We start from the raw sequence: 57,671 nt of genomic DNA, 5'->3' as shown, positions 1-57,671 counted from the left end.
CGGCGTGATCGCCGTCGACGGACTGACCACCCTGATGTGGGTCGTCGTCACCTTCTTCAGCGGGATCGTCCACAGCTACTCACGCCGCTATCTGGCCGGGAGCGTCCACGAAACGACGTTTTTCCTCACGACGTTCGGCTTCACGGTCGCCGTGCTGGGGCTGGTCGCGGCCGACCATATCGTCCTGTTCGGACTGCTCTGGCTGGCGATGGGGATGCTGATGGCGGCGCTCATCGGGACCATCCGTGGCTGGAAGCAGGCACGGGCGGCGGCGGCAGTCGCCCGCAGGTACTTTCTCGCCAGCAGCGCGATCCTCGGGATCGCTCTGGTGACGCTGTGGTGGGCGACCGGTGAGACGACGGTCTCCGGGATCGGCACGGCTGCCGACACGCTCGGTGGCCCCGTGTGGCTACTCGCCGCCGGCGCGCTCGTGCTTGCGGCGATGATCCAGTCAGCACTCGTCCCGTTCCACACCTGGATGCTCTCCTCGATGACCGCGCCGACGCCGGCGTCGGCGCTGATGCACGCCGGGTTCGTCAACGCGGGCGGGATCCTGTTGACTCGTTTCGCCCCGGTCATCACGGTCGACCCGACGTTTCTACTCGCGGTGGTCGCCGTCGGCGGAGCCAGCGCCATCGGCGGGAAACTCCTGAAGTCCGTCCAGACGGACGTCAAGAGCAAACTCGGCTGTTCGACGGTCGGCCAGATGGGATTCATGATTATGCAGGTCGGCCTCGGCTTCTTCGGGGCCGCGATCACCCACCTCATCCTCCACGGCTTCTACAAGGCCTACCAGTTCCTCAGCTCGGGCGAACAGGTCGAACGCACCCGCCCGACCGGGACCACCGAGCATACGGTCGGGGGCACCACGAGCGCCGTCGGCGCCATCGTGGCGGTGCTCACCGGCTTCACCGGTGGGGCGGTGTTCGCGGCGTTGACGGGGAAGGGGACGAGCGTCGACAGCGGCCTCCTCCTGACCGTCTTCGTGGTGTTCACGACGCTCCACGCGGCTCGCAGCGCCATCCAGCACACCTCGCTGTCGGCGACGGCCCGCTACGTCGCCGTCCCCGCGGTCTTCTTCCCGGCGATCGTCGTCTACGCCGTGGTTTATAAGGGAGTCACGGGGCTTCTGACGGTTCCGACGGCGACGACCGCGTTGACCCCCATCCACGGCGTCATCGTCGTCGGCTTCGTCGGCATCTATGTCGCCATCGAGACCGGGATCCACGAACGCAGTCGGCGCCTCTACGTGGCGCTCCTGAACGCGACCCAACCGTCGGCGGACACCGTCCTGACGTCCACGGAGGACTACAATGAGTACTAACGCCACCATCCACGACGCGATCGACGAGGCAGCGACCGCCGTCGGCTCCCGCTGGCCGATCCACTCGTTCGTGACGGCCAACCCGCTTTCCGGGTTCGAGGACCGGCCGTTCGACGAGGCGGTCGGGCGGGCAGCCGCTCTGTTCGGCGGCCGCGGCTACCCCAACGCCGAGACGTTCGAAACGGCGCTGAACCGCGGCCAGATAGACCCGGAGAAACTCGACGCCGAACTCGCCGAGGCGGGCTATGAGGGCGACCCTCAGACGCTGCTCGACCGGATGGCTGACGCCACTGACGGGGACGCGGCGATCGTGGCTACCGACATCGGTTCCGACACCAGCGCCAATGCCACGGCGGCTGACACGGAAACGGCCACGGACCACGTCGATCGGGTGTTGACGAAGTGGCTGTCGGCCTTCCTCGAGGAGGGTGTCGCCCACTGGTCGATGCCGAACCGCGAAGCGGGGTTCTACGCCGCCTTCCGTGAAATGGTTGCATACGACGGCGACGTCCCCGACGCGGGGGTCGTAACCGACATGCCCGAGACGCCGATCGAGACCATCGAGACGGTCCTTGAGCCGTACTCACAACGTCGGTGGGAGTCCATCTTCGAGGAACAGCTGGCCGCGTTGCCGGGCTGGACCGGCCTCATCAAGCAGCGCGCCGCGGACGCGGACGTCTGGCAGTCGAAATACCCGATCTCGCTTGCGGAATACCTCGCGGCGCGGCTGGCGCTGCTTGATGCCGTCGACGCCGACATCGAGCCCTCGACCGACGTGGACGAGCGACATCCGGCCGACGAACTCGCCCGGGCGTTCCTCCGTGCCTGGGAGGCCACCTACCGCGGCGAGCTCGTCGAGACGGTCGCCGAGGGGAGTCGGTCGATGGCCGAGGACGGAGCGGACCGATCGGCGGCCGACGACGGAACCACGGACCACCCGGACACAGCGGACCACCCGGACACAGCGGACCGCCCGGACGCACAGCTGGTCTTCTGCATCGACACCCGCTCGGAGATTATCCGTCGCCACATCGAGGCGACGGGCGATTACGAGACCCACGGCTACGCCGGCTTCTTCGGGATTCCGATGGAGTACCGGGCCTACGATGCCGACGTTTCGGTCGACTCCTGCCCGCCGATCGTCGATCCACAGCACCACGTCGCCGATCTGCCGGCCGACGACGCCACCCGGGCACGGCACGACCGCCTGTCGGGGCTCCGCGCTGCCGCCGACGAGGTGATCGAGATCCTGGAGGCCAACGCCGCCACCGCCTACGGCTACGTCGAGACCGCCGGCAGCGGCTACGGCCTCTCGCTTGCGGCCCGGACGCTCGTCCCCGGGCGCGTCCGCGACCTGTTCGAGACGGCCGACGAAACCGTTCCGGACGATCACGAGTTCTGTGAGCCGCTCGTCGACACTGGGGACATCGGCGTCGGTGCGGCCGGCGACACCACCGCCGACACCGACGACCACAGCAGCGATCTCCCGGTGGGAATGACGGCCGAGGAGAAGGTCGAGTACGCGGCCGCCGCCTTCGAGTTGATGGGCTGGGACCGGTTCGGTCGCCTCGTCGTCTTCACGGGCCACGCCAGCGAGACCGCCAACAATCCCTACGAGGCGAGCCTCGACTGTGGCGCCTGTGCCGGCAATCCCGGCGGGCCGAACGCCCGCGTCCTCGCGATGATCTGCAACGATGACGACGTCAGGGCCGCGCTTCGCGACCGTGGCTACGACGTTCCGGACGACACCGTCTTCCTCGCCGGGCAACACAACACGACGACCGACGAGATCGAGCTGTACGACGGTGACGTTCCCGAGAGTCACGCCGCCGATCTCGAGCGGTTGCGCGCTGACCTCGCGGTCGCACGCGAGAACGCGGCCGCCGAGCGCGTCGCGTCGATGGGCGCCGGCGACGACGCCGCGACGTCGGTGAGCGAGACCGAACGCCGCGCCGCCGACTGGGCCGAGACGCGTCCGGAGTGGGGGCTGGCCGGCAACGCCGGCTTCGTCATCGGGCCACGAGACCTGACGAGCGACGTCAACCTCGATGGCCGCGCGTTCCTCCACTCGTACGACTGGTCGACCGACCCCGACGGGGACGCGCTCGAGGCGATCGTCACCGGACCGCTGGTCGTCACCCAGTGGATCAACGCCCAGTACTACTTCTCGACGGTCGACAACGCCGTCTACGGCGGCGGGTCGAAGATCACCCAGAACCCCGTCGGAAACGTCGGCGTCTATCAGGGCAACGGGGGCGACCTGATGACCGGCCTCCCGCTGCAGTCGCTGCGTGCCGCAGACGACGAACCGCACCACCAGCCGCTCCGCCTCTCGACGGTCGTTCACGCGCCGGTCGACCGCGTCACTGCCGTCCTGGCCGCGAACGAGGACGTGGCCGAACTGCTGGACAACGACTGGCTCTCGCTGACGGTCGTCGATCCGACACGGGACCACCGCGCGTTCCACTACGACGCGGACCTGAAGTGGATACCGGCGTCCGAAGGTCCCCGAGACTCACGGACGGAGCCGGTCGCCCACGTCACCGCGAGCGACTAACGGTCATCGTCCGCGTGGCGGAACCCGCGAACCGATCGACGGCGTCACTGGTCGAACTCCTCGTCTTGGACATTCACGCGTCGTCTCGGAACGGCGGCCGCTCTGCTCGGAACCGATGACCGCGTCAGCGTCAGAGTGACCGCGCACGTGATCACGTCGAGAACGGTCGGTCGGCAGCGGTGGCGACGGGCCGACTACAACCCGTCGACGATCGCGTCGGTCATCTCGGTCGTGCTCGCGGCACCGCCGAGATCGCCGGTCCGCGGGCCGTCCGCGAGCACCGATTCGACGCTCGCGCGGACGCGGTCGGCGTCCGCCGTGTATCCGAGGTGTTCCAGCAGCATCGCGGCCGACAGGATCGCGGCGGTCGGGTTCGCGATCCCCTCGCCGGCGATGTCGGGCGCGCTGCCGTGAACCGGCTCGAAGAGGCCGTTGTCGGCCCCGACGTTCGCCGACGGGAGCAGCCCCAGCCCGCCGACCAGTCCGGCCGCCAGATCCGAGAGCACGTCACCCGCCAGGTTCGGACAGACGACGACTCCGTACTGGCTCGGGTCAAGCGGGAGCTTGGTCGCGAAGGCGTCCATCAGCTCCTCGTCGGCCTCTACCCCGTGTTCCTCGGCGACCGCGAGGACTTCCTCGCGGAACCGGCCGTCGGTCTCGCGCATCACGTTCGCCTTGTGCGCGACGGTGAACCCGTCCCGGTGGTCCGGGCCGCGCCCGTCGGCGACGAACTCGCAGGCGTACTCCGCCAACCGCCGCGAGGCGGACCCCGTGACCACGCGCGTGAGCGTCGAGAGGTCCTCCGAGAGCCGGTCCTCGTGGCCCGCGTAGACGCCCTCGGTGTTCTCACGGAGGAAGACGACGTCCGTCTCCGGCCGCACCGCGTCGACGCCCGGGTATGCGCGCGCCGGTCGCACGTTCACGAACGAGCTGACGGCCTCCCGAAGCGGGAGGATGACGTCGGCCGCCGTCTCGCCCGCCGCGCCGAACAGCGTCGCGTCCGCGTTCGCCGCCAGCTCGTAGGTCTCCTCGGGGAGCGCCTCGCCGGTCTCGGCAGCCACGGCGTCGCCCGCGTCGGCCTCGACGTACTCGAACGGATCGACGGCGTCCGACGTCTCCGCGACCACGTCGAGCACCTCGACGGCGGCAGGGATCACTTCCTGGCCGATCCCGTCGCCTTCGATGACGACGATCTCCTCGCTCATTCAGTCGTCCCCCGTCGGGCGGTCGTGTCCGCCATCGGCGGCGGGAACGTCCTCCTCGGGCACGTACGGTAGCGATCGTGCGGTCTCGCGAACCGCGCTCGCGTTGGCGCCCATCAGCGCCGTCGTGTCCCAGACGCCCTCGACGAGCGCCTTCCGCTGGGCGTCGTTGACGGTGGCGTCGATCGCCTCGTCGTCGTACGCGACGCGCTCGTTCTCGACGTCGACGTGCAGCTCCGCGTCGGGGTTGGCCGCGACGTAGTCCTGTAGCGCCTCGATCGACTCGGTGTCGGCGGTCACCGTCGGAATGCCGAGCGCCAGGCAGTTGCCCGCGAAGATCTCGGCGAACGACTCGCCGACGATCGCGTCGATCCCCCAGCGCATCAGCGCCTGGGGGGCGTGTTCACGCGAGGAGCCGCAGCCGAAGTTGGCGTTGACCACCAGGACGTTCGCGCCCTGGTACTGCTCCTCGTTGAACGGGTGGTCCTTCTCGTTGTCCTCGTCGTCGAACCGCTGGTCGAAGAAGGCGAACTGCCCCAGCCCGTCGAAGGTGACGACCTTCATAAACCGGGCCGGGATTATCTGGTCGGTATCGATGTCGTTGCCCCGAACCGGGATGCCGGTTCCGGACACGTCCGTCACCTTCTCGGCGGGCGCCTCGCCCTCGGCGAAGCTCTCGTGGTCGACGTCGGCGTCGGATCCGCTCATACCGACACCACCTCCTCCATCTCGCGGACGTCGGTGACCTCGCCGGTCACCGCCGCCGCCGCGACCATCGTCGGGCTCATCAGGACGGTCCGACCGTCCTTCGAGCCCTGTCGGCCGACGAAGTTGCGGTTCGAGGAGGACGCGCTGGCCTCGTCACCCTGCAGCTGGTCGTCGTTCATCCCGAGACACATCGAACAGCCGGGCTCGCGCCACTCGAATCCGGCCTCGGTGAAGACCTCGTCGAGACCCTCCGCCTCGGCGGCCCGCTGGACGCGTTGGCTGCCGGGAACGACCATCGCGCGCACGTCGTCGTCGACCTCGCGGCCCGTCACGAACGCGGCCGCTTCCCGCAGGTCCTTCAGCCGGGCGTTCGTACACGAGCCGAGGAAGGCGACGTCGATCTCGTAGCCCTCCATCGTCTCGCCGGGCTCGACACCCATGTGCTTCTGGGCGCGCCGCGCGGTGTCCTGCTTGTCGGCCGGCAGGTCCTCCGGGGCCGGGATCGGCTCAGTGACGCCGACGCCCTGTCCAGGGGTGGTTCCCCACGTGACGGTCGGTTCGATCTCGGAGCCGTCGATCGTGACGACGTCGTCGTATTCGGCGTCATCGTCGCTGGCGATCGACTCCCAGTAGGATCTGAGCTCCGCGAACCGCTCGGGGTCGTCGGCGAAGGCGTCCGTCTCGCGCAGCCACTCGTAGGTGGTCTCGTCGGGGTTGACGTAACCCGCGCGGGCGCCGCCCTCGATCGACATGTTGCAGATCGACATCCGACCCTCCATCCCGAGGTCCTCGATGGCTTCGCCGGCGTACTCGTAGACGTAGCCGACGCCGCCGTCGGTGCCCAGTTTCCGGATGATCGTCAGGATGACGTCCTTTGCGGTGACGTGGTCGCCGAGCTCGCCGGTGACCTCGATCTTCCGGACCTTCTGCTTCTCCATCGCGACGCAGCCGGTCGCGAGAACGTCGCGGATCTGGGAGGTCCCGATCCCGAACGCCAGCGCGCCGAAGGCGCCGTGTGTCGATGTGTGGGAGTCGCCGCAGACGATCGTCATTCCGGGCTGGGTGAGTCCCTGCTCGGGGCCGATGACGTGGACGATCCCCTGGTTCCCCGAGTCCGGATCGGAGAACTCGATGCCCGCGTCGCGGACGTTCTCCTCGAGCTCCGCCATCATCGTCTCCGCCGCGTCGTCGGCGAAGGGCCGATCGCGGTTGCCGGTCGGGACGATGTGGTCGACGGTCGCGTGCGTGCGCTCGGGGAACGCGACCGGCGTGTCCCGCTCGCGCAACATCCCGAACGCCTGCGGGCTCGTGACCTCGTGGACGAGGTGGAGGCCGACGAACAGCTGGTCCTGTCCGGTCGGCAGCTCCGTCACCTTGTGGCGGTCCCACACCTTGTCGTAGAGCGTTCCGTCGCTCATACGGCAGTCACCTCGGTCCGTCGGGGGTCGGTCGTCCGCTCAGTCATCAGCGGTCACTGCCTCCGTCTCCTCGTCGGCCTCCTCTTCGGCCCACGCGAACAGCGCCCGCAGCTCCTCGCCGACCTGTTCGATCTCGTGAGTCCGTTCGGCCTCGCGCAACTGCGTGTAGGACGGTCGACCGGCCTGGTTCTCCGCGATCCACTCGCGGGCGAAGGTGCCGTCCTGAACCTGCTCGAGGACCTGCTCCATGTTCTCGCGGGCGTGCTCGTCGACGACGACGTCGCCCTGCGTGAGCCCGCCGTATTCGGCGGTGTCGGAGACGGAGTCCCACATCTCGCCGAGCCCACCCTCGTACATCAGGTCGACGATGAGCTTCAGCTCGTTGAGACACTCGAAGTAGGCCATCTCCGGGGAGTAGCCCGCCTCCACGAGCGTCTCGTAGGCCTGTTTCACCAGCGAGGTGACGCCGCCACAGAGGACGGCCTGCTCGCCAAAGAGGTCAGTCTCGGTCTCCTCGCGGAACGTCGTCTCGACGACGCCGGCGCGCGCACAGCCGATCGTTGCCGCGTACGCGAGCGCCTCCTCGGTGGCCGTTCCGGTCGTGTCCTGATAGACCGCAAGCAGGCCGGGCGTGCCCTCGTCGTTCTCGTAGTTCCGGCGGACCAGATGGCCCGGTGACTTCGGCGCGACCATCGTCACGTCGACGTCCTCGGGCGGTCGGATCTGGTTGTAGTGGATGTTGAACCCGTGAGCGAACTGGAGCGTATCGCCGGGGTCGAGGTTAGGCTCGATCGCGTTCTCGTAGACGTCGGGCTGGACCGTATCCGGGACCAGCACGGAGACGACGTCGGCCTGCGCGACCGCCTCGGCCGGCGTCTCGACGTCGAGTCCGTCCGCCTCGGCGGCGGATCGCGAGGAGGAATCCTCACGCAGGCCGACCACAACGTCAACGCCGCTTTCAGCGAGGTTCTGTGCGTGTGCGTGGCCCTGGGAGCCGTAGCCGAGCACGGCGACGGTCTTCTCGAGGATCTGGGCCGTGTCGGCGTCGTCCTCGTAATATACGTTCGAGTCGAAGGGTGTGTCGTTCGTCATTGTGTGTTGATCGCTGTCGTCGCGTGTGGTTATGGTTACGGATCGTGTCGCGACCCGCTCGTCACGGATCGTGATAGGGTTGCTGTGTGGTTTCACCCACGTCCGTCGCGTGGCTGGTCGGTTCGCCCGAGGTGCCGGGCTCCTCGCCCGGAACCGTCTGCGTGTCGCCGCGTGAGAGGGCCGTCTGGCCCGTCCGGGCGATCTCGATGATGCCGAACTGCTCGAAGGCGTCGATCGCGTCGTCGATCTTCTGCTCGTCGCCGGTCAGCTGGACGGTGATCGTCCGCGGGCCGGCATCGAGCGTCTGGCCGCCGTACATCTCCGTGATCGCGTGGACCTTGTCCGGCTCCTCGCCACGAACCTTCAACAGGACAAGCTCGGCCGAGACCGCGTCATCGTGGAGTTCACCCACGGAGATGACGGGCTTCAGCTTCGCCAGCTGTTTCTCGATCTGGTCGATGCCGGGATCCGATTCCTCGACGACCATCGTGATCCGGGAATGACCCTCGACTGTGGTCGGGCCGACCGTCAGGCTCTCGATGTTGAACTGGCGCCGCGAGACGAGCCCGGAAACGCGCGAGAGCACCCCGGGCTCGTCCTCGACGAGCGCGGAGATCGTCGCCCGCCGCGGCTCGTGTTCCGCCTCGACGGCGGGATCGATGCGGATACCCTGGCTGTTTCGTCGACCCTCCGGATGGGGCCGCTCCTCCGGTGCTGGTCCGGGCATTCCGGGCCTGTCCGCGTTCTTCCCGCGGGTGTCCCGATGGGTCGATCCGGGGTCCGGCTTGTTCGGCGTCGGGTCGTCCGCGCCGCTCATAGTTGCTCCTCCGAGAGGGCGAACTTCCCGTTCGCGCCGCCGCTCGGCACCATCGGGTAGACGTTCTCGGCGGGGTCGATGCGGAAGTCGATCACCGACGGCCCGTCGTAGGCCAGCGCCGCCTCGATCGTGTCGGCGACCGCATCGTACTCGGAGACGGCCCACCCCTTCGCGCCGAACGCCTCGGCGAGCTTGTCGAACTCGGGCATCCACTCGTACTCCGAGGCCATGTGCCGGCCCTCGAAGAAGGCGTCCTGCCACTGGCGAACCATCCCGATGTACTCGTTGTTGAGGACCGCGAACGTGATGTCCAGGTCCTCACGCACCGCGACCGACAGCTCCTGGATAGTCATCAGGAAGGAGCCGTCGCCGTCGAAACAGACCACGTCGCGGTCGGTGTCGCCGGCGGTGTCGGCCGCCAGACGCGCGCCGACCGCGGCGGGAACGCCATAGCCCATCGTTCCCAGCCCGTGCGAGGAGACCCACGTGCGTGGCTCCGTGTACGTCCAGAACTGGGCGGCCCACATCTGGTGTTGCCCGACGCCCGTGGTGACGATCGTGTCGTCGTCGGTCGCCTCGTCGAACGCCTCGACGACGAACTGCGGCTTGAGCGGCTCGTCCTCGGGCATCGCGTAGGTCATCGGGTACTCCTCCTTCCAGTCGGCACACCGGTCGCGCCACGCCTCCGCGTCGGGGTCGTCGTCGATCGCGGCGATCAGCTGTTCAAGGACCGACCCCGCATCGCCGATCAGCGGGTGGTCGGCGTGGACGTTCTTCGAGATCTCGGCCGGGTCGATGTCGATGTGGATGACCTCGGCCTCCGGCGCGAACGTCTCGATCCCGCCGGTCAGCCGGTCGTCGAAGCGCGTCCCGACCGCGATAAGACAGTCGGTGTGGGTGATCGCCATGTTCGCGTAGCCGGTGCCGTGCATCCCCGCCCACGACAGCGAGAGCGGGTCGTTCTCGGGGAACGACCCGATCCCGGGCATCGTGGTCGTCACGGGGATGCCGTGATCGTGGGCGAACCGGCAAGCCTGGTCGGCGGCGTCGCTCTTGATGACGCCGCCGCCGAACAGGCACAGGGGCCGTTCGGCATCCTCGATCACGCGTGCGGCACGCTCGACTGCGTCCGGATCAGCTTCGGGATCGACCTCTGCACCGGCCGGCGGCTCCGGGGGTTTCGGGGTGCGGTCGGTCTCTCCGAGGGTGACGTCCTTCGGCAGATCGACGAGCGTCGGCCCCGGTCGGCCGGTCTCGGCGTAAGCGAACGCCTCGCCGACGGTATCGCCGACGGTGTCGGTCCCGCTCGCGAAGTAGTTGTGTTTCGTCACCGGTGCGGTGACGCCGATGGTGTCGGTCTCCTGGAACGCGTCGTTGCCGACGAGTTCGGTCGGAACCTGTCCGGTCAACGCCAACAGCGCGTCCGAGTCCATCGAGGCGTCGGCGATGCCGGTGACCAGGTTCGTCGCGCCCGGGCCGGACGTGGCCAGGCAGACGCCGGTTTCCCCGGAGACGACGCCGTAGGCGTCGGCGGCGTGGGCGGCGCCCTGCTCGTGGGCCATCGTCACGTGATGGACCGAGGAGGCGTACAGCGCGTCGTAGACGGGCATGATCGCCCCGCCTTGCACGCCGAAGGCCGTCTCGGCGCCGGCCGCTTCGAGGGCGGCGATGACCGACTCGGCGCCGGTCGTTGGGGTGCGCGTCGCGGCTGCCTCCGTGGTCTCCTCGGCGGCGTCCGCCTCCGCGGCAGCGGTGCCGCCGTCGGTTGCGGCATCGGACGGTGGTTCGTGTGTCGGTTCGCCTGCGTCGGCCGAGCCAGTGGCTGCGGCCGTCTCCTCGCTGTCGGTCGGTTCGTCTCGAGTGGTCATTGCTGGTGTCGTGTCGGTGGTGCCGTGTGGTGGTCGGAATCGGGCGACCGGATCGGGGTGGTATGGTCGGTCGGTCCGACCGGTTCGGTCGGGCCGGTCGATCCGGTCGTCGAAACGGTGCGTCGAGTCGGAAGAAGGATGGGATAGACGGGGCTTATGCCCCTACGATCGGCGTGACACGGAACGTTCCGAGCCGGCGGCTCGCGAGCGTCTCGAGGTCGCGAAGCCGCGGTGGTCGGATGCCGTGTCGGCGCATCACTTGAGCGATGTCGCCGAACCACCATAAATCTGTCTCGATGGCGGTTCGAGCGAGGCTGTCGCTGCCGAGCGAACGCCGACACGGCGGGGGTCATCAGACCGTGACCTCCTCGTGCCGTTCGATACCCTCCTCCTCCGCGAACCGCTCGACGTCGCCAGCCGTGACGCGCCGCTTGTTCGCGCCCTGCTTTTTGATCCGCTTCGTAACCGTCCGGACCTCGGCGTCCGTCGGGTCGAAGCCGGCCTCATTCAGGTGTTTCCGCACCGCGTGGGTTCCCGTGTGTTTCCCGAGCACGAACTCGCGTTCGGCTCCGACCATCTCCGGGGTCATCACGCCGGGTTCGAAGGTGTCGGCGTTCTCGATGACGCCGGCGGCGTGGATTCCGGATTCGTGGGAGAACGCGTTGCGTCCGACCACGGGCTTGTTCGCCGGCACCGGGATGTCCGAGGCGTCCTCGACGATCCGGGCCAGCTCGATGATCTTGGTCGTGTCGATCCCGGTGTCGACGCCGTAGACCGACTCGGCGGCCATCACGACCTCCTCGTAGGCGGCGTTGCCGGCGCGCTCGCCGATGCCGTTGACCGAGACCTGCGCCTGGTGGGCGCCGTTCTCGAAGCCGGCCAGCGCGTTGGCCGTCGCCAGCCCGAAGTCGTCGTGGGTGTGGACGTCGACGCGCGCGTCGGTGGCCTCGACGACCGCCTTCACCGTCTTCCCGAACGCGGTCGGCGTGCCGACCCCGCAGGTGTCCGGGATGTTGATCCAGTCGACGCCGGCCTCCGAGACCGCCTCGACGATCTCGATCAGGAACTCGGGGTCGGTGCGCGTGGCGTCCATCGGCGAGAACATACACTCCACGCCCGCCTCCTTGACGCGGCGAACGCTGTTGACGGCGCGCTCGACCGCGTCCTCGCGGGTCGCGTGCATCGAGTCCTCGAGCTGGACGTCGCTCGTGGAGACGAACACGTGGACCATCTCCGCGCCCGAGTCGATCGCTGCTTCCACGTCCTTGTCGACGACGCGTGCCAGCCCACAGACCGTGGCGTCGGTCGCGGCCGCGATGTCGCTGACGGCCTCGAACTCCGCCTCGGAGTTGACCGGGAAGCCAGCCTCGATGACGTGGGTCCCCATCGCGTCCAGCGTGGACGCTATGCGTCGTTTCTCGTCGTAACTGAAGGACGTGCGTGGTGACTGTTCACCGTCTCGTAACGTCGTGTCGAAAATTCGAACAGGACCGATATCGATATTAGAAGCTATCGTGCCCTGGAAGAACTCGATCCGCCGGGGTGTCCGACGAAGCCTCCGTATGTTGTGTCATCGCGTTTCGACTTGAGGCCGTCACCCTATTAAAGCCTTTCGCGACGGCTGCGATCCCCATTGGCCGTCGCGATGGGGGAATCCTTTTTAAGTCACGCGTGGAGGTCAGGGTATGAGCGATTGGGATCTCGACCTCAGACACGCGGAGGACCAACTCGAGGAGATCGACGCCCGCGGCGACGTGGTCCTCGGGGTTCTCGACGGGTCAACGGACCCCGCCGAGTGGGTCCGCCACGTCGAATACGGCAACACCCTGGTGTTGTCGATCGAGGGCGACCTGAACGAGCTCGCTGCCGGCTTCGCCCGCGAGATCCGAGATATGGACGGCGAGCTGATGCATTTCCGCGGCTTCCTCGTCGTCACCCCACCCGACGTCGCGATCGACTCCGAGCGGCTGAACGAGTAACGACGGGTCCCCCGGTAGAACGAATGGAGTCGACTGAGTGTGACTCCCTCGCGAACCGGGCGTGACTGAAAAGGTAATTGTACCGGAGCGCGCTGACGACGACGTGAACCGATGGTAGACTTCGAGCCCCGTCTCTACGAGGAGCTCGCGCCGGAGGAGCGCCCGTCGCTCGCGGCGGCGCTCGTTCCGATCGCCGGGATGATCCTCTTTCTCAGCGTCGGCATCGTCGCGTTCGAACTCGACCCGCAGTTCCCGCTGTTCTGGGGGATCGCCTTCACCGGCCTGTTCGCCCGCTATCACCTCGGGCTCTCGTGGGCGGACCTCTATGAGGGGGTCTCGAGCAGCCTCCTGATGGGGATGAAGGTGATCCTCATCATGTTCACGGTCTACGCGCTCATCGCGTCGTGGATCGATGCCGGGACGATCCCGAGCCTGATGTACTACGGGTTGGACCTGTTCACGTCGACGGTCTTTCTGCCCGTCTCGGCGATCCTCGCCGCCGTCGTCTCCTTCGCCGTCGGCTCCTCGTGGACGACCGCCGGCACGCTCGGCGTCGCGCTCATCGGGATCGGGTCCGGGCTCGGCATCCCTGCGCCGATGACCGCGGGCGCCATCCTCACTGGGGCCTACACCGGCGACAAGCAGTCACCGCTGTCGGACACGACCAACCTCGCCGCCGCGGTCACCAACACCGATCTCTACGACCACATCAACGCGATGCGCGCGGGAACGCTGGCCGCGTTCGGTCTGTCGGTCCTGCTGTACATCGTGCTCGGACTGCGCGCCGGCGGCGACATTCCGGCCGGCCGCATCACCGAGATCCAGACGGCGATCGAGAGCACGTACGTCGTCTCCCCGGTCGTGTTCCTCCCGCTCGTCGTCACCTTCGGGCTCGCGGTATACGGAATTCCCGCGTTGCCGACCCTGGGGACGGGCGTCTTCGCGGGCGTGTTCACGTCGATGGCCGTGCAGGGAACCGGGTTCGGCGCGGCGTGGGCAACGGCGCAGTCCGGGACGGCCCCGGAGACGGGGATGGCGCTCGTGAACGAACTGCTCGCAAGCGGCGGGCTGATCGGCGGCGCGTGGATCGTCACGATCGCGGTCGCCGCCCTCTCGCTGGGCGGGATGCTCGAACGAGCCGGCGTCCTCGCGGTGCTGGCACACCACCTGGGTCGGCTCGTTCGCGGTGTGGGTAGCCTGACCGGCGTCACCGCCCTCTCCGCGATCTCGATGAACGCGCTGGCGGCCGAGCAGTACGTGAGCATCGTCGTGCCCGGAATGACCCTCGAGAACCTCTACGCCGAGCAGGGACTGAAGACGACGAACCTCTCGCGGGCGATCGAGGCCTCGGGAACCACCACCAGCGCGCTGATCCCCTGGAGCAGCGGGGGCCTGTTCATGGCGGGAACGCTCGGCGTCGCGACGCTCGAGTACGCCCCGTTCTACTTCTTCGGCTTCCTCTCGCCGCTCGTACTGATCGTGATGGGTATCACGGGCTGGCAGATCGCCTACCGGGAGTAGCCGCCTGACCGGAGGCAGTCGGAGCAGTCGAGCCCAGCCCAGTCGGGCCCAGTCGTATCAGCCGGACCCAGTCGGACCCAGTCGGGCGGCCGGGATCGTTCGATCGCGTCGTTCGAACCGACTTTTAAGCGTCTCGGAGCCGTATCCGGAACGATGAGTGACTCCGACGGCGACGCCACAAACGACGATGCCACTGACGACGATGCCACTGACGATGTCACTGACGACAACAGCACCGACGACGACGCCAGCCACGGCCTCCACGTGATCGATCGGTTCGCCGACGGGATCGGGTGGGTGGCGTATCCGGACGAGCCGATGCAGCGCGCGAGCCACGCGATCGCGATCGCGAACGAGGAGGCTCGAGATGACGACGGGACCGGGGGCGTCCCCGACGTCTGGGTGATCGACCCGGTCGATCCGCCGGGGGAAGACGGCGCCGATCGGCTGGACGCCCTCCTCGCTGACCTCGGTGACGTGGCGGGCGTCGTGTGTTGTCTCGACCGGCACAAGCGCGACGCCGCCGCGGTCGCGACGCGCCACGACGTCGCCGTCTGGATCCCGGAGTGGATGACTGGCGTCGCCGCAGAACTGGACGCGCCGGTCGAACGGTTCGGCCCCCGACTCGCGGACACCGGTTTCGAGGCGATCCGCGTGAAGAACACCTCGATGCCGCCCTGGCAGGAGGTCGCGCTCTTCGACGGGTCGACCCTGATCGTCCCAGAGGCGGTCGGCACGAACGGCCTCTTTCTCGCGGCGGGCGAAGGCCTCGGCGTCCATCCGGCCCTCCGTCCGTTTCCGCCGCGGAAGCCCCTCCGCGGGCTGGATCCGGACCGCATCCTCGTCGGCCACGGCGAGGGGATCCACGAACACGCGGGCGACCGCCTCGCCGACACGCTCGCCGGCGCACGGCGGCGTGCCCCCTCCGCGTACCTGAACGCGCTGCGGGCGGTCATCGGGTCGTGATCTGCGGGTGCAGCGCCCGGACCATCGGGCGAATCGGCGGTCTCGCTCCGTCTCCGTCCCGGAGAGGATTTGAACTCGGCGCCCGGAACGCCGGTATGCTCGTTCGGCTTGGACGTGATGGCGATGGGCGATGAGACGGCCGGCGGCGCCGGACGGGGGGATCCCCCGGCGCTCACCGATCACGACCCGATCGCGACCTACGACCGGATCGCGACCCACTTCTCGAAGACGCGCGAGTACGCCTGGCCGGAGGTCGAGTCCTTTCTCGCCGACCGGACTGCAGTACGGGCGATCGACGTCGGCTGTGGAAACGGTCGGCATACCGAACTCCTCGCCGATCGCGCCGAGACGGCCCTCGGCGTCGACGCGAGCCGGGGGCTCCTTCGGGAGGCCTGCACGCGCGCTGAGGATCGCGGGATCGACGCGTCGTTCCTGCAGGGCGACGCCGCGGCGCTGCCGGTCACGACGGGTACCGCGGACCTCGGGATCTACGTGGCGACGATCCATCATCTGCGGCCCCGCCGCCGGCGCATCCGGAGCCTGAACGAACTCGCACGTGTGCTCGACCCGGGGGGCGTCGCGCTCGTGAGCACCTGGAGCGCCGCCCATGACCGCTTCGCCGACGTCGATCCAGTCGCCGACGCGGACGTGCGAGCCGTCACCGACGAGGAGGGAACCCCGATCGGGTTCGACACGACCGTCGACTGGACGCTGCCAGGCGGGGAGCGGGTGCCGCGGTTTTACCACGTTTATACGCCGGCGGGTTTCCGAACCGATCTGGCGGCGAGCGATCTGTCGATCGAGTCGTTCGAGGTCTCGAGCGGGAACTGCTACGTGACGGTGCGTCTCGAGCCCGGGAGCGCCTCGAAAGAGTAAGGTCCTTATTCCACCGGTGATTTCGGATAGATGCGCGCCGGTGGTCTAGCTGGTATGACTTTGGCCTTCCAAGCCAACGACCCGGGTTCAAATCCCGGCCGGCGCACTCCTTCCCTTCGGTCAGTCGTGCGCCGCCCGTACCCCCGCTCGCGATGCTCGCGGGGATCCCGGCCGGCGCATTTCGCGAACGAAGTGAGAGACATCGTAAGAGGGATTTGGATCCTGCAAGCCGCAGCCCGGAACGGCGCTTCGCGCCGCACTCCCAGACCGTCTTCCTCCGGTTCAAATGCCGGCCGGGGAACTCCCTCCGGTCGTTCCCCACCCGATGTCCCGTTCGCTTCGCTCACGGGACTCCCGGCCGGCGCATCCTCCCACAACTACGAACGAGGAGCGACAGCGACGAGTGAGTCCGTGTGGGAGAACGCGCCAAGGGGTTTGAACCCTATCAGTCGCGCACAGCAAAGATCTCGGCCGGCGATCGGTAACTCCGGCGTCACGCCGGCGGACCGGAGCGACGTGAGTCGATCGGCTACGCGACCGGCGGATTCCGAACTGCGGCGCGCTGGTTCGGGATGAGGTCCAACGACGGCTCGACGTCGCCGAGCACGAACAGCGCGTAGTACCGGAGATACGTCACGATCGCGGCCTGTGCGAGCAGCCAGACCACGAACACCGCCGCGAGGTAGGCGACGACGAGGACGGCCAGAATCGCGCCGCCCACGGTGGAGGCGAACGTGAGGGTCGCCTGGACCGCGAACGCGAGGACGGCGACCGGAATCAGGAACGCGAGCGCGACGACCCCGACGCCGATCGTCGCGAGCAGGCTGGCCGCGATCCCGAGCAGTCCGGCCACCAGGAGGTAGACGAGGTACTGCTTCCAGGCGACCCGTATCGATGCCCACAGGCGCCGCCAGGCCGCCAGCACGCCCGCATCCTGGATCACCATAATCGGAACCACGAAGACGGTCGTCAGGGTATCCACGACGGTGAACAGAACCCCGATAACGGCCAGGGCGGCGAGCCCGATCAGGAACGCCGGAAACGCGATCATCGGGTCGGCAAACCCCATCAAGGGGGCGACGAAGAGCGCGATCCAGCCAATGAACAGCGCCACGACCGGCAGCCCGATCAGGACCCGAAACCCGAACAGGCGGAGCCCCTGTCTCCATCGCGCGCCCCAGTACTCCCGCAGCGCGACGCGTCGCTGGCGGAGCGACTCGACGAGAAGGAACTCCATCGTCGCGCTCACGGCACCGAGTACGAGCCAGATCACGACCACTGCGGCGAGCCCGGCGACGAGCAACGGGAGCACGTCGTCCGGGATCGACGTTGGGATGTCGCCGGTCGACGGCGACGTTCCAGGGTCCGAGGGACTACTCGTGCCGCCCGGAATCTGTACGGTGGGCATACTTGTCCCCCCGCCGACGAAAAAGGCGATCAGAGCGAGTTTGAGCCAGCGACCGAGTCGAAGCGGGAACAGGAACGATCGGGTCGCCTCGAGGGCGTCATCGACGTCCTGGAGGGCATGGAGGACCATACGTGACGGTACGGTGACACCGACTTAGGCGTTCCGGCGACGCGGTCGCGGCGTCGCGTCGATCCGGGCTGGTCCGGTCCGGGCTGGTCCGGGGTTGGGTCGGTCACCCCGAGAACTCGCCCAAGCCGGTCTGGGTCGCCCCGCGTCGCTTCTCGTCGGGGACGGTCGTCGCGACGATCTCGTCGACCTCGTCACGGTTGCTCGCGTCGCTGTTGATCGCTCGGGTCGCGCCCTCGAGATCGACGTCGAGGCCCGCCTCGACGTAGCGATCGCGGGTCACGCCGCTGTTCGAGACGACGACCGAGACGCCAGCGTCGTCCAGCTCCGTGACGAGGTCGACCAGCCGTTCCTGGTCCTCGCGGTCGAACCCGTCCGCGCTGTAGTCGGTGAAGTTCGCGGTCGGACTCATCGGCTCGTAAGGGGGATCGACGTAGACCAGATCGCCCGCGTCCGCGACCTCCCGGACGTACTCGAAGTCACGGTTGTGGATCGTCGCTCCCTGCAGGGCACGGCTGGCCGCACGGATGCGGTCGGCCTGTACCCAGTCGGGGTCGGCGTACCGGCCGATCGGCACGTTGAACCCGCCGTCGGCGTTCTCGCGATAGAGCCCGTTGTAGCAGGTCCGGTTGAGGTAGGCCAACAGCGCCGCCTCCTCGAGTTCGTCGACGTCGTGGCCGTACGGTCGCCTGTTGAACCGGGCGCGCTGCTGGTAGTAGTAGTTCTCGACGTCCCGTCCCGTCGACGTCTCCTCGGCGAACGCCAGATCCGGATCCGGATCGGAGTCCGGATCCTCGAACGACTCCAAGCGATCGATCAGCGCCTCCGGCTCATCCCGGACGTGTTCGTAGAAGTTGACGAGGCGCGGGTTCGTATCGTTGATCGTCGCGTCCGCGGGCTCGAGGTCGAAGAAGACCGCGCCGCCGCCGAAGAAGGGCTCGTGATACCGGTCGTAGTCGATCGGGAACCGCCGGTAGATCGCCTCGAGGAGTTGCCGCTTCCCGCCGGCCCACTTCAACACAGGCTTCGCCATTCGTGTTCCCGGGGTACTCCTCGGGCCGCACGCATAAACGCCTCGGCGCCGGCTCGCGACGTCCGGCCCGCGACGTCCGGCCCGCGACCGTACCGTTTTGTCGGTGCGGGCACTCACTCACGGTGTGGTTCTAGACGCCGAGTTCGGCTACGAGCTGCTCGTCTGCCGGTGGGCCGAGCTGGCCTGGCGCCCGGCGGGGGATCCGACGCCCGTGATCGTCGGCCGGCAGGTCGGCACCCGGAAGCGTCGGTGGGACACCGTCGTCGTCGAGGTGGATCCGGACGGCCTCCGTCAACGCCGGACCTTCGGCGACCGGGAGATCGATCGCGAACTGCTCGAGATCGTGCGCGAGGCGCCGGCCGATTGGGAGTGGTACCGGGACGCGCTCCCGGAGCCCGAGTATCCATGGCGCTACGTCCGCGAGGCGATCCACCGGGCGGCCGACCGAGGACTGATCGACGAGCGCGCGAGCGGGAGCGCCGGCGGCGGCCGGATCGAGATCCGGCGGAAGCGACCGTACCCCGACTGGGTCCGCCGGGTCGTCGCGATCGAGAACAAGCCGGACCTCGACGCGAGCGCCGCGGCTGCGCTCGCCGACCAGCTCGCGTACGACGTCGACGCCGGACTCCTCGACGAGACCTGGCTCGCGACCGAGGCGACCGGATCGCGGCTCGAGCCGGCCCTCAGACGCGAGATCCCGATCGAGGCCGGCATCGTCCTGACCGACTTCGAGACGGGCGTCGATCCCGACTCGGGGACGGTCGCGTGGCTCCCGAGCGACCTGCGGGCGGCTGGTGGTGAAAGTGGTGATGGGAGTGGTAGTGGCCCCACCGATCCCGACCGCGAGACCCGCCGGCTCGTCCTCGCCGAGCGCGTCTACGGTCGGGGCTGGCGCTCGTTCCACGACACGATGCGGCCCGACTGTCGCCACTTCCGGTTGGCGCACGCGGGCGAGGCGATGCGTCCCGATTGCGCCGCGAAGGGGCGGTGTCCCACCGCCCGCGAGTGTTCGGGGTCCTGTGCCTCCTTCTCGCCGGAGCCGCCCGCCTGGCGCACGCAGGGGTGGCCGATCGAGGGGGGTCCCGGTAAGGGGATCACGCGACTGCTCGAGCGCCGGCGTGATCGGGCCCGGTACCGAACGCTTCGGCGGTGACGTGAGTCGTCCGGCGATGACGGGGGGCAGTCGATGATCTACGCCAGCGCCGCTGCGACCTTCTCGATGGGGTGCGGCGGTTCGCCGTCGGTCTCGACGTCGAGGTGATCGAGCTGTGACCGGCAGGAGGCGCCGGGCGCGACGACGGTCTCGCCGGTGCTGCCGTCGACCTGATCGGCGAGGATCGCGCCGATCGACTCGCTCATCGAGAGGTGCTCTGCCTCGTAGCCGAACGAGCCCGCCATCCCACAGCAGGTCGAATCGAGGGGATCGACCGCGTAGCCGGCGCGCCGCAGGACGCCGACCGCGTGGTGGTCCTTCGTCGTCGACTTCTGGTGGCAGTGGCCGTGATACGCCAGCGACTCGGCGGGCGCGTCGAACGCGAGATCGTCGTCGAGCCGGAACGCGTCGATGAACTCACAGATCCCGTAGGCGTTCTCGGCGACGCGGACGACGTCCTCCTCGTCGCTGCCCAGGATGTCGAGGTAATCCGACTGGAGCATCACGGCGTCGGACGGCTCCACGCTCACGACGTGCCATCCCTCGGCCACCTTCGGGGCGACCGCCGTGACCGTCCCGCGGGCGGTCTCACGTGCGCGATCGATGAACCCCTTCGAGTACGCAGGTCGGCCGCTGCCGTCGACGTCCGGGATCGCAACGTGACAGTCGGCGGCCTCGAGCACGTGGATCGCGGCCTTGCCGGCCGCAGGGTGCATATACGTGGTGTAGACGTCGGGGAGCAAGAGGACGCGCTCGGCAGCTTCCGCGGCCGGCACGGCGGCTCCGCCGCGGGCCTCGAACCAGTCGATCAGGCTCTGCGAGCGGAACTGTGGGAGGTCGCGCTCGGCGGCGATCCCGACCGTCTTCTCCATCGCCCAGCCGGCGCCCGGCAGCTTCGGGAGCGCGTTCGCGATCGGCGCGAACGTCGACCCGATCGGCGCGAGCGACTCGATGCTCGCGAACAGCTTGTCGCGGAGGCTCGAGCCGTGTTCCTGGTGGCGAGCGTGGGTCACCTCAGCCTTCAGCTTGGCCATATCCACCTCGCTCGGGCAGTCCTTCGAACAGCCCTTACAGCCGACACACAGATCGAGCACCTCGGTCGCGAACTCGTCGTCGGTCGGGTCCTCGGGGAGATCGCCGGACATCGCCTGCCGCAGCATATTGGCCCGGCCGCGGGTGGCCTGGATCTCCTCCTCGGCCGCCCGATAGGTCGGACACATCACGCCGCCGGTGGTCTCCTGAGGGCCGCGACAGCCGCCACAGCCGTGACAGAGCTCGACCATCCCCTGCATCCCGTTCTCGTTCGTCCACTCGAGGGCGGGATCGAAGCCGGCGTCGTACTCGTAGTCGGGGCCGAAGCGGAGGTTCTCGGTCATTGAGACGTCGCCACAGACCTGGCCAGGGTTCAACAGCCAGTCGGGGTCGAAGGCGGTCTTGAGTTCCCGAAAGGACCGCCAGAGGTCCTCGCCGTACAGCTTCCGGTTCCACTGGGTCCGGGCGCGTCCGTCGCCGTGCTCGCCCGAGATGGACCCGCCGAGGCTCACGACGACGTCGGAGACGGCGTCGGCCAGCGACTCCATCGTCTCGACGCCGTCGACGGTCTTCGTGTCCACCAGCGGGCGGACGTGCAGCACGCCCGGGCCCGCGTGGGCGTAGAAGGTGGCGAAGGTGTCGTGTTCGTCGAGGATTCGCTGGAACTCGCGGGTGTATTCGGGTAGGTGTTCGGGGGGGATCGCACAGTCCTCGATGAAGGAGATGTGCTTGGCGTCGGAGGTCCGGCCGAGCAGGATCGGCATCCCCGCCTTGCGCATCTTCCAGAATCGGTTCCGGTCGGCCTCGTCGTGAGCCTCCATCGCGGCCACCGCCTGGTGTGGAACGTTCGTGACGTCGGCCGCCCCGTCGCTCGGGTCGGCCTCGGGGTCGCCGTCCGGGACGCGGTCGGCGATCAGGTCGGCGACCTTTCGGCGACCCTGTTCGTCGTTCTCGGCGTAGAACTCGATGAGTAGCGCGGCGTTGGTTCCCTCGGGAAGCAGTCCGACGACGTCGCCGAACTCCTCCGTGTCGGCGGCCAGGTCCAGGAAGACGTCGTCCATCACCTCGACGGCGGCAGGGTCGTGTTCGAGGATCGGGGCGACGTCCTCCATCGCGTCGACGAGGTCCGCGTAGGTCAACAGCGCGACGGCCTTCGTCTCGGGGATCTCCTCGAGGGAGACGGTGGCCCGCGTCACGATCGCGAGCGTCCCCTCGCTACCCGCCAGCAGCCGGCCGAGGTTGACGGTGCCCGCCTCGCCGTAGTCGCCGCGATATTCCGCGAGTAGACGGTCGAGGTTGTAGCCCGAGACGTTGCGCTTCAGCTCGGGATACCGGTCGTCGATCGCGTCGGCCTGTTCGTCGATGATCCGGACGACGGCCGCCGCGATCCGGTCCTCAAGGTCGACGTCGCGATCGGTTTCTGCCCCCTCGCTCGCCCGCGTTCCCGTCGCCGTCTCCGCGTCCGTTCCCGTCGCCGTCTCCGGAGGCTTCCCCTCGATCGCCGCCTCGAGGTCGAGGGTCTCGTCGAGATCGACGCCATCGGCACGTTCGCGGAGGTCCTCAACAGCTACCTCACCGAGGGTGGTCACGGTGCCGTCGGCCAACACCGCCTCGACCTCCTCGACGTAATGGTCGGTCTTGCCGTAGACCAGCGAGTGTGAGCCGGTCGAGTTGTTCCCGATCGCGCCACCGACGGCGGATTTGTCGCGCCAGGCCGGGTCGGGCGCAAACTTCAATCCCTCGGGCGCAAGCGCCCGGTTGAGGTCGCCGATGTAGGCGCCCGCGTCCGTGGTCGCGGTCCGTGCGTCGACGTCGATCCCGTGCACATCATCCATAAACCGCGAGAAGTCGAGGACGACCGCCTCGTTGACCGTCTGGCCGGCGAGCGAGGTACCACCCCCACGCGGAAGCACCGGGATCCCCTCGGCGAAGCAGTAGGCGGTCACCCGAGAGACGTCCGCGGTCGACCGCGGGAAGACGACGCCGATCGGGGTGACCTCGTAGGCCGACGCGTCGGTGGCGTACAGTTGTCGAGTGTAGGTGTCGAAGCGCACCTCTCCGTCGACGCGCTCCTCGAGTGCAGCCAGCAGCTCGGGGCGCTCTACGTCCCCGCCCTGGTAATCGAAGTCGGCGTCGACGAGGGGATCCATGTCATTCGGTGTGATCGCACTCGCGCGTTTGCTCATACCTCCCGGTGGGACGCTCCGCGTATAAAGGATAGTTGACTCACATCGGTTTCGCCGCTTTCGGACGATGGGTCGTCCGGATGACGAGGCGTTCGGGTGACGAGGTGTCCGCAGGTCGACGAGCTCGCCAATCGATCACGGGATGGGGTGACGAGACGTCGACGGCTCCCGAACGCCGACCCGACCGTGACCATTTAACACACCCTCCCGCCAAGGTTCCGTATGTCGATCGAAACGACGTTCCGCGAGTCGCTGTCCGAACTCGACGTCGCAGTCACGCGGACGACTCCCGGATCGTGTGCGGACGCGATCGCGGACGCGGCCGACGGGAAGACGATCGGGGTGCCGCTTCCGGAGGGGCTCACGCTCCCGCCCGACGTGATCGACCGCCCCACGAACGGCGACCTCGAGACGGCCGAGACCGGCGTGACGCCGGCAACTCTCGGCATCGCCGAAACCGGGAGCGTCCACCTCGAAAGCGATCGGGCTGGAACCGAACTCGTGAGCCTCTACCCACAACGCCACGTCGCCGTCCTGCGTACCGAGGACCTCGTGTCGGACGTCGCGACGGCGATCGACCGCCTCGGTCCGGATCTCCGCGCGGGCGGATCCGGGGTGATCGCGACCGGCCCGAGCGCGACCGCCGATATGGGGAGCCTGGTCGTGGGCGCACACGGTCCGGGCGAGGTCCACGTCGTTCTCGTGGAGGCGGGACGATGAGCCGGGCGGGCCAAGGCGACCGAACGGAACGGGGCGACCGAACGGGACGGGACGAACGGGCGGACCGCACCGCACGCATCCGCGAGGCGATGCGCGAGGAGGGCGACGCGATCGCCGAGCATACTCGTGAACACAACGCGGGCCGAAAGGCCGTCACCGAGGACTTCCCCGAGTACGAAACCCTCAGGGAGCGCGCCCGCGCGGTGAAGGAGGACGCGATCGAGAACCTGCCGGACCTCGTAGATCGGCTTCGGGAGAGCGTCGAGGCGAACGGCGGGCACCTGTACGTCGCCGACGACGCGGCGGACGCCAACCGCTACATCGTCGAGACCGTCGGCGACGCCGAAACCGTGGTGAAGTCGAAATCGATGACGACCGAGGAGATCGACCTCAACGACGCGCTCGAGGCCGCCGGCGTCGAACCGGTCGAGACCGACCTCGGCGAGTGGGTGATACAGCTCGCCGAGGAGTCACCCTCCCACCTCATCGGCCCGGCGATGCACAAGGACCGGGCGGAGATAGCCGCCCTGTTCGCCGAGGTCTTCGACCCCGCGGATCCGCCTGAAACGGCCACCGAACTCACGGCGTTCGCCCGCGAGATGCTCGGCAAGCGGATCCGCGAGGCCGACGTCGGACTGACCGGCGCGAACTTCGTGGTGGCCGAGTCGGGGTCGCTCGCCCTCGTCACCAACGAGGGGAACGCGCGGAAGGTGGCGTCGACCCCGGACACCCACATCGCGGTCTCGGGCGTCGAGAAGATCGTCCCGACCGTCGAGGATCTGGAGCCGTTTTTGAACCTGCTGTCGCGGGCGGGGGCAGGGCAGGAGCTGTCGGCGTACACCTCGTTGTTGACCCCGCCAGTCGCCTCGCCGGTGCCGGATTTCGATGCGCCCGACGAGCCGCTGTCGGCGCCCGATGACGAGGGAACGACCGCGAACCCCGACCGCGAGTTCCACCTCGTGTTGATCGACAACGGCCGGCTGGCGATGCGCGAGGACGAGGACCTCCGTGAGACGCTGTACTGCGTTCGCTGTGGCGCCTGCGCCAACTCCTGTGGCAACTTCCAGAGCGTCGGCGGCCACGTCTTCGGGGGCGAGACCTACACCGGCGGGATCGCCGGGGGCTGGGAGGCGGGAATCGAGGGACTCAATGTCGCCGGCGAGTTCAACGACCTCTGTACCGGCTGTTCCCGGTGCGTTCCCGCCTGCCCGGTGAAGATCGACATCCCGTGGATCAACACGGTCGTTCGGGACCGCATCAACCGTCGGAAGGCGGACGCGAGCGACTTCGCGTTCCTCCCCGACGGGCTGGCTCCCGACGCCGAGCCCGCAGGGCTCGATCTCGGCAAGCGGTTCGTCGGCGACTTCGCGACGCTGGCGAAATGGGGCCACCGAACCGCGCCGCTTGCCAACCGGCTCGCGGACGCCGGACCGGTCCGGGCGGCCCTCGAACGCGTCGTCGGGATCGATCGGCGGCGGGACCTCCCAACGTTCGCGAGCGAGAGCCTCGTCGAGTGGTTCGACCGCCGCGGGGGTGCCCGGATTCCGCTCGCCGACGCCGACCGCGACGCGATCCTCTACCCGGACACCTATACCAACTACGTCGACGTCGAGCGCGGCAAGGCGGCGGTCCGGGCGCTCGAGGCACTCGGCGTCCACGTACGGGTGCCGTCCCTCCCGCCGAGCGGCCGGCCGCCGCTCTCTCAGGGGATGGTCGCGACCGCCGAGGAACGTGCCCACGACCTGTATGCCGCGCTCGCGGAACACGTCGACGCCGATCGCGACGTGGTGGTCGTGGAGCCGAGCGACCTCGCGATGATCCGCTCGGAGTACGAACGGTTCCTCGAACCCGCCGCGTTCGAGCGGCTCGCCGGTGCGAGCTACGAGGTCCTCGAGTACGTCTACGGCCTGCTTGAGAACGGAGCGTCGATCGACGCGCTCGTCGGCGGCGACGACGCGACCCGGACCAGCGAACTGGCGTACCACCCGCACTGCCAGGCCCGCACGCTCGATCTCGAGGTGTACACGCTCACGGTGCTCGAGCGCGCCGGCTACGACGTCCGCACCTCCGATACCGAGTGTTGCGGAATGGCCGGATCGTTCGGGTATAAAACGGAGTACTACGAACTGAGCATCGACGTCGGCGAACCCCTCGTCGAGGACTTCGGCGGAACCGACCGGACGCTCGTCGCTTCGGGAACGTCCTGTGGCGAGCAGCTCGACGCTCTGCTCGATCGTCCCGCACGGCACCCGATCGAACTGCTCGCGCCGCCGGACTCGGCGAGCCGGTAGCGTTGCGGCGGGCACGTGGAGAGTCGGGAGCGTCGGAGAAGGAGGCGGAGAAAGAGCGGAAACCTTACTTCGATATGGTGTTGGAGAAGTACGACGAGCTTCGGTAGACTCGCGCACGCCATCTTCTTGCCGCACGCTGAACCCCTCTGTGTTCTGAATCCTTTTTCGGTGAGTTGTTGGTTCGTTAACGGCTATTCCACTACCGAAAGATTTTGCCGATAGGAGAGTACCAGATTTTCGACACACGGTGGGGTTCAGGAGTCGATCGGGGGATGATTACCGGCTCTGATCACGCCGAAAGACTTTATAAGACACCCGCTGAAATACCTGTGTTCGCCACTCTGAGCGGTTGAGAACTGGTGAAGTGGGGCCGGAGGGATTTGAACCCCCGATCGACTGATATCTCCGGTTTGCCTCGGTACTCCAGAACGTCGTCAACACGGGCGATGATCAGTCGCCCGCTCGGTATATCAGTCTGGAGTTCGTCACCGGGCGTCACCTCTGGAGTCAGTCGCCATGCCTGGCTTGGCCACAGCCCCGTTCTCGCGTTCCACCGTTACCGAGGTCTCGCTAAAGGGGTTTCGATCCGGTTCGACCGACCGCGGGCGATCGGTCGTGATCGACGTCGAGGATCAGTCGCGATCGTCGGCGGCCCAGTCGCACTCCTGGCATTTCCGGCCGACGACGAACTCGGTCACCGACGGCATGTAGCCCACCTGGATCACGTCGCCGCCACACGCCGGACAGTTCTCGTCGGCGTCCTCGATCGACTCCGCCTCGAGCACCGACTCTCCCTCGATCAGTTCCGCCAACGTTTCCGGCGTCACCATTCGTCCCTGGACGACACGGTTGCTCATACACGTTCCTGGCGGGGCGCTCCCTAAAACACGACGGTCGAGCCATCGCCGCCGGGCAGGCTGCTCAACTAGGTCGACCCGGTCGACGACCGCGGTTTACAACCACGGCGCGCGGGTTGCGCCCGTGTCGCCGTCGGCGTATGCCGGGTCGGCATCGGGGTCGTCGGCCATATCGGAACCGGCATCCTCGGCGTTGTCGGCCATATCGGAACCGGCATCCTCGGCGTCGTCGGCCCCCGAATCGTGGTCGACTCCAACGCCGTCGTCGGCCTCCGAGAGCCCGAACGCCGACGGCGAACGGGGCGTGTTCGCCGGGTCGCGGTCGGCAACGACGCCTGCCGAGCCGCCGTTGGGGGCGGGGCGCGGGACGGCGCCGTGGGCGTTCACGTCGACGGCGACGAGCGAGGGGTCCACGCCCGCGATCCGGTCCGGCGCCTCGGGGACGTCGATCGGGAGCGGGTCGGGCTCGCTGCGGGGTTCCTTGCGCCCTTCGACGTCCCGGTCGTCGGCCCTCTCGGCGTCGCCGCGGTCGCCCGCACCACCGTCGGGATCGTCGGGACCGCCGCCGAGGTCGCCGCGGCGACCGCTTGCCGTCACTGACGGATCGGCGTCGGGATCGTAGGCGAACAGGCCCGTAACCACGAGCACCGCCAGGGCGATCGGCGCGTCCGTCTGGAGGATCCCCAGGATGGGGAGCGCGAGGACGCCAAGCGCCACGGCGGAGCCGAAGCGGAAGCGGTCGATGTTGACGTGGCCCCGGAGCTGGGGAGCCGCGAGGGCGACGAACAGCGCGAAGCCGACGCCGACCGCCGCCGCCGCGGCGCCGCGGGCGACGATCGACGGGTCACTCGAGAACGCTAACTCGGCTCCCGCGGGCGAGATGCTCGCGACGAGGCCGAGAGCGATGATGACGCTGGGGGACGGGAGCACGTCACCGATCTTCGCGGAGGCCGTCTTGGCGGCGATCGTCAGGATGACGAGTCCTGCGAACCGCTGGAAGACTTCGAGATCGAGGAGACCCGCAAGCGTCGGGGCGATCGCAGCCTGCAGGGCGGCAAGCGGCACGATAAGTGCGCCGATGAGCAACACCGACGTGACCTGTTCACGTCGGGTGCCGTCCATCTCCGCGAGGATGACCGCCATCGTCGCGGAGCCGCCGAAGATCAGCAGGCCCGTCTCGAGGATGCCAACCGGCGTCGACAGCGCGCCGGCCAACACGAGCGCCGGGAAGATCCCGTCGATGAGCGGGAGCGCCATCACCGTGGCTAACAGCTTGGTTGCACCGCCAACCTGGCGTTCCAGCCGGAGTGCGACGGGGTGCTGGGAGACGCTCATTCAGGCAGGTACGCCCTGACCGTGGGGCAAACGGCAGTATCCGGCCGATCCACGATGGTCGATCCGCTGGATCGTGGCGTCGAAGCCGGACCGGTCCGAGCAGTTGCCAGTAAATGTAAATGTGCCGGCATTCGCGTTCGCGTCGACGGCGACGCTCGGCTGCCCGGCAACACTCATACTGGCGGAACTGTCGGAGTCCATACGCATATCTACTGAGTATGGGAGCATAAACGTTGTGCGAGTGACGTTCGCATACGACGCCGATCGCGTGTGACGATCACGTATTATTTCGATATTTCTGATCGAATGGACAGTTATTTGCTGGCGGGGAGGATGCTTTGCCACAGCGTGTGTTCGGGGTCGTCGGTGCCCCCGTCCACGCCTCGGGAGTTCGTGACCCATCGGTCCGATATACCGGCGTGCTCCGACCCGCGTGATCGTGTGTGATCCTCCTTGTCTGATCCGTCCGTGTGTACAGATCCCGACCGTGGGTGTGATACAGTTGCACGTCGATGCGGACTCGCAACGTTTTTGCAGGCGACGCGATGACGGTTTATATGGCGACAGACGATCCAACGACCGGGCCCTTCTCCGAGAAGCTTCGTGTGCCAGAGGCATTGACCTTCGACGACGTGCTGTTGCGTCCCAAGGAGAGTCGCGTCGAGCCCGACGAGGCCGACGTCTCGAGTCGCGTCTCGAAAAACGTCGATATCAACGTTCCCGTGCTCTCGGCGGCGATGGACACCGTCACCGAATCCGACCTGGCGATCGCGATGGCCCGCGAGGGCGGGATCGGCGTCCTCCACCGCAACATGACCGTCGAGGAGACCGCCGAGGAGGTCGAGCGCATCAAGCGCGCCCACGAGCTCGTCATCCGGCGTGAGGACGTCGTGACCGTGACGCCGGAGATGACCGTCCGGGAGGCCGACGCCACGATGGAGCGCGAGGGCGTCTCGGGCGCGCCGGTCGTCGACGAGGACGACGCCGTACTCGGGATCATCTCCGGGACCGACATCCGGCCGTACCTCGAGGTCGGCGACGAGGACGCGGTCCGGGAAGCGATGACCGACGAGGTCATCACCGCCGGCGAGGACGTGACCGCTCGAGAGGCGCTCGAGCTGATGTACGACCACAAGATCGAGCGCGTGCCGGTCGTCGACGACCGGAACCGCCTCGTGGGGCTCGTGACGATGCAGGGGATCCTCCAGCGGCGCGAACACGAACAGGCCGCCCGCGACGAGGACGGTCGGCTGCTGGCCGGCGTCGCGGTTGGCCCCTTCGAGGAGGAGCGCGCGATCGCGGCCGATGAAGCGGGTGCCGACGTCCTCTTCATCGACTGTGCCCACGCCCACAACCTGGACGTTCTCGAGTCCGCCGAGGCGATCAAGGAGAGCGTCAACGCCGACGTCGTCGTCGGGAACGTCGGGACCCGCGAGGCGGCCCAGGCGGCCGCCGACTTCGCGGACGGACTCAAGGTCGGGATCGGACCGGGATCGATCTGTACGACCCGCGTCGTCTCCGGTGCCGGGATGCCCCAGATCACCGCTGTCTCCGAAGTCGCCGACGTCGCGTCGGCGGCCGACGTGCCGGTCATCGCCGACGGCGGGATCCGGTATTCCGGCGACGCGATCAAGGCGATCGCCGCCGGCGCGGACGCGGTGATGCTCGGCTCCTACTTCGCCGGAACCGACGAGGCGCCCGGCCGCGTCATCACGATGAACGGCAAAAAGTACAAGCAGTACCGCGGGATGGGATCGGTCGGCGCGATGCAGTCCGGCGGCGGCGATCGGTACCTCAAGGACGCCGACGAGGACGAGGACTTCGTCCCCGAGGGCGTGGAGGCGGCGACGCCGTACAAGGGATCGATCGCGTCCGAACTCTACCAGCTCGTCGGCGGAATGCGATCCGGGATGGGCTATGTCGGCGCCGAGACGATCCCGGAGGTTAAATCGCGCGCCGAGTTCGTGCGCGTCTCCGCGGCCGGCCAGACCGAGGGCCACCCCCACGACGTGATGATCACCGACGAAGCACCGAACTACAGCCCGAACGAGTAACGCCGGTTCGGGGGTCGCCCGGATCCGTACCCACTGTGACCCACCCGCTTCCGATCACGAACGTGGATCCATCCCCATCGATCGGCCCCTCGAGTACCGGCGATATCGATCGACAAGGGGTATTTTGATATAGCGTGACGACACACACCCGAACGAGCGACTCAGTCGCGATCTCGATGACCTATGAGTGAGGAACCTCCCCTCGTCCTCGTCGTGGAGGACGAGCCCGACCTGGCAGACCTGTACGCCGCGTGGCTGGGCGATGAGTACCGTATCCGTACCGCGTACGGCGGTCGGGAGGCACTCGATGCTCTCGATGAGGACATCGACGTGATCCTGCTGGATAGACGGATGCCCGGCCTGTCCGGTGACGAGGTGCTCGAGACAGTTCGTGATCGCGGGATCGACTGTCGCGTCGCGATGGTGACCGCTGTCGAGCCGGATTTCGACATCGTCGCGATGGGATTCGACGACTACCTCGTCAAGCCCGTCACGAAGGACGCCCTCCGAGAGACGGTCGACGAGCTCTACGAACGCAGCCAGTACGACGCCGGCGTCCAGGAGTTCTTCTCGCTGGCGTCGAAGAAGGCGTTGTTGGAGTCCGAAAAGAGCCAGGCCGCCCTCGAGGAGAGCACGGAGTACCAGCAGCTCGCCACGGACCTCGACGCGCTCAAGGAGAACCTCGATGATGCGGTTACCAGCCTGGACTCACACACGGACTTCGAGACGCTGTTCCGTGGCTTCGGCGATGGAACGCCGGATGACGCGTCGATCGAGGACTTGACGGATCCCGACGCCGACGACGCGTAAGCGGGCGACCTCACACGCGGACGACGGCGCGCGCCATCCACTTTCTCACTCAAAACGCGGTTCGTTCTCACTCAAAACGCGGTTCGCGCCACGACCGATCGATCAGGCCTCATCCCCGAAGGCCGGCGGTTCTTCCCACGCGCCGCGCCCGGAGACGGTTCGCTGCGGGAACGGAATGGAGATACCCTCCTCGTCGAAGCGTTGCTTCACCGCCGTGACGTACTCGCCACGAGTTCTGACGAAGTCCGCCCGCGAGGGGTTGTCGATCCAGATCCGCGATTGGAGCCCGACGAAGGAGTCTCCCAACTCGGTGAGCCGAACTGACGGTGCGGGGTCGGCGAGGATGTCGTCCCGTTTTTCGGCCTCCTCGATGATGATCGTCGTCGCACGGTCGATGTCGTCCTCGTAATCGACCCCGAAGAGGAACTTCAGCCGGAGGGTGTCCTTGGCGACCGGATTCTTCACGACGCCACTCGTCAGCACGTAGTTCGGCACGGTCAGCAGTTCGTTGTCGAACGTTCGAATCCGTGTGACCCGAAAGGAGATGTCCTCGACGACGCCCGAGTAGTCGCCGTTGCTCCATTCGACCCAGTCACCGATGCGGAAGGGCCGGTCGGTGTAGATGAACACGCCGGCGACGAAGTTTCGGATGACCTCCTGCAGGGCAAAGCCGATCGCGAGCGTCGCCGCGGCGGCGATCGTCGCAAGCGACCGGAGGAAGCTTCCGTAGCCGGCGAGTCCAAACGCGATCGCGATCCCGGCAAACAGGACGACGATCGAGGCGATCTTGGTGAGGGGCCGGCGCGCGTGCGGTTCGACTCCCCGTTCGTCGAGAACTCGCTCCACGAGCGGCGACAGGAGTGCCCGGTTCCCCACGAACACGATCGTGATCACGGCGAGGAAGACGATCGCGGACGCCAGTGTTTCCGCGATCGCGTCGCCCGTAACCGGGGCGAGCACGTCGGCGATCGGTGCCACCTGCGCGGGGATCCCCATCAGTGGAACACCGCCGTGTTCCCACGCGTCTCGATCAGCTCGGCGTCGACCGCCGCAGCCAGCTCCCCGGCCAGTTCCGCGGTGTCGGTCCCGCCACGGGCCGACCGAAGGAACTTGACCTTCACGAGCGTGCGGTCGTCGAGTTGGTCGGCGAGTTCGTCCACGACTGCGTCGATCCCGGCCTTGCCGACCCACACCGTAACGTCGAGGTCGTGTGCCTGCTTCCGGAGCTCTTGGTCCGTCATATACCCACGCAAACGCCGCCACTAGTTGAAACTTGAGGCTTCGACTGCCGACCGTGACGGTGACACACGGGGAAAGCGATCGAGTCGAAGCCCGGCCACACTGTGGACTAGGAGAACGGATACCGGTGTGTCGCGCCACACTCCAGACACCGAACGACGACCCGGCTCGTGCGCGTCCGAACGCGGGCGGTCACGCCGGGGCGGAGATAGACGTCGCAATCGGAACACGTCTTGCGTTCGAACTCCCGAGGAAGGCGGGCCCGATTGCGCTCGGCGATCCGCTTCGCGCGGCGGACGTACGTGCGGGCCCGATCGTGCTCGCCCGCGACGATCGCTTCACGGGCCAGGGGAAGCAGCCGTTCGATGCGCTCCTCGGGAATGCCCATATCGAACCCGCGTGACGACCGGAAAAAGGTATTGCGAAGCCGGCCTAGTCGTCCTCGAGCGCCTGCGCGATGCGCTGGAGCTGTCGGGTCGCATCGCGGACCTCATCGCGGAGCTGACGGACTTCGCGCACGAGCTCCTCGTTGCCGACGTCGTCGCCGCCACCCTCACCGGGACGACCGCCGGGTCCGCCGGCGGCACCGCCGGGGCCGCCGCCCATCCCGCCTGGAGCGCCGCCCGGACCGCCGCCGCCCATCATTCCGGACATCATCTGTGCAAACGGGTTGCCGCCGCCGCCCATCCCGCCGGGGCCGCCACCGCCACCCATCATCTCCTCGGGGCTCGGTCGGTCACCCTCGCCCTCCTCGCGCTCCTGTTCGCGTCGCTCGCGGATCTCCTCGACCCGCTCGCGGAAGGACTTTTCCTCGCCGTCCCCGTCGGCCCCGTTGGATCCATCGGCGTCAGCCGGTTCGTCCGCGTCCGTGGACTCGTCGTCTGCCATAGGCCGGCTTCGGGACCACGTCCGAAAAGCGTTGTTTCTCGGGACCGATCGACGCCCCGTGAGTGAGACAGCCACGCGATCGACGCGCAGTCAGTCGGTTTCGCGCGTATGTATTTATAAAACGCCACGCGCCGATCACGGCACGTCGATCACGGCGCCGTCGCTACGCCGCGTGTGTCGCCCGTCGGGAAAAACGCGAACTCGATCGACGTCGCTGGTCGGCCTCAGAGACGGGTGAGGTTGGTCGCCCGCGGCCCTTTTTCAGCTTCCTCGATCTCGAATTCGACTTCCTGTCCCTCTTCGAGGTCCGGGCCGCCGACGTCCTCCATGTGGAAGAAAACGTCCTCGTCCGCGTCCTCGCTCTCGATGAATCCGTAGCCTCCGGTGTCGTTGAAGAAGGCCACTGTACCTGTCGCCATCGCGTTTCAATACACGCATAAGCAGCAAATAAACGTTTGGGCCGTGCGTGTCACAGTACGGCCTCGACGAGGGGCCAATACACGAGCCACGCGCCCGCGATCGCGACGATCGCGGCGAGGATCGTCACGACGCCGAGGGCAAACACCTCCCGGGTATCCACGTGTCCCCGGTTGAACGCCAACAGGGCGGGCGGAACGTGGAGGGGGACGAGCACGGTCGATCCGGCGACCACCACTGCCGAGAGGGAGAGGAAGAGCCCGTTCAGGTCGTAGGTGCGAGCGAACGTGACCAGGATCGGGACGACGACGATGAGACACGCCGACCCGCTCGGAAACAACAGCCGGATCCCGAGCACGAGCGCGAGGAGGACGATGACGATCGTTGCGGGTGCGAAAGCGCCGAAGGGGATCACTGCCGACCCGACAGCTACGAGCCATTCGAACGCGCCCGTCGCCTCGAGCACGTCGATCAACGAGAACATTCCGCCGATGAGAAACAGAACGCCCCAACTGACCTCGGTCATGTCCTCGACGTCGAGGACGCCCACGGCGGGAAGCGACAACACGCCGACGGCGACGATCGCCGGAAGGACCGTCGGAATCCCGAGGAACGGGCTGGCCGCCCACGACAGCAACGTGGCGCCCATCACGAGCCCGACCGCCCACTGGTCGCGCGTGATCGGCTCCGGGTCGTCGACCGCTCCGTCCCCGTCAGTCTCGGGTCGTCCGTCTTTGTCGGTTCCGGCTCGTCCGTCCCCGTCCGTCGTGCGTCGTCCGGAGTCGGATGCTATCGGATGGAGCCACTCGAGGCTGATCACGCCGACGACGTAGATGAACACCGCCGGCGGGATCATGTACAGCGCCCAGGTGATCCAGTTGATGGTGTATCCGGACGTTTGGATCAGCTGTGCTCCGATGATGGGGAGTCCGCCGCCGGTCATCAACGACATCGAGGCGATCGGGTTGAGCTGGCCCAACAGCAGGAACGACGAGGTGCGAAAGGGGTGATCCGCATCGAGGTCGTAGATGTCGGCGACCTCCTCGATGATCGGCGTGAATGCGACCATACGGGCCAGCGCTGAGGGCATCAGAAACGACAACGCGAGCACGTACCGACTCGTCTGCCGGAACGACGCCCGCGGCGTCGAAGCGGACGCCAACAGGCGACGGGCCACACGCGCATCCAGCCCCACCTTGGAGATGGCGTGTCCGAGCACGAGGAGCGCGAAAAAGAAGAAGAAGAGCGTGGACGCGAACCCGGTTGCAGCGGCCTCGAAGGTCGATACCGTTCCGAACGCGTACAGAAAGCCGACCACGAGCAGGCTGGTGACAACGTGGGGTACCGCCTCACTTTGCCAGAGCACCAGCCCGAACCCGAAGATCCCGAGCGCGATCAGCCCCGAGCGGGAGAGTCCGGATGGTGGCTGAAACAGCACGGCTACAGCGAGACAGCCACAGGCGACGACGATCGACAGGATCTCCGTTCGTGTCGGCCGAGAGCGTGCGTCCGACGTGGTCGACTCCGTCATGTGTCCGAGGGGCCCCGTACCTGACTCCTGTGTGAACCGGCTATTTGCCTGTTGTGACTTCGTCGGACCGACGCACCCGTCCCGTGCGGTCGCCCGAACGCGGTGGTGCCGCTAGACCGACGTGACGGCGGTTTCGATCGCCGATCGCGTCTCAGCGACGAGGTCGTCGACGTCGTCGCTCTCGGCGTACAGCCGGATGTAGGGCTCGGTGCCGGACGGCCGAACGAGCACCCAGGAGGCGTCGGGGAACTCCAGGCGGACGCCGTGCTCCGTGGAGACGTCGGCCGACGGGAACGCCTCCGGAAGCGCGGTTGCGAGGCGGTCCATCGCCGGTTCCTTTCGCTCGTCCGGACAGTCGACGTTCTCCTTCCGGTAGGGGCGTTCGGTCACGGGCGCACGGAGCGCGTCGAGTCCCTCCGCCGCGACGAGCCGAGCGAACACCGCGGCCGAACAGCCGCCGTCGATCCAGCCGCCGAACCGGGTGTGGGTGTGTTTCCACGGCTCCGCGGCGAAGGCGACCGCGACGTCGCCGGATTCCTCACGCTCGGACGCCGCCTCCCGGACGGCAGCGATCCCCTCGTGAAGCGCGCCGAGGCGGACGCGCTCGACGCGACCACCCGCTTCCCGGACGCGCTCGTCGATCCGGCCCGAGGCGTTCGGCGTCGTGACCACGACCGGATCCGCAGCCTCGCTCGTGCGCGTGTACCGCTCGGCGAGGATCGCGAGAACGGTGTCCTCGTGGACGATCTCCCCGTCCGCGTCGACGATCACGATCCGATCGGCGTCCCCGTCGTGCCCGATCCCGAACGCGAATCCTGCATCGGTCCCCGGCCGACCGGGGTTCTCGATTCCCTCGTTGGCGTCCGCGACGAACGCACGGAGGTCGGACAGCGTCTCGGGGGTGGGCTTGCTACCGCGGCCGGGGAAGTGGCCGTCGACGTTCCCGTTGAGCGTGACGACCTCGGCGCCGAGGTCGCCGAGCACGGCCGGCGTCGCCAGCGCGGCCATCCCGTTCCCGCAGTCGACGGCGATCCGAAGTCCGTCGAGCGGCGCGCCGAACCCTCGGGCATAGGCGGCGACGGCCTCCCGATACTCCTCGAGTACGGCGACCGACTCCGGCTCCGTCCACCGGTTCCAGTCGGCGGATCCGGTGCCCTCGGCGACGCGCGTCTCCACCGCCGCCTCAGCGTCGCGGTCGAACTCGACGCCGTCGCGAAAGAGCTTGATCCCGTTGTCGTGTGGCGGGTTGTGGGAGGCCGTCACGGCGATCCCGTACCGGCCCCGTGACGCGAACGCGAGCGCGGGCGTGGGAAGCATTCCGGCGCGTCGAACGCGCGCGCCCCCGGCGGCGGCACCCGCCGCGATCGCGTCGGCCAGCGCCGGACCCGTCACGCGGCCGTCACGGGCCACCACGATCTCCGGGTCCAGCGCTCCCTCGGTGGCCACTGCGCCCTCCACGATCGTCTCGGCGACCGCGCCGCCGACCGCGAGCGCGAGCTCGGGCGTGACATACGTGTCGACGTCGCCACGGATCCCCGCCGTTCCGAACAGGTTCATACCGGGGTGTCACGGCGCCACTTATAAGACTCCGCTGGTCATCGATCCGACGATGAGCGATCGAGGGGCCGAGGACCGCGTTCGCGCACACGTCCACGTTTCCGGCCACGTACAGGGCGTATACTACCGCGCCACCACCAGGGACACCGCACGCGAACACGGCGTCGATGGCTGGGTCCGAAACCTGGATGACGGTCGCGTCGAGGCCGTCTTCGAGGGATCCCCGGAGGCGGTCGAGTCGCTGGTCGAGTGGTGCCAGGAGGGGAGTCCGCGCGCGACCGTCGAGGACGTCGCCGTGACGTACGAGGATCCGACCGGGATCGACGGGTTCGAGATCCGACGATAGTTCGGCGCGGTCTCGGCACTGGCACGGCTCCGATCTCGGCGGCGTCTCAATCCCAGAACGACTGCGTGCGGGCGTACTCGCGCTCCTGTTTGAGGATGTCGCGGTAGAACTCCGACTCGTCCTCGCGGAGTTTCGAGATGATCCGGGCGGCGTTGTGCGGGCCGACGCCGCGGGCGGCCATCGCGATCACCGCCCGTTTGCCGTGGCTCTGCACCAGGCTCGCCGATCGATAGGCGCGCTCCGTGAGTCGCTCCTGCTCGTCGTCCCGCTCGTTCGCCCGGACCGCGGCGACGGTCTCCTCGTCCCACGGGTTGAGCGCGGCGACGCGGGTCGACCCGCACTCGGGACAGGCGGGCTGGTCCCGGATCCGCCTGACCGGCGTCCGCCGGGTCCACTCCTGACAGTGGAGACAGCACAGCAGCATCCGGTCGTTCTGAATGCGCTCGCGGACCGTTTCGATGACGTCCGCGTCGGCGTTCTCCGGCACGAGGAACTCCCGTCCCGAGGACTCCCCGGCGGATCCGATCGGTGTTCGTTCCCGAGCCGCGGCGAGGTCGATCGTCCCGTCTCGAATTCGGTCGAGGACCGTCGCGGCCCCCGCGACGTCGAGGTCCTGGTGGAATACCTCCCGGACCGCCTCCTCGTAGACGGGCGTCCCCTCGAGGGCGGCCAGAAGGCGATTGCCGCCGAACCGGCCGGATCCCTCCTGGTACCGCTTCACGGTGCCGAACTTCGCCGCCACCTGTGCGAGGGTGAACGCCAGCGTGTCGGCGTTCTTCAACGCGAGTTCGAGGTACGACGCCAGATGGTCCGGGTCAGTCTCCTCCAGGATCTCGATCACCGTTCCGGGGTCGATCGACGACGGCACCTCCAGTTCGATCCGGTACGGATCGACGTCCATCCCGACCGATGACCCGGTCCGCTGGCCGACGAGCGCCGAGAGCAGACGCGCGAGCGTCTCATTTATCCGGTGGCCGAACGCCGCGTTGACGACGATCGACCGGCCGAGCCCCTCGACGACGATCCGGTCGTCGGTCGGCAGCGGCTGCTCGGCGTCGACGTGGTCGACGATCGGGTCGATCGCGTCCAGGATCGTCGACTCGTCGGCCGGATACCGCTCGGACAGCCCACGAGCGACCGCCGCCGGTGGAACCCCGTCGGCGAGTCGATCCGCGACCTCGGCGCGGATCCGTCCGACCTCGCCGGCCACCGGCTTCGGAACGGGGATCTCCGAGCCGACCCAGGCGGGGACCTCCCCGCCGGGGTCCTCGATCGGGGAGACGTTCACGCGCTCCTCCTCCTCGTCGACGTCCGTGATCCGCCACATCTCACCGCGCTGGATGAACGTCTCGCCGGGGCCGGCGAAGTCCAGCACGAACCGCTCGTCAAGGGTCCCGATCTGCCGCCGCGAGGAGAGGTCGTAGACCTCGAAGGTCGCCTCGTCGGGGATCATCGAGAGGTTCGCGTAGAAGTACTGCCAGGAGCCGCCGGACTTCTCGATCGTGTCCGTCTCCTCCTCGAGCCACACGACGCGGTTCCCGTCGAGTTCGCGGACCACCTCCTGGAACGTCTCCTCGTCCACGTCGCGAAACGGGTATGCGCTCGTGACGATCCGGTACGCCCGTCGGGCGTGGACTTCACCGAGGTCCATCACGATCCCGACGACCTGGTTGGCGACGGTGTCGAGGCTGCCGTACTGGATGTTCGCGGGTTCGACCTCGCCCACGGTCCCCCGGCGGGCGATGGCTAGGGCCTCGAGCGCGTCGTCCGCATCGCTCGTCACGACCGTTCCCCGCGAGACCCGGTCGCTCCGGTGGCCGGCGCGCCCGACGCGCTGGAGCAGCCGGGCCACCTCACGGGGGCTCCCGTACTGAACCACGTGGTCGACGCGCCCGACGTCGATCCCGAGCTCCATCGAGGACGTACAGATCAACGCGTCGATCTCGCCCGTCTTGAACCGGTCCTCGACGTCGACCCGAACGTCGCTCGAAAGCGATCCGTGGTGGATCTCGACCGAGATCCCGGCATCCGACAGCGCCTTGAACCGGGACCCGAGCGCCTCCGCAGTCTGCCGGGTGTTGACGAACACCAACGTCGACCGGTTGTCGGCCACGACGTCGCGGATCGTTCGGACGTGGCTCGCGATCTCCTCGGTCGTCGCCAGCGCCCCCGCGAGGCGTTCGTCCTCCTCGGTGATCGCGGGGCTGACGACCTCGAAGTCCACGCGTGTCCCGGCCTCCACCTCGACGACCGCAAACTCCCGGTCCCCGTTCCGACCGGGGTCGCGTTTCCCGCAGCCGACGAGGAAGCGTCCCACCTCCTCGGGGGATCCCACCGTCGCCGAGAGGCCGATCCGCTGAACCGGCCCTGCGAGTTCGCGGAGGCGCTCGAGCCCGATCGTGAGCTGGGCGCCGCGTTTGGCGGAGGCGAGCTCGTGGACCTCGTCGACGACTACGTGTGCCACGTCCGCGAGCGCCTGTCGCATCTTCGACCCGGTCAGGATCGCCTGCAGGCTCTCGGGCGTCGTGATGAGCACGTCCGGCGGGTCGTCGGCCTGCTTCGACCGCTCGTACTGGGTCGTGTCGCCGTGTCGAACGGCGATCTCGAGGTCGAGTTCCTCGCCCCACCACTCCAGCCGGCCCATCATGTCCCGGTTGAGCGCGCGCAGCGGCGTGATGTACAGCGCCGCGATCCCCTCCGGGGACGTTCCGTTCGCACGCTCCGCTCGCTCGCGAACGATCCGGTCGAAGACCGGCAACATCGCCGTCTCGGTCTTCCCGGTGCCGGTTGGCGCGAGCACGAGCGCGTTCCGCCCCGCCGCGATCGGCGGGATCGCCTTCCGCTGCGGCTCGGTCGGTCTGGTGAACCCCCGCTCCGAGAGCGCCTCCCGGATCGCGGGGCCGAGCCGAGCGAACGCGTCCAGTCCCTCCGTCTCGGCGTCTCGATCCGCATCGCCGTCGCGATCCGCGCCGGCGTCGTGAGAATCGTCGTCGTGTCCGTCGGCGACGTCGGCGTCCGAATCGCCGGCAGCATCCTGCACGTCGCCGGACAACGAGGGCTCGGACATCGACGAATCTTCGGGATCGAGCCGATTAAACGCGTCGCACGGCCACCTCGCGCCGTCCCACACGCTCCGTCACGTCCCATCCCGCACCGTGCCGTCACGTCCACGATCGTCGGTCACGTACCGTCCGTTCGCCCGATCCGCTAGACGTCCCGGTAAGGACCGAGCCGCGTTCCGTCGAGGAGGTATGCCTCCGCGTCGTCGAGCGCGTCCGGGAGGAACGGCGAGAGGAACCCGTTCCCCTCGACGTTCACCCAGGTTCCGCCCGACCGCTCGTTGAACGCGGGAAAGACGACGACGTCGGGGTCGGACTCGACCGCCTCGACGGCGGTCGATCCCGGTTCGGCGGCGTCGAACGCCTCGGCGCGAAGCGACCCGCGGAGCCACGCGCGTTCGACACGACTGCCGCCGACCGCGTCCGAGAGCCGGACCTGCGGATGTTCGTGTCCTAGACAGACGACGTCCGCCTCGAGCACGTCGGGGTCGGGCCACGTGTGGCCGTGTACGACCCCGATCGACGTGCTTCCCGTCTGCCCCCTCGCCTCCAGTCGACCGCCCTCGGGCGGGATCACCGTTAGTCCGTCGGCGACCCGCTCGGCGACCGATTCGGCGACGCCGGCGTCGTGGTTGCCGACCACGAGCGTCATCGGAACGCGCTCGGTGACGGCAGCGATCAGCGCCTCGATCTCCTCGCGTTCGGGGCCCTCGGGCTCGGGGATCCGGTGGGCGAGGTCGCCGAGCACCACCAGTCTGTCGGCGGTCGTCCGGTCGAGCAGCGACAGGACGTGCTCGCGGCGCCCCGCCGCATCGCTGTCCAACTCCACGCCCCGTTCGTACCGCAGCCCGGCCTCGATCCCGGCGTGGTAGTCGGCGATCAGGAGCACACGCTCGTCCGGGAGGTCGGCGACCACCGCCGGCTCGCCCGGGACCGGTTCGACGAGGGCCATCCGGTCAGATGGCCTTCAGCCGGTCGTCGCTCGGCTCGTAACACTTGCCGCTCATCAGCGCGTCGTCGATCGCGTTCGCGACCGCGTCGGGGTTCGCGCCGAGCTCCGCGACGACCGCGTCGATCACAGCCTGGCGGGCGGCCCCGTCGCCGTCGTCGAGGTCATCCATCGCCTCGATCGCCGCGCCGGTGAGATCCAGGTCCGCTGCATCGCTCCCGTCGTCCGCCGCAGCCCCGCCGCTTTCGGTTTCGGCGGTCGCATCGGCGTCCGACTCACCGGCGGATCCGACCGGTTCGCCGAGGTCGACGTCCGACGGGTCCTCCTCGTCCGGCTCGTCGAGGGATCCGGTCCCTTCGGCGGTTGCTCCGGGCCCCTCCTCGACTCCGGGCCCCTCCTCGACTCCGGTCTCCTCGTCGACTCCGGGCTCGTCCGACGCAGCCAGGTCGTTGGCGTCCGGAACGTCGATGTCGGCCGCTCCCGGGCCGCCGACCTCCGTCCCGGTCGAGAAGTCAGTTCCGAACTCGTCCTCGATCTCGGCGCGCTCCTCCTCGTCGAACTCGTACATCTCGTCGGTGGCCGTCGTCTCGGCGGGAGCGTCAGCAGCAGCGTCCGTGTCCGTATCGAAGTCCTCCAGCCCGCCGGTGTCCGTGTCCGTGTCCGTATCCGTGTCGGTGTCCACCTCCGCTTCCTCGTCCGTGTCGGCGTCCGAAGCGGACACGTCGTCCGCGGATTCCGTCCCGGCGGTCGCGTCGGCGGCGTCGCTATCCGGGTCGTCGGACGTCGATTCGGTCACGGAGTCGGTGGTGGTGCTTGCGGTCTCGGTGACGAGGTCATCGGGCTCGTCGGCGTCGTTCGCGTCGTCGGCCTCCACATCGGCCGTGCTCGCCCCGGCTCCCGTGTCAGCTGTGCTCACCTCGTCTCCCGTGTCAGCTGTGCTCACCTCGTCTCCCGTGTCAGCTGTGCTCACCTCGTCTCCCGTGTCAGCTGTGCTCACCTCGTCTCCCGTGTCAGCCGTACCCCCATCGTCAGCCGCGTCAGCCCCGGCGGACTCACGGACTGCGGCCGCGTCGATCGAGACGTCGGTCTCGGGGAGCGCCCCCACGTCCGCTGACCCGCCCTCGTCCGGCGTGATGTCGGGGGCGCGAACGTCGTCGCGTTCGCCGGCGATCAGCTCGAGCGCGTCGACCGCCATCCGACGCGTTGCCTCGAGATACGCCCGGGAGGTGTCGTAGTGGTCGATCGCCCGCGGGATCCCCTCCGCCAGGGCGGCGGGCGCGCCGCCGGCCTCGAGGGCCGTCCGCAGGTCCTCGCCGCGGAGCTCCGAGTCGAGCGCCGCCTCGAACACCGCCAGGCGGTTAAGCGTCGTCTCGGCAGCCCGAACGACCCATCGATCGCGGGTGTCGGCGTCGACCTCGTTGAGGCTCTCGGGGCGGACCGAGGTGAACACGCGGTTGGAATCCTCCGGCTGGAAGGTCCGCGCCTTCCCGGTCAACGCGACGAACGTCGGCGGCTCGGCGCGCTCCAGAAACGCCTGCTCGTCCGGCTGGTACTGGCCGGCGTAGGTGACGAATGCGCCCGAGGGGTCGACGACCCGCCCGCGCCGGGTCTCCTCGTTCACACGCTCGACCTCGGTCAGGACACCGACGACGAACAGCCGGTTGACCCGAGCGCCGAGCGGCGTGAGGACGTAGTTCGGCGCGCGTTCCTCGTCGCTTTCGGAGTACGATAGCGTCGCGTCGTCGAACTCGCTCGCGAAGAGCCGATGGGCGACCTCACGCGTGCCGGGTCCGGAATCGGAACCGCTCATCGATTCGCCTCCGTGTCTTCGCCACGATCCGAATCCTCGGCACCGATTCGGGCTCCTCCCGTGGCACGCTCACGACCGCCGTCGGTCGCGGCTCGCGACCGGATCGTCGAGAGCACGCTTCGGGCCGTCTCGGCCGGATCGTCGTCCGCGGCCGTGAACGTCTCGGCATCGAGATTCGCGCCGTAGTCGTCCACCGAGAGGTTCCCGCGGACGCGGAAGGCGCGGCCGACGAGCTCGTCCGCGATCGACTCGGCGACGACGGACTTGTCCATCGCCTCGCGGGCGGCCTCACGGGCGTCCTCGAGTCCGCCGCCGTAGACGTCGGCCGTCAGGTCGGCATTGAGGACGACCGTCGTCGTGGCGGTGCCGTCGTCGAGGATCGCCCTCACGCGGAGGTCGTCTTCCCCCTCGACGTCGCCGTGGCTTCGGCACTGGCCGCTCTGGAGCACGCGACCGCAGTCGGGACAGCGCTCGATGAACCCCGAGCCCTCACGAAGGTCGAGGACGGTACCGACGACCTCGACGTCGAACATCCCGCCGGTATCGATGGCGTCGGCGATCGACAGCCGGGGTGCGTTCTCGTTGACCGGCACCGGGTCCGGAAGCGGCGTGACGGTGGAGAACGCGGTGAGGTTGATCGAGGGGACGCCGCGGAACTCCCGGACGTACACGTCCTCGATCCGGAGGTCGGCGCCGGCCTCGACGGTCGATCGCGGGTCCCAGTCGGTGAAGGGAAGCCGCGCGGTCTCGTCGCCGACGACGCCCTCGAGGATCGGTGTCTCGCCGTCGCGGCCCGAGATCGTCTTCGAGTCGACCTTGAGCACGCGGACCTCGATGTTCCGCCCGCGGTCGCCGGGATCGAGGTCGATCAGATCCCGGTCCCCGCCGATCGTGGCGTCGACGGTCACGTCATCGTCGGCGATCGCGACCGTCGTCGCGTCCCCGAGGTTGAGCTCCGGCTCGCCCTCCCACTCGCGGACGCCGGCGTTGCCGATCGTCAGCGAGTCGCCGGGTTCGAACCCGAAGTCCTGCCAGGCGGTGTAGGATATCCGTCCGGTTCCGTCCGCCAGCTCGCCCTCCCGGATCGTGATGTCCTCACCCTGATACCGGATCGTTCGTGTGCCGACCGTGAGCACGCGCACGGTGACCGTCACGTTGCCGTGATCCGTCGTGATCTCGGCCAGGTCGACGGTCGTCGGCGACGGCGAGGATCCGCCGCTTCCGCCGCCGTGTTTCCGCCGAACGCTCTGTTTGGCCTCGTCGATCGGGACGCTGTACTCCAGTAGGTTCTCCAGGTCCGCTTTGACCTCCGCTTTGTCAATGCCGAGGGTGGAGGCGAGTTCCTCGGCGTGTGCATCTACGTCCATCGAAGCGGGATTCGGCGCCGCCGCACAAAAGGGTTGCTCGCGGGCGAAGTACGGCGCCCTGAAGACACCGAAACGACAATGACGCCGCGGGCAGACGTCGCGATATGCACGTCGTCGTCAACGCCGCCCAGAGCGTCGACGGGAAGCTCGCCACGCGGCGGCGCGAGCAGCTCCGCATCTCCGGCTCCGAGGACTTCGACCGCGTCGACCGGATCCGCGCGGCGGCCGACGCCGTCCTCGTCGGTGTCGGGACCGTGCTGGCCGACGACCCACATCTCACGCTCACCGAGGAGGACCGTCGCGTCGGCCGACTGCGGAACGGACGATCGGGAAACCCGGCCCGCGTCGTCGTCGACTCGCGCGGTCGAACCCCGACCGACGCACGGATCCTCGATGACGCGGCCACGACGTACCTGCTCGCCGGTGCCGCCATCTCCCCCGACCGCCGCGCGGCGCTCGAGGCGGCCGGCGCGACGGTGATCGAGACCGGGAACGGGCCGGATGTGCCGGAGGGAGAGAACGACGGCGACGACTCCTCGCCGGCCCGCGTCGACCTTACGGCCGGTCTCGACGCGCTCGCGGACCACGGGATCGACCGGATTATCGTCGAGGGCGGTGGCGAGGTGATCTTCTCGCTGTTCGACGCCGGCTTGGTCGACGAGCTGTCGGTCTACGTCGGGTCGATGGTGATCGGCGGCCGGGACGCACCGACCCTTGCCGACGGTGACGGCTTCACCGATTCGTTCCCGTCGCTGACGCTCACCGGAACCGAGCGGCTCGACGACGGGATCGTGCTCTCCTACGACGTCGACTCATCCGGCGCCTGATCGCCACGATCGCACCGCTCGGACTGCTCGAACCGCCCGGCCTATTCGGACCGCTCGAACCGATCAAGCGCCATTCCGAGCATATCCGGACTGACCGGCTGGAACTCCTCGCGTTCGTGCTCGGGGAGGTACTCCCGGACACCGTTCCAGGAGTCGCGGGCATAGCGCGCATCGAGCAGGACGCGAACGCCGCGCTCGTCGGCGCCGCGGATGACGCGCCCGATCGCCTGTCTGGCCTTTCGAACCGCCGGCACCGTCAAGGCCGTCTCGAAGCCGTTCCCGAAGCGCTCGTCGTAGGCGGCCACGACCGCGCGGGTTCGCGGGCGGGCGGTGTTGATGATCGGGACCCCGCAGACGACCGCCGCGTGGAGTCGGTCGCCGCGGTAGTCGACGCCTTCGGTGAGCGTGCCGCGGAGGCTCGTCACGAGCACCTTCCCGTCGCCGGCGAAGAAGTCGTCCTTGAGCGACTCGGTTACGTGATCGCCGGACGACTCGTCGATCAGGACCGGTTTCTCGAGACGATCGTCGAGCTCGCCGGCCATCCACTCCGCCTCGGCGTAGTTCGGCATCCCCACGAGGACGTTTCCCGGCCGGCGGGCGACCTCGACGGTCGCGTCCAGGTGCGCGAGGCGGGTCTCGGTCCCCTCGCCCGGTGCGCCGCGGTTGTCGTGGGTGTACTTCGGAACGTCGACGGCGAGGCTCTCGCGGTTCTCTGGCGGGAACGTGAGCCCGTGGGTGCGTTCGAGCACCGGCCGACCTGACTCGGCGAGATGGTCGAGGCCAGTCACCTCCCGGAAGACGTCCATCGGTTCGAGCGTCGCGCTCATCAGGATGCCGCCGCCGAACTCGGCGAGTCGATCGCCGATGGCGCGGCTCGGCAGGCAGTTGAACAGGGCGAGCCGCGCGTTGTAGACGCGCCGCCAGTCGTCCGGCGGCTCGGTCTCGTCCCAGGTTCGCTCCAGGGCGATCGCCCGGAAGAACGTCTCGTGGTCCTCGCGGTACCACGCGTTCACCGTCCGTCCGACGCCCGGCGCCGCGCGTTGGGCGTCCTCTCCCTCAAGCTCGTGGAGCACGCGCTCGGCCACCGCGCCGACCGCCGGCGCGAGCGCCCACACGCGGTCCCCGTAGTCGTTCGTCTCGGCCCACTCCGAGATCGCGTCGACGCCCGGCGAGTCGGGGTCCCGAAGCGGGATCTCGGCGTCCTCGAGTCGGTCGGGGTCCGCACGCCAGTCCGGCTGCTCGCGGTCGAGATACTCGACGACGCGCCGGTCGAGCTCGCCGCGCAGCGCCTCGTAGAACTCGCGGACGCGCTCGACGTCCTCGATCGAGACGTCGCTGTCCGCGATCTCACCCCGCACGACGTCGGCGTCGTCGGTGTATTGCCCCTCGTCGTCGAACCGGACCGGCTGCACCACGCGGGTGAGCTCGTTGATCGCGTCCCGAAGGCTCCGGTCCGCGACCCCGTCGCTCACGAGGTCCCGCACGCGCGGTTCGAGCATATGGGCCTCGTCGCAGACAACGAAGGTCGACTCGTCGAGCAGCGCGCCGGTGAACGAGCCGGTCGTCGTCGGGTCGAAGGCGTGGTAATAGTTCCCGATCACCACCTCGACCGTGGGAACGAGCGCCCCCATCACGGAGTGGGGACACGACCCCGCTCCGGCCGCCAGGCGGACCAGTTCCGTCGCGTCGACGTGGCCACGGTCGGTCACATCGAAGGGCACGGCCTCGACGGGCTCGCCGTCCTCCGGGAGGTCAGCGAGGAAGCCGGCGTAGAACGGGCAGTACTCGGTCCCCTCGTGTTCCTCGGTATCGGGTCGGTAGGGGGTCGGTTCGCCGTCGACCGAGAGGAACTCCGCCCCTCCCGTCCCGGCCGAGCCGCCCGAGTCCGCGAGGCCGACCTGCTGGCTGCGGGCGTTCGCGGCGAGCGACTCCGCGGTCGTCGATCCCCCGTCTCCGACGAGCGACCGAGTCCGATCGCGGAGCCCCTCACAGCGCTCGTAGACGTTCGTCGTGTCGATCCCGCCCCGGTTCTCGCGGGCGTACGGACAGACGTCCGCCTTGCCGACGAGGGTGATCCCCGAGACCGGCCGGTGGTCATCGGGAAGGTTCCCGTTGATCGTCCGCAGGTCCTCCTCGAACTGGCGAAGCTGCTGTTTCACGCTCGTGAGGACGAACACGCGCTCGAACGGCGAGTCCGGGTCGCGAACGCGGTCGATCCCGGCCGTCAGCGCGAGCATCGTCTTCCCCGTCCCGCAGGCGCCCTCCAGCGCGAGGAAGCCCCCCTCGTTGGCGGCCTCGATCGCCGCGTCGATCCCCTCGGCCTGCTCGGGATACGGCTCCGCGTGACCGAACACGTCAGACCAGGGTGACTGGGAACTCACTGCCACGGGGTAGTGCGGTTTCCCGGTTAAAGGTTCGTTCGTCGCGTCCCGGTCACAGGAGGCTGCGCCCGTAGACGATCACCGCGAGGTTGTTCGCGAACACGAACAGCCCCGCCGCGAGCAGGAGCCCCAGGAATCCCTCGATCAGCCGTTTGAACGGTCCTCGATTCGGCGCGGGCGTCTCCCGGACCAGTTGGGCGAGGCCGTAGAACAACACGATGAGCAGCCCGGCAGCCGCCAGGTGGGCTCCGACGAGCACCGACAGCGGTCGCGTGAGCAGCCACGCCATCACCGGATTCGACTCGTGTTCGACGCCGACGACGGCGACCGCGTACATCGACGTTAGGAGGTCGACGGTGATCAACAGGAACAACGCCGCCCCGGTCCAGCCCCAGAACTCACGGTGCCACGACGCCGAGGGGGACGGGTCGGCCATACCGTCGACTGCGTGGCCGCCCGGCGAAAGGGTTGTCGGCGATCACGGTCACACCGGATCGGGTTCGGACCGATCGGTGCGCGGGCGGACCGCGGTGCGGACCGCTTGGAGCGCGAAACGACCCGAGTGTGGCCAACCGGACGACGATCGTGTGTGTTTTACACATTTCTACCGAACCGCTTACAACCGTCGAGCGGCTATCGCCCGTATGAGCGATTCACCACCGAGCGAGTCCGGCGGCGACGACCTCGAAGCGATCCGCGAACGCAAGCTCTCGAGACTACGGGAAAAAGCCGAAAACGGAGCGCTCGGCACGGAGGCCGATGCCACCGAGACCGACGACGGAGCAGCGGCAGCGGCAGCCGAGTCGCCGGACGAACCGATCCACTACGAGGGCGGCTCCTTCGAGGAGGAACTTGCGGGCCACGACCTCGTCCTCGTCGATTTCTACGCGGACTGGTGTGGTCCCTGCAAGATGCTCGAACCGGTTCTCGAGGACGTCGCCGCCACGACCCCGGCGACGGTGCTGAAGGTCGACGCCGACGTGCATCAGAACCTGACGGGGCAGTACGGGGTACGAGGGCTCCCGACGTTGTTGCTGTTCCGCGACGGCGAGCCGGTCGAACGCCTCGTCGGCGCGCAGAACGAGGAGCGGCTCCGGTCGGTGATCGATCAGCACGCCGCCTAGCGTCGAGGATCGGTTCCGGTCCGGCTTCCCGAACGATTAATCCGGGTCCAGCCGAAGCGATCACTGAATGATCACAGCCGACCGAATGGCGGCGGTCGACGCCAACGCGGCGGCCCTCGGCGTCCCCCGCAAACAGCTGATGGAGTCGGCGGGCAACGCGATCGCCCGTGAGGTCCGAACGATCGCCGACCCGGGTGCGACGGTGACGGTGGTGTGCGGGCGCGGGAACAACGGCGGCGACGCATTCGTCGCGGCCCGCTTTCTGTCGGAGTACGACGTTCGCGTCCGGCTGCTCGGGCGTTCCGAATCGATATCGACCGCGATCGCTCGGGAGAACTGGGACGCGCTCGACGCGGCGGAGATCGACGCCGAGGCGGTCGTCGACCCGACCGGCGAACCCGACCGACTGGCACTCTGGGATGCGGACGTCATCGTCGACGCGATGCTCGGGACCGGCGTGTCAGGTCCCCTCCGAGAGCCGGAACGAACGGTCGCGAAACGCATTACGGAGGCAGCGTCCGGCACGGATACGGCCGTTCTCGCGGTCGACGTCCCCTCCGGCGTCGACGCCGATACGGGCGAGATCGCGGTCGGTCCCGACGGGGAACGGGTCGCGGTCCCCGCCGACCGGATCGTGACGTTCCACGACGCCAAGCCGGGGCTGGCGTCGGCGACGGACGCCGAGGCGACGGTGGCCGTCGCCGACATCGGGATCCCGGACGCCGCCGAGTTGTTCACCGGACCCGGCGATCTCTTGGGACTGGACCGGGACCCGATGAGCCACAAGGGAGACCACGGCGAGGTGCTGATCGTCGGTGGCGGTCCCTACACCGGTGCGCCGACGCTGGCGGCACGGGCGGCGTTGCGTGCCGGCGCCGACCTCGTCCACGTCGCCTGTCCGGAGTCGATCGCCCGCGAGGTACAGGGCTTCTCCGAGAACCTGATCGTGCACGGATTCCCTGGCGAGATCCTCGAGCCCGAGCACCTCGACCGGATCAGTGAGCTCGCTTCCGGACGGGACGTCGTCGTTTTCGGCCCCGGCCTCGGCGACGCGGATCCGACGCTGACGGCGGTGGAGCGCTTCCTCGAGGCGTACGACGGACGTGCCGTGATCGACGCTGACGCGCTGCAGGTCGTCCCGAACGTCGAAACCGACGCCACGCTCGTGTGTACTCCCCATCAGGGAGAGCTGCGGGCAATGGGCGGGCCGAGCGCCGACGACTGGCGCGAACGTTCCGATCTGGTTCGGGAGTTCGCCGCCGATCTGGGACAGACCGTCCTCGTGAAGGGCGCCTACGACGTGATCACCGACGGCGAAAACCTCCGGGTGAACCGGACCGGGAACCCCGGGATGACCGTCGGCGGGACCGGCGATGTGCTCGCCGGCGCCGTCGGCGCGGTCGCGTGCACACAACGCCCCCTGCAAGCCGCGGCGATCGGCGCCTACGCGAACGGACGCGCGGGCGACCTGGTCGTCGAGGATCAGGGATACGGACTAGTCGCAACCGACCTGATCGACCGGATCCCGGAGGCGGTGCGGACCGATGCGTGAGGACGACGGAGACGGCGAGGCCGATCCCGGTTCGGGGCCGGCCGATCCGGACGTGGACGAGGCGGATGCAGCCGACCCGGACACGACCGACGCGGACGAGGCGGATGCAGCCGACCCGGACACGACCGACGCGGACGAACTTACCCACACCACCGACGACGGGGACGTCCAGATGGTCGACGTCGGCGACAAACCCGATACGGCCCGGCGCGCGGTCGCCCGCGGCGTGATCCATCTCACGCCGTCGACCATCGGGGCGATCGAGGCCGACGCGATCGGAAAGGGCGACGTGCTCGCGACCGCCCGGATCGGCGCGGTACAGGCGGTCAAACACACCTGGGAGACGATCCCGATGTGTCACCAGATCCCGATCACGAACGTCGAGACCGACTTCACCGTCGAATCCGACCGCGTCGTCGCCACCGTCGCCGTCGAGACAACCGGCAAGACCGGCTGCGAGATGGAGGCGCTCGAGGGGGTCACCACCGGCCTGAACGTGGTCTGGGACATGGTGAAGGCGGCAGAGAAGACCGCCGACGGCGGCTATCCGGACACGCGGATCGCGGACGTCGAGGTTCTCGAAAAGGAAAAGCGCGCGCTCGAGTGACCGTCGTGTGCGGATCCGGGAGACGCCCTTGCGGACACGCCCGCGATCGACCGTCCGCGATCAGTCGTCCGCGATCAGTCGTCCGCGGGTGCGTTATCGGCGCCGCCGGCGTCGACCGAAACCTCGATCTCGGCTGCTGCGGCCTTGTACTCGGGTATCTTCGCGCGCTCGTCGAGCACGTCGTTCGTGAGGACGTTTCCGGAGGCGGCCGCGAAGTGCGGCGTCGTCCAGATGACGCCCTCCTTGATGTCCTCGGTGACCTGCGCCTTCACCTCGATCTCCCCGCGGCGTGAGGAGATCCTCACGTAGTCGCCGTCCTCGACGCCGTACCGCTCGGCGTCGTTCGGGTGGATGTCGACGAAGTTCTCCGGGTGCTGGTTGTGGAGTCGCGGGGAGCGTCGGCTCATCGTCCCCGTGTTGTAGTGTTCCTCGAGACGGGCGGTGGTGAGGATCAGCGGGTACTCCTCGTCGGGCGTCTCCTTGGGCGGCTGATGGCGAACGCCCTCGATGTGGCCGCGCCCGCTTTCGGTGTCGAAGGAGTCCTCGTAGAGGAACGGGTCCCCCTCGTCACCTTCCTCGTAGCAGGGCCAGTGGAGTCCCTCCTCGCCGAGGGCGTCGTAGGTCATCCCGTAGTAGATCGGACAGACCTCACGCAGCTCCTCGAAGACGTCTTCCGGGTCCTCGAAGTCGAAGCCGCCGTCCTCGCCGAAGAGGCGTCGGCCGACCTCCGAGACGATCTCGAGGTCGTGTTTCGTGTTCTCGTGGACCTTGTCGACGCCGCGCATTCGCTGGACGCGCCGGTCGGTGTTGGTGACGGTTCCGCCGCGTTCGGCCCACGTGGTCGCCGGAAGGATCACGTCGGCGTACTCCGCGGTCTCGGTCATGAAGATGTCCTGGACGACGGTGAACTCGAGATCCTGTAGGCGCTCGGCGACGCGGTTTGCGTCCGGCTCGGACATCACCGGGTTCTCGCCCATGATGTAGAGCCCCTTGATCGAGTCGCCCGCCTCGTGGGAAATCTCGACGTTGGTGAGCCCGGGCTCGTCGGGCACCTCGAAGCCCCAGACCTCCTCGACGCTCTCGCGGGCCTCGTCGTCGTCGACGGGCTGGTAGCCCGGCAGGACGTTCGGCATCGCGCCGACGTCGGAGGTCCCCTGGACGTTGTTCTGTCCACGCAGCGGGTTGACCCCGGTACCGGGTCTGCCGAGGTTGCCCGTGGCGAGCGCGAGGTTGATCTCGTTTTGGACGTTGTCGACGCCGCAGGTGTGCTGGCTCATCCCCATCCCGGTGAAGATGGCGGCGTTGTTCGCCTTCGCGTACTTCTCTGCGGCCAGCTCGATGTCCTCGAGCGGGACGCCGCACTCCTCGGCGGCGGCCTCCTTGTCGAAATCCTCGAGGGTTTCCAGGAGGTGGTCGAAGCCCTCCGTTCGCGACTTGATGAACTCCTCATCGACCCAGTCGTTCTCGAGGACCGTCTTGAGGACGATGTTGAGCAGCGGGATGTCCGTTCCCGGCTCCAGTTGGAGGTGCATATGGCGGTCGGTCTCGTCGATCTGGAACGACCGCGTCGTCTTGTTGGCGTGCGGGTCAACCTGAATGACGGTCGCACCCTCGAGCACCGCCTGCCGGAAGTACTGGCTGTTGGCGATCGGGTGCTGCTCGCCGGGGTTTGCCCCCTGGATCCAGAAGACGTCGGCCGCCTCCTCGAGGTCGGCCATACTGTTGGTCATCGCGCCCGCGCCGAGGCTCTTGCGCAGCGCGTAGACCGTCGAGGCGTGACACATCCGCGTGCAGTTGTCGACGTTGTTGGTGCCGTATCGTCGGGCGAGCTTCTGGAGGAGGTAGTTCTCCTCGTTCATCGTCTTCGAGGAGCCGAAAAAGCCCATCGCGTCCGGGCCGTTCTCCTCGCGGATGCGCTCGAGCTCGTCGACGACGCGACCGTACGCCTCCTCCCAGGTCGCCTCGCGGAACTCGCCGTCCTCCTTGATCAGCGGGTCGGTCAGACGGTCCTCGTGGTTCACGACCTGCGTCGCCGCGCCGCCCTTGATGCAGATCCGTCCCTCGTTGACCGGGGCCTCGCCCCACGGGCGGAACTGCACGTCGCCGGGATCCTCGCCCTGGTCGACCTGGATCCCACAGCCGACGCCGCAGTACGGACAGATCGTCTTGACCGGTTCCGATTCCTCACTGGACATGGATTCCCTCCCCGTGTGCGTACATATGTCTAAACGGACGAACTCTCTGGGTATGAGTGTGTTGGTCGATCTCGACCGCACCGACCGAGACAACCACATCGACCGAAACGACCACATCGACCGAGACAACCACACCGACCGAAACGACCGCACCGATCGGGACCGATCATAACCGATCGACGCGTCGGGAAACGTTCAGGGACTTCTGTCCCGAAGCAACACGTGAGATGACCAACGCCGCCACCGACCCCGACCTCACCGCCGACACGATCGCGGAGCTCTCCGCGGCGTATCGGGAAACCGAACCGATCTACGCGGTGGAACAGGAACAACGCGAGACGCTGCCCGAGGCGTTCCGTGCCGGCGAGTTCGGCCGGCGGGACGCGGAGTGGGTGGTCCGGTGGTACTTCCGACGGCACCTCGGCGCGTACCCGGATCGGGATCGCCGCGCGGTCGAGGAACGGTTCGAGTCGAACCCCTTCGACGACGTGATCGCGGCCATCACGACCGCGGCAGACCGCATCGAGGAGGAGGACGTGGCGGGCGCGGTCACGGAGCTCACCGCGCTCGAGGGGGTCGACGTCGGAGTCGCCTCGGCGTTTCTCGCGTTCCTCGATCCCGAGTCGTATCCAGTCGTGAGCGAACGCGAGTGGCGGGCGCTTCGGGAGTGCGGCACGATCGCGGAACCGTATCCCGACCTGCTCGGGGTCGACGACTACCGCCGCTACCGATCGGCGTGTCTGGAGATCGCCGGGGAGACCGGACACGACCTCCCGGCGATCACGCACGCGCTCTGGCGGCACGGAGCCGATGGCGGCGGCGGGCAGGATCGCGACGACTAGCGGGACGGGACGAACCGCGACGATCCGGGTCCGGGCCGGGAGCGACGGAGCGGCCAGATCACCACACGAACCGAAAGAGCAGCCAGAACGTCAGGTACGCGCCGCCCGTCGAGAGGACCGGGACGAGGTTCTGCATCAGGATGACGCGACCGGTGGTGGCCGGGTCGAAGAGGTCGGCCGCGCTGGGGATGTCCGCCGGGCTCTCCTCACCGAGGGTCGGCGCCTTCTCGCCGGGCTCCTCGGCGGCGAGCGCGCCCACGGACACCGTGGTCTCTTCCTCGCCACGGATGCCGTCCGACAGCGTCGTCGTACGGGTTGCGCGTCCCCACCCCAGCCCTACGATCGACATCGTCGCGATGATCACGAACGAAGCCGGGATACCGATCGCCGACAGACCGATGACGATCCCCGACGAGACGAGCGCGACGACGATCGCCGCGGTGAGCGGCAGGTCGGTGAGGTTGTTGCCGAGCGTATCGAGCGTGCGGCGAGCGATCGTGAGCGCACCCAGAGCCACCGCGCCCGAGCCGAGAAGCAACAGCAGGTTCAGCTCCACACCGGCGCCGTACAGCGGGGCGATCGCGTTGGCGATGTTGGAGGTTCCCGAGGAGAACGCCATCAGACAACTGATGGAGACGAGCACGATCGTCCCCACGAACTCGCGCCGCGTGGTGTTCGGTCCGGGACGAGGGATCGGAATCGTCCCCGACCGATCCAGCACGATCAGGGACCCGTCGCTCGTCGTGATCGCGACCCAGCGGTTGATCGTCGGGTAGATGTACCGACCGATCATCACCGAGACCCAGAACCCCACGAGGGGCGCGACGATCCACCAGACGGCGATCTCGCCCATCACGGCCCAGTTCAACTCGCCGGTCGCCACGCCCAGCCCGGCGATCGCGCCGACGGCGGTCATCGACGTCGAGGCCGGAACCCCGGTGTAGTTCCCGATGAAGAGCGCGCCGCCGATGAAGAACAGGACGACGATGCTCGTCTCGATGGTGAAAACGCCGGCATCGAACAGGAGCTCCCGACCGAGCGTGTCGACGACGCGCCGACCGATCGTCCACGCGCCGCCGAAGAAGAAGATCGACATCAACGCGCCGGCCAGCAGCTTCGAGATCACGCCCGCGCCCACCGCGGGTCCGAAGGCGGGACCGGTCGTCGAACCACCGATGTTGAACCCGACGAACAGCGCGACGAGGAGGCCGACGGCGATCAGCGGATCGGCCGCCATCAGTCGGTCTGTTCCTGGGTGGTTGCCGTCGATCGTGCTGTGCTGGACTCTCCGTCGTCGTCCGCGTCGTCGGTGTCCTCATCCGTCTCGTCAGCCGCATCATCGGTCGTCCGTTCGTTGGCGTCGACCGCCCAGTCCTCCTCGGCAGTGTCGTTCCGGTCAGCCGCGTCCGCCACATCACTCGCGTCGGGAGCCACCGTCTCGTACCGCCCCCGATCGCCGGCGTTCGGCTCATCCGTGGCGTCCAGTTCGGTTCGGCTCGGTCGCCGCTCGATCCGATCGTTGACCTCCTCGAGCTGGGTGATGATCGAGTCAATCTCCCCGGAGAGGGCCTCCTCGACGTTCTCGGTCACCTCCTTGGTCACCTTTTGCTCGACGCTCTGGGTAACCTCCTCGGTCACTTCTGCGGTCACCTGCTCACCGACGTCCTTACTGACCTTTTCAGCGACCGTTCGTTCGACGTTCTCCGAGACGTCCTCGGAAACCTTCTCGCCGACGCTTTCGGTCACTTCCTCGGTGATCGTCTCCTCGATCTGTTCGGTGACCTCCTCGGTCATCCATTCGGGATCGAACCGGGACATCTTCCAGCCGACGTGGATCACATAGGAGACAAGCGCGCCGAGACCGAACGCGATGCCGACGCCGGTCCCGACCGTGACGATGAGCACGATCGCAAGAAAGAGCAGCACCCCGTAGGCGAAATCGACGGTGAAGTCGATCTGGTTGGGTTTCATATGTCTATCCAGAAGGGCCAGGGTCTTTTGCCCGTTGATACCGACCGCCGAACGATGGCGGTGGCTGACTCCGATCGAAGCCGATCGGAACGCGGGTCGGAAACGGAAATCCGATGCGGCCCGCAAGCGAAGCGGCTTTGCTCCGCGGAGAAAAACGACGTCCCGTGATGGATCCCGATTCCCGTTCCGTGGACGATCCGGCGTCCCGATCGAGCGGCTCGCGAACGCTTCGGCTGCTGATCGCGAACGGGATCGGGATGGTCGGGTTCGTCGTCGTTGCGGTGTGGAACGGGGACCTCCGGATCGCGATCATCGCCGGGGTCCTCCTCGCGGGTCTCGCGGCGATCGGCAGCCGCGTTCTGATAGCGGCGTACGATCTGTGACCTGTGGGGCAACGTCCAATGGACCCGACACGGAAAGACGGGAGCGCCGGGACCCCAGCGTGCGAGGCCGGTCAGCGAGAACGGCCCGGTGTCGGGGCGGATGTTTCGGATCGTGAGACGGAGGTTGACGTGCACGTCCCGTGTCTCCGCGGGGCCCAGTCGTCGACGAAGAACCGGGTGCGGTCCGTCGAGCGGTTCCGCCGGGCGCACTCCTTGTGGTACAGTTCGAGGAACCCCCATCCCACGTTCTTCACCGCGCTCGCACCGGCAGGAGGTATTTAACCACTCCGCGTTGTTGCACAGCATATGCCCCCGACCGATACTGCTTCGTCACCCGCCGGCTCAGGCGTCTCCGACGGCGAGGCGCTTCAGGAGATGTACCGAGTCACGTCGGACTACGATCGCCCGTTCGAAGCCAAACTGCGGGACTTGCTGGATCTGGGTCGGGAATACTTGGGGGTACAGGCGGGGTTTCTCACCGAAATCTCGGACGGAACACAACTCATCGTCGAAGCCAGCGGAGACCACGAAAGCCTCCAGTCCGGCGAGTCGTGTCCGCTTTCGAAGGCGTACTGTCGCAAAACCATTCAGCAGGAGAACACGCTCACGGTTCAACACGCCTCCCTCGAGGGATGGGAACAGGATGCGGCCTACGAGTTCTTCGGGCTCGAATCGTATATCGGATCCAAAGTCATCGTCGACGGTGACCTCTACGGCACCTTTTGTTTCGCCGATGTGGAACCGCGTGATCAGCCGTTCTCGGAGAACGAGGAGGTGTTCGTCGAACTGATGGCCGAGTGGGTAAGCTACGAGCTGTTCCAGCAACGCGCGCGGGAACGGATCAAACGGCAACGCGATCAGCTCGAGGAGTTCGCAAGCGTCGTCTCCCACGATCTCCGGAACCCGCTGGGGATCGTCGAGGGATATCTCGATCTGGCCGAGCAAACGGGCGATCCCGAATACTTCGATCGCTGTCGGAACGCCCTCGATCGGATGGGTACGTTGATCGATGACCTGCTCGTCCTCGCGCGGGAGGGCCAGACGATAGCCGAGACGGAGTCGATCCAGCTTTCCGACATCGCCACCGAATCGTGGCAGCACGCCCGGACGGAAAATGCGACGCTCACCATCGGTTCGGACGTCGAAATAACGGGCGATTGGAGTCGTGTACAACAACTCTTCGAGAACCTGTTCCGAAACGCCGTCGAGCACGGCTCGACGAGCCCCCGCTCCAACACTCGCGAGGACGCCGTCGAGCACGGCTCGACGAGCCCCCGCTCCAACACTCGCGAG

The 57,671-nt window shown here is 68.0% G+C and carries 45 protein-coding genes, 2 tRNA genes and 3 pseudogenes (1 of these 50 running past the window's edge); 20 read left to right on the top strand and 30 right to left on the bottom strand.

Going from position 1 to position 57,671, the window contains the following annotated elements; genetic code table 11:
• Together BLW38_RS10565 and BLW38_RS10560 are read left to right on the top strand one after the other, a co-directional pair.
• Window positions 1-1,324 carry the 3' portion of a proton-conducting transporter transmembrane domain-containing protein gene (locus BLW38_RS10565; RefSeq protein WP_092817258.1) on the top strand. The gene continues 164 nt to the left of window position 1, outside the view, so the window shows 1,324 of its 1,488 coding nt (coding positions 165-1,488); the start codon falls outside the window, past its left edge; it ends in the stop codon at window positions 1,322-1,324.
• The gene (locus BLW38_RS10560; RefSeq protein WP_092817213.1) at window positions 1,314-3,881 is read left to right on the top strand and encodes a DUF2309 domain-containing protein; all 2,568 of its coding nucleotides are present in this window, start codon (window positions 1,314-1,316) and stop codon (window positions 3,879-3,881) included. The genes BLW38_RS10565 and BLW38_RS10560 overlap by 11 nt, the downstream gene beginning before the upstream one ends.
• Window positions 3,882-4,075: 194 nt before the next feature.
• On the opposite strand, the gene BLW38_RS10555 is transcribed toward BLW38_RS10560, so the two are convergent.
• The 7 genes from BLW38_RS10555 to BLW38_RS10525 form a co-directional block, all read right to left on the bottom strand.
• Window positions 4,076-5,086, bottom strand: coding sequence for an isocitrate/isopropylmalate dehydrogenase family protein (locus tag BLW38_RS10555; RefSeq protein ID WP_092817212.1), 1,011 nt, complete (start codon window positions 5,084-5,086; stop codon window positions 4,076-4,078).
• Complete coding sequence (gene leuD / locus BLW38_RS10550; RefSeq protein WP_092817211.1) at window positions 5,087-5,791, bottom strand: 3-isopropylmalate dehydratase small subunit; 705 nt, start codon at window positions 5,789-5,791, stop codon at window positions 5,087-5,089. It abuts the gene before it with no gap.
• A complete protein-coding gene (gene leuC, locus BLW38_RS10545) occupies window positions 5,788-7,209 on the bottom strand; it encodes a 3-isopropylmalate dehydratase large subunit (protein ID WP_092817210.1) in 1,422 nt (473 codons plus the stop codon). The genes leuD and leuC overlap by 4 nt, the downstream gene beginning before the upstream one ends.
• 39 nt (window positions 7,210-7,248) lie before the next feature.
• Entirely contained in the window at window positions 7,249-8,301 is a 1,053-nt protein-coding gene (gene ilvC / locus BLW38_RS10540) for a ketol-acid reductoisomerase (RefSeq protein WP_092817209.1), read from the bottom strand.
• A 61-nt stretch (window positions 8,302-8,362) separates the two neighbouring features.
• A complete protein-coding gene (ilvN, locus tag BLW38_RS10535) occupies window positions 8,363-9,028 on the bottom strand; it encodes an acetolactate synthase small subunit (RefSeq protein WP_245710165.1) in 666 nt (221 codons plus the stop codon).
• Window positions 9,029-9,114: 86 nt separating this feature from the next.
• On the bottom strand, window positions 9,115-10,986 hold the full coding sequence (gene ilvB, locus BLW38_RS10530) for a biosynthetic-type acetolactate synthase large subunit (RefSeq protein WP_092817207.1): 1,872 nt from the start codon (window positions 10,984-10,986) through the stop codon (window positions 9,115-9,117).
• Between the two features lie 352 nt (window positions 10,987-11,338).
• Window positions 11,339-12,550 (bottom strand): LeuA family protein, encoded by a 1,212-nt coding sequence (locus tag BLW38_RS10525; RefSeq protein WP_394327080.1) that lies wholly within the window; start codon window positions 12,548-12,550, stop codon window positions 11,339-11,341.
• A gap of 121 nt (window positions 12,551-12,671) precedes the next feature.
• Here BLW38_RS10525 and BLW38_RS10520 point away from each other — a divergent pair.
• The 5 genes and pseudogenes from BLW38_RS10520 to BLW38_RS10500 form a co-directional block, all read left to right on the top strand.
• Window positions 12,672-12,962, top strand: a pseudogene (locus BLW38_RS10520) (DUF5779 family protein); the annotation flags it as partial.
• Window positions 12,963-13,076: 114 nt separating this feature from the next.
• Window positions 13,077-14,486: an arginine/ornithine antiporter ArcD gene (gene arcD / locus BLW38_RS10515; protein WP_092817204.1), complete on the top strand. Its 1,410-nt coding sequence runs from the start codon at window positions 13,077-13,079 to the stop codon at window positions 14,484-14,486.
• 153 nt (window positions 14,487-14,639) lie between these two features.
• Entirely contained in the window at window positions 14,640-15,452 is an 813-nt protein-coding gene (locus BLW38_RS10510; RefSeq protein ID WP_245710160.1) for a hypothetical protein, read from the top strand.
• 123 nt (window positions 15,453-15,575) lie between these two features.
• Window positions 15,576-16,328, top strand: coding sequence for a class I SAM-dependent methyltransferase (locus BLW38_RS10505; protein WP_092817256.1), 753 nt, complete (start codon window positions 15,576-15,578; stop codon window positions 16,326-16,328).
• A gap of 34 nt (window positions 16,329-16,362) precedes the next feature.
• Window positions 16,363-16,434: transfer RNA gene (locus BLW38_RS10500), tRNA-Gly, on the top strand.
• A gap of 423 nt (window positions 16,435-16,857) precedes the next feature.
• Here BLW38_RS10500 and BLW38_RS10495 read toward each other — a convergent pair.
• Together BLW38_RS10495 and BLW38_RS10490 are read right to left on the bottom strand one after the other, a co-directional pair.
• Window positions 16,858-17,865, bottom strand: a complete 1,008-nt coding sequence (locus BLW38_RS10495; RefSeq protein WP_092817203.1) for a DUF7544 domain-containing protein — start codon at window positions 17,863-17,865, stop codon at window positions 16,858-16,860.
• A gap of 103 nt (window positions 17,866-17,968) precedes the next feature.
• The gene (locus BLW38_RS10490) at window positions 17,969-18,895 is read right to left on the bottom strand and encodes a DNA adenine methylase (protein WP_092817202.1); all 927 of its coding nucleotides are present in this window, start codon (window positions 18,893-18,895) and stop codon (window positions 17,969-17,971) included.
• Between the two features lie 124 nt (window positions 18,896-19,019).
• Between BLW38_RS10490 and BLW38_RS10485 the strand changes: the two genes are divergently transcribed.
• Window positions 19,020-20,048: a DUF5787 family protein gene (locus tag BLW38_RS10485; protein WP_092817201.1), complete on the top strand. Its 1,029-nt coding sequence runs from the start codon at window positions 19,020-19,022 to the stop codon at window positions 20,046-20,048.
• 38 nt (window positions 20,049-20,086) lie between these two features.
• On the opposite strand, the gene BLW38_RS10480 is transcribed toward BLW38_RS10485, so the two are convergent.
• Entirely contained in the window at window positions 20,087-23,266 is a 3,180-nt protein-coding gene (locus BLW38_RS10480; protein ID WP_245710159.1) for an FAD-binding and (Fe-S)-binding domain-containing protein, read from the bottom strand.
• 222 nt (window positions 23,267-23,488) lie between these two features.
• On the opposite strand from BLW38_RS10480, the gene BLW38_RS10475 reads away from it, so the two are divergent.
• Together BLW38_RS10475 and BLW38_RS10470 are read left to right on the top strand one after the other, a co-directional pair.
• Entirely contained in the window at window positions 23,489-23,986 is a 498-nt protein-coding gene (locus BLW38_RS10475; RefSeq protein WP_092817199.1) for a LutC/YkgG family protein, read from the top strand.
• A complete protein-coding gene (locus BLW38_RS10470; protein WP_092817198.1) occupies window positions 23,983-26,277 on the top strand; it encodes an LUD domain-containing protein in 2,295 nt (764 codons plus the stop codon). Before BLW38_RS10475 ends, BLW38_RS10470 begins: the two co-directional genes overlap by 4 nt.
• A gap of 365 nt (window positions 26,278-26,642) precedes the next feature.
• On the opposite strand, the gene BLW38_RS16280 is transcribed toward BLW38_RS10470, so the two are convergent.
• The 4 genes and pseudogenes from BLW38_RS16280 to BLW38_RS10455 all read right to left on the bottom strand — a co-directional run bounded on the left by BLW38_RS16280 (window position 26,643) and on the right by BLW38_RS10455 (window position 28,670).
• Window positions 26,643-26,816 (bottom strand) — tRNA-Trp (locus BLW38_RS16280).
• A gap of 93 nt (window positions 26,817-26,909) precedes the next feature.
• Complete coding sequence (locus tag BLW38_RS10465; RefSeq protein WP_092817197.1) at window positions 26,910-27,134, bottom strand: DUF5795 family protein; 225 nt, start codon at window positions 27,132-27,134, stop codon at window positions 26,910-26,912.
• Between the two features lie 393 nt (window positions 27,135-27,527).
• A pseudogene (locus tag BLW38_RS10460) lies at window positions 27,528-28,469 on the bottom strand (DUF5794 domain-containing protein); the annotation flags it as partial.
• Window positions 28,470-28,670 (bottom strand): hypothetical protein, encoded by a 201-nt coding sequence (locus tag BLW38_RS10455; RefSeq protein ID WP_143040862.1) that lies wholly within the window; start codon window positions 28,668-28,670, stop codon window positions 28,470-28,472.
• A 356-nt stretch (window positions 28,671-29,026) separates the two neighbouring features.
• Between BLW38_RS10455 and guaB the strand changes: the two genes are divergently transcribed.
• Window positions 29,027-30,523 (top strand): IMP dehydrogenase, encoded by a 1,497-nt coding sequence (gene guaB, locus BLW38_RS10450; RefSeq protein WP_092817195.1) that lies wholly within the window; start codon window positions 29,027-29,029, stop codon window positions 30,521-30,523.
• 183 nt (window positions 30,524-30,706) lie between these two features.
• Window positions 30,707-31,333: a HalX domain-containing protein gene (locus tag BLW38_RS10445; protein ID WP_092817194.1), complete on the top strand. Its 627-nt coding sequence runs from the start codon at window positions 30,707-30,709 to the stop codon at window positions 31,331-31,333.
• Window positions 31,334-31,435: 102 nt separating this feature from the next.
• Here BLW38_RS10445 and BLW38_RS10440 read toward each other — a convergent pair whose 3' ends face one another.
• The 7 genes from BLW38_RS10440 to BLW38_RS10410 form a co-directional block, all read right to left on the bottom strand.
• The gene (locus BLW38_RS10440; RefSeq protein WP_092817193.1) at window positions 31,436-32,329 is read right to left on the bottom strand and encodes a mechanosensitive ion channel family protein; all 894 of its coding nucleotides are present in this window, start codon (window positions 32,327-32,329) and stop codon (window positions 31,436-31,438) included.
• Window positions 32,329-32,574, bottom strand: coding sequence for a YhbY family RNA-binding protein (locus tag BLW38_RS10435; protein WP_092817192.1), 246 nt, complete (start codon window positions 32,572-32,574; stop codon window positions 32,329-32,331). The genes BLW38_RS10440 and BLW38_RS10435 overlap by 1 nt, the downstream gene beginning before the upstream one ends.
• A gap of 107 nt (window positions 32,575-32,681) precedes the next feature.
• Window positions 32,682-32,960 carry a ribonuclease P protein component 4 gene (locus BLW38_RS10430; RefSeq protein WP_092817191.1) on the bottom strand — a complete coding sequence of 93 codons (279 nt, stop codon included), beginning with the start codon at window positions 32,958-32,960 and terminating at the stop codon, window positions 32,682-32,684.
• A gap of 44 nt (window positions 32,961-33,004) precedes the next feature.
• Window positions 33,005-33,460 (bottom strand): hypothetical protein, encoded by a 456-nt coding sequence (locus BLW38_RS10425; protein WP_092817190.1) that lies wholly within the window; start codon window positions 33,458-33,460, stop codon window positions 33,005-33,007.
• Between the two features lie 224 nt (window positions 33,461-33,684).
• Window positions 33,685-33,879 (bottom strand): cold-shock protein, encoded by a 195-nt coding sequence (locus tag BLW38_RS10420; RefSeq protein WP_021074435.1) that lies wholly within the window; start codon window positions 33,877-33,879, stop codon window positions 33,685-33,687.
• A gap of 50 nt (window positions 33,880-33,929) precedes the next feature.
• Window positions 33,930-35,408 (bottom strand): SLC13 family permease, encoded by a 1,479-nt coding sequence (locus BLW38_RS10415; protein ID WP_092817189.1) that lies wholly within the window; start codon window positions 35,406-35,408, stop codon window positions 33,930-33,932.
• A gap of 111 nt (window positions 35,409-35,519) precedes the next feature.
• The gene (locus BLW38_RS10410; RefSeq protein WP_092817188.1) at window positions 35,520-36,965 is read right to left on the bottom strand and encodes a phosphohexomutase domain-containing protein; all 1,446 of its coding nucleotides are present in this window, start codon (window positions 36,963-36,965) and stop codon (window positions 35,520-35,522) included.
• Window positions 36,966-37,017: 52 nt separating this feature from the next.
• Between BLW38_RS10410 and BLW38_RS10405 the strand changes: the two genes are divergently transcribed.
• The gene (locus BLW38_RS10405) at window positions 37,018-37,311 is read left to right on the top strand and encodes an acylphosphatase (RefSeq protein WP_092817187.1); all 294 of its coding nucleotides are present in this window, start codon (window positions 37,018-37,020) and stop codon (window positions 37,309-37,311) included.
• Window positions 37,312-37,357: 46 nt separating this feature from the next.
• Here BLW38_RS10405 and BLW38_RS10400 read toward each other — a convergent pair whose 3' ends face one another.
• From BLW38_RS10400 to BLW38_RS10385, 4 genes and pseudogenes are all read right to left on the bottom strand, one after another.
• A complete protein-coding gene (locus tag BLW38_RS10400) occupies window positions 37,358-40,234 on the bottom strand; it encodes a DEAD/DEAH box helicase (RefSeq protein WP_092817255.1) in 2,877 nt (958 codons plus the stop codon).
• Between the two features lie 284 nt (window positions 40,235-40,518).
• Window positions 40,519-41,322, bottom strand: coding sequence for a metallophosphoesterase (locus tag BLW38_RS10395; protein WP_092817186.1), 804 nt, complete (start codon window positions 41,320-41,322; stop codon window positions 40,519-40,521).
• A 4-nt stretch (window positions 41,323-41,326) separates the two neighbouring features.
• On the bottom strand, window positions 41,327-43,129 hold the full coding sequence (locus BLW38_RS10390; protein WP_092817185.1) for a hypothetical protein: 1,803 nt from the start codon (window positions 43,127-43,129) through the stop codon (window positions 41,327-41,329).
• Between the two features lie 110 nt (window positions 43,130-43,239).
• Window positions 43,240-44,496: pseudogene (locus BLW38_RS10385) on the bottom strand (Single-stranded DNA binding protein); the annotation flags it as partial.
• A gap of 104 nt (window positions 44,497-44,600) precedes the next feature.
• Here BLW38_RS10385 and BLW38_RS10380 point away from each other — a divergent pair.
• Window positions 44,601-45,323 carry a 2,5-diamino-6-(ribosylamino)-4(3H)-pyrimidinone 5'-phosphate reductase gene (locus BLW38_RS10380; RefSeq protein ID WP_092817183.1) on the top strand — a complete coding sequence of 241 codons (723 nt, stop codon included), beginning with the start codon at window positions 44,601-44,603 and terminating at the stop codon, window positions 45,321-45,323.
• A 41-nt stretch (window positions 45,324-45,364) separates the two neighbouring features.
• On the opposite strand, the gene BLW38_RS10375 is transcribed toward BLW38_RS10380, so the two are convergent.
• Together BLW38_RS10375 and BLW38_RS10370 are read right to left on the bottom strand one after the other, a co-directional pair.
• A complete protein-coding gene (locus BLW38_RS10375; protein ID WP_092817182.1) occupies window positions 45,365-47,704 on the bottom strand; it encodes an ATP-dependent DNA helicase in 2,340 nt (779 codons plus the stop codon).
• 52 nt (window positions 47,705-47,756) lie between these two features.
• Window positions 47,757-48,140: a hypothetical protein gene (locus BLW38_RS10370; protein WP_092817181.1), complete on the bottom strand. Its 384-nt coding sequence runs from the start codon at window positions 48,138-48,140 to the stop codon at window positions 47,757-47,759.
• 208 nt (window positions 48,141-48,348) lie between these two features.
• On the opposite strand from BLW38_RS10370, the gene trxA reads away from it, so the two are divergent.
• From trxA to moaC, 3 genes are all read left to right on the top strand, one after another.
• Window positions 48,349-48,828, top strand: a complete 480-nt coding sequence (gene trxA / locus BLW38_RS10365) for a thioredoxin (protein WP_092817180.1) — start codon at window positions 48,349-48,351, stop codon at window positions 48,826-48,828.
• A gap of 67 nt (window positions 48,829-48,895) precedes the next feature.
• Window positions 48,896-50,380: an NAD(P)H-hydrate dehydratase gene (locus BLW38_RS10360; RefSeq protein WP_092817179.1), complete on the top strand. Its 1,485-nt coding sequence runs from the start codon at window positions 48,896-48,898 to the stop codon at window positions 50,378-50,380.
• Entirely contained in the window at window positions 50,373-50,987 is a 615-nt protein-coding gene (gene moaC, locus BLW38_RS10355; protein WP_092817178.1) for a cyclic pyranopterin monophosphate synthase MoaC, read from the top strand. The genes BLW38_RS10360 and moaC overlap by 8 nt, the downstream gene beginning before the upstream one ends.
• Before the next feature lie 74 nt (window positions 50,988-51,061).
• On the opposite strand, the gene fdhF is transcribed toward moaC, so the two are convergent.
• Window positions 51,062-53,182 carry a formate dehydrogenase subunit alpha gene (gene fdhF / locus BLW38_RS10350; RefSeq protein ID WP_092817177.1) on the bottom strand — a complete coding sequence of 707 codons (2,121 nt, stop codon included), beginning with the start codon at window positions 53,180-53,182 and terminating at the stop codon, window positions 51,062-51,064.
• Window positions 53,183-53,409: 227 nt separating this feature from the next.
• Here fdhF and BLW38_RS10345 point away from each other — a divergent pair, with 227 nt between their 5' ends.
• A complete protein-coding gene (locus BLW38_RS10345; protein ID WP_092817176.1) occupies window positions 53,410-54,024 on the top strand; it encodes a hypothetical protein in 615 nt (204 codons plus the stop codon).
• 58 nt (window positions 54,025-54,082) lie between these two features.
• Here the strand turns inward: BLW38_RS10345 and BLW38_RS10340 are convergent, their stop codons facing one another.
• Both BLW38_RS10340 and BLW38_RS10335 read right to left on the bottom strand, forming a co-directional pair.
• The gene (locus BLW38_RS10340; protein WP_092817175.1) at window positions 54,083-55,261 is read right to left on the bottom strand and encodes an inorganic phosphate transporter; all 1,179 of its coding nucleotides are present in this window, start codon (window positions 55,259-55,261) and stop codon (window positions 54,083-54,085) included.
• Complete coding sequence (locus tag BLW38_RS10335) at window positions 55,261-55,995, bottom strand: hypothetical protein (RefSeq protein WP_177167481.1); 735 nt, start codon at window positions 55,993-55,995, stop codon at window positions 55,261-55,263. The genes BLW38_RS10340 and BLW38_RS10335 overlap by 1 nt, the downstream gene beginning before the upstream one ends.
• 167 nt (window positions 55,996-56,162) lie before the next feature.
• On the opposite strand from BLW38_RS10335, the gene BLW38_RS10330 reads away from it, so the two are divergent.
• A complete protein-coding gene (locus tag BLW38_RS10330) occupies window positions 56,163-56,378 on the top strand; it encodes a hypothetical protein (RefSeq protein ID WP_092817174.1) in 216 nt (71 codons plus the stop codon).
• Between the two features lie 306 nt (window positions 56,379-56,684).
• Window positions 56,685-57,671 (top strand): histidine kinase dimerization/phospho-acceptor domain-containing protein (locus BLW38_RS10325; RefSeq protein ID WP_143040861.1); only part of this gene is annotated, 987 nt, incomplete at its 3' end.

It is taken from the genome of Halopenitus malekzadehii, from assembly GCF_900108505.1.
GTDB lineage: Archaea > Halobacteriota > Halobacteria > Halobacteriales > Haloferacaceae > Halopenitus > Halopenitus malekzadehii.
The sequence above is the reverse complement of the archived record's forward strand: the minus strand, read 5'-3'. Positions and strand labels throughout refer to the sequence as shown.

Bases quoted from the DNA above. Each gene is read 5' to 3' on its own strand.
- fdhF (WP_092817177.1), bottom strand. From the start codon at position 53,182: ATGTCCAGTGAGGAATCGGAACCGGTCAAGACGATCTGTCCGTACTGC.
- BLW38_RS10390 (WP_092817185.1), bottom strand. From the start codon at position 43,129: ATGAGCGGTTCCGATTCCGGACCCGGCACGCGTGAGGTCGCCCATCGG.
- BLW38_RS10555 (WP_092817212.1), bottom strand. From the start codon at position 5,086: ATGAGCGAGGAGATCGTCGTCATCGAAGGCGACGGGATCGGCCAGGAA.
- BLW38_RS10345 (WP_092817176.1), top strand. From the start codon at position 53,410: ATGACCAACGCCGCCACCGACCCCGACCTCACCGCCGACACGATCGCG.
- ilvN (WP_245710165.1), bottom strand. From the start codon at position 9,028: ATGCCCGGACCAGCACCGGAGGAGCGGCCCCATCCGGAGGGTCGACGA.
- BLW38_RS10465 (WP_092817197.1), bottom strand. From the start codon at position 27,134: ATGAGCAACCGTGTCGTCCAGGGACGAATGGTGACGCCGGAAACGTTG.
- leuC (WP_092817210.1), bottom strand. From the start codon at position 7,209: ATGAGCGACGGAACGCTCTACGACAAGGTGTGGGACCGCCACAAGGTG.
- BLW38_RS10475 (WP_092817199.1), top strand. From the start codon at position 23,489: ATGTCGATCGAAACGACGTTCCGCGAGTCGCTGTCCGAACTCGACGTC.
- BLW38_RS10330 (WP_092817174.1), top strand. From the start codon at position 56,163: ATGGATCCCGATTCCCGTTCCGTGGACGATCCGGCGTCCCGATCGAGC.
- BLW38_RS10405 (WP_092817187.1), top strand. From the start codon at position 37,018: ATGAGCGATCGAGGGGCCGAGGACCGCGTTCGCGCACACGTCCACGTT.
- BLW38_RS10445 (WP_092817194.1), top strand. From the start codon at position 30,707: ATGAGTGAGGAACCTCCCCTCGTCCTCGTCGTGGAGGACGAGCCCGAC.
- arcD (WP_092817204.1), top strand. From the start codon at position 13,077: ATGGTAGACTTCGAGCCCCGTCTCTACGAGGAGCTCGCGCCGGAGGAG.
- BLW38_RS10510 (WP_245710160.1), top strand. From the start codon at position 14,640: ATGAGTGACTCCGACGGCGACGCCACAAACGACGATGCCACTGACGAC.
- leuD (WP_092817211.1), bottom strand. From the start codon at position 5,791: ATGAGCGGATCCGACGCCGACGTCGACCACGAGAGCTTCGCCGAGGGC.
- BLW38_RS10415 (WP_092817189.1), bottom strand. From the start codon at position 35,408: ATGACGGAGTCGACCACGTCGGACGCACGCTCTCGGCCGACACGAACG.
- guaB (WP_092817195.1), top strand. From the start codon at position 29,027: ATGGCGACAGACGATCCAACGACCGGGCCCTTCTCCGAGAAGCTTCGT.
- BLW38_RS10340 (WP_092817175.1), bottom strand. From the start codon at position 55,261: ATGGCGGCCGATCCGCTGATCGCCGTCGGCCTCCTCGTCGCGCTGTTC.
- BLW38_RS10505 (WP_092817256.1), top strand. From the start codon at position 15,576: ATGGGCGATGAGACGGCCGGCGGCGCCGGACGGGGGGATCCCCCGGCG.
- ilvC (WP_092817209.1), bottom strand. From the start codon at position 8,301: ATGACGAACGACACACCCTTCGACTCGAACGTATATTACGAGGACGAC.
- BLW38_RS10395 (WP_092817186.1), bottom strand. From the start codon at position 41,322: ATGGCCCTCGTCGAACCGGTCCCGGGCGAGCCGGCGGTGGTCGCCGAC.
- trxA (WP_092817180.1), top strand. From the start codon at position 48,349: ATGAGCGATTCACCACCGAGCGAGTCCGGCGGCGACGACCTCGAAGCG.
- BLW38_RS10455 (WP_143040862.1), bottom strand. From the start codon at position 28,670: ATGGACTCCGACAGTTCCGCCAGTATGAGTGTTGCCGGGCAGCCGAGC.
- BLW38_RS10470 (WP_092817198.1), top strand. From the start codon at position 23,983: ATGAGCCGGGCGGGCCAAGGCGACCGAACGGAACGGGGCGACCGAACG.
- BLW38_RS10430 (WP_092817191.1), bottom strand. From the start codon at position 32,960: ATGGGCATTCCCGAGGAGCGCATCGAACGGCTGCTTCCCCTGGCCCGT.
- BLW38_RS10480 (WP_245710159.1), bottom strand. From the start codon at position 23,266: ATGAGCAAACGCGCGAGTGCGATCACACCGAATGACATGGATCCCCTC.
- BLW38_RS10490 (WP_092817202.1), bottom strand. From the start codon at position 18,895: ATGGCGAAGCCTGTGTTGAAGTGGGCCGGCGGGAAGCGGCAACTCCTC.
- BLW38_RS10560 (WP_092817213.1), top strand. From the start codon at position 1,314: ATGAGTACTAACGCCACCATCCACGACGCGATCGACGAGGCAGCGACC.
- moaC (WP_092817178.1), top strand. From the start codon at position 50,373: ATGCGTGAGGACGACGGAGACGGCGAGGCCGATCCCGGTTCGGGGCCG.
- BLW38_RS10410 (WP_092817188.1), bottom strand. From the start codon at position 36,965: ATGAACCTGTTCGGAACGGCGGGGATCCGTGGCGACGTCGACACGTAT.
- BLW38_RS10435 (WP_092817192.1), bottom strand. From the start codon at position 32,574: ATGACGGACCAAGAGCTCCGGAAGCAGGCACACGACCTCGACGTTACG.
- BLW38_RS10425 (WP_092817190.1), bottom strand. From the start codon at position 33,460: ATGGCAGACGACGAGTCCACGGACGCGGACGAACCGGCTGACGCCGAT.
- BLW38_RS10370 (WP_092817181.1), bottom strand. From the start codon at position 48,140: ATGGCCGACCCGTCCCCCTCGGCGTCGTGGCACCGTGAGTTCTGGGGC.
- BLW38_RS10495 (WP_092817203.1), bottom strand. From the start codon at position 17,865: ATGGTCCTCCATGCCCTCCAGGACGTCGATGACGCCCTCGAGGCGACC.
- BLW38_RS10420 (WP_021074435.1), bottom strand. From the start codon at position 33,879: ATGGCGACAGGTACAGTGGCCTTCTTCAACGACACCGGAGGCTACGGA.
- BLW38_RS10440 (WP_092817193.1), bottom strand. From the start codon at position 32,329: ATGGGGATCCCCGCGCAGGTGGCACCGATCGCCGACGTGCTCGCCCCG.
- BLW38_RS10335 (WP_177167481.1), bottom strand. From the start codon at position 55,995: ATGAAACCCAACCAGATCGACTTCACCGTCGATTTCGCCTACGGGGTG.
- ilvB (WP_092817207.1), bottom strand. From the start codon at position 10,986: ATGACCACTCGAGACGAACCGACCGACAGCGAGGAGACGGCCGCAGCC.
- BLW38_RS10360 (WP_092817179.1), top strand. From the start codon at position 48,896: ATGATCACAGCCGACCGAATGGCGGCGGTCGACGCCAACGCGGCGGCC.
- BLW38_RS10380 (WP_092817183.1), top strand. From the start codon at position 44,601: ATGCACGTCGTCGTCAACGCCGCCCAGAGCGTCGACGGGAAGCTCGCC.